At 44.1% G+C, this 57,327-nt stretch carries 61 protein-coding genes, 2 tRNA genes, 1 pseudogene and 1 other annotated feature (1 of these 65 only partly in view); of the genes and pseudogenes, 6 read left to right on the top strand and 58 right to left on the bottom strand.

The window, feature by feature from the left end; translation table 11 throughout:
- The 5 genes from rplT to V3C63_RS08230 all read right to left on the bottom strand — a co-directional run.
- Positions 1–108, bottom strand: the 5' portion of a protein-coding gene (gene rplT / locus V3C63_RS08250; protein ID WP_329887318.1) for a 50S ribosomal protein L20. 246 nt of this gene lie to the left of the window's left edge; the window shows 108 of its 354 coding nt (coding positions 1–108); its start codon is at positions 106–108; its stop codon lies beyond the left edge, outside the window.
- Between the two features lie 24 nt (positions 109–132).
- Complete coding sequence (rpmI, locus tag V3C63_RS08245) at positions 133–327, bottom strand: 50S ribosomal protein L35 (protein WP_006598005.1); 195 nt, start codon at positions 325–327, stop codon at positions 133–135.
- Positions 328–355: 28 nt separating this feature from the next.
- Positions 356–898 (bottom strand): translation initiation factor IF-3, encoded by a 543-nt coding sequence (infC, locus tag V3C63_RS08240; protein WP_329887317.1) that lies wholly within the window; start codon positions 896–898, stop codon positions 356–358.
- Between the two features lie 211 nt (positions 899–1,109).
- The gene (thrS, locus tag V3C63_RS08235; protein WP_329887316.1) at positions 1,110–3,044 is read right to left on the bottom strand and encodes a threonine--tRNA ligase; all 1,935 of its coding nucleotides are present in this window, start codon (positions 3,042–3,044) and stop codon (positions 1,110–1,112) included.
- A 52-nt stretch (positions 3,045–3,096) separates the two neighbouring features.
- Positions 3,097–3,296 (bottom strand) — a binding site (T-box leader).
- A gap of 84 nt (positions 3,297–3,380) precedes the next feature.
- Positions 3,381–3,962 carry a hypothetical protein gene (locus V3C63_RS08230; protein ID WP_329887315.1) on the bottom strand — a complete coding sequence of 194 codons (582 nt, stop codon included), beginning with the start codon at positions 3,960–3,962 and terminating at the stop codon, positions 3,381–3,383.
- Positions 3,963–4,141: 179 nt separating this feature from the next.
- Here V3C63_RS08230 and V3C63_RS08225 point away from each other — a divergent pair, with 179 nt between their 5' ends.
- Entirely contained in the window at positions 4,142–4,852 is a 711-nt protein-coding gene (locus tag V3C63_RS08225; RefSeq protein WP_329887314.1) for a LexA family transcriptional regulator, read from the top strand.
- A 236-nt stretch (positions 4,853–5,088) separates the two neighbouring features.
- Here the strand turns inward: V3C63_RS08225 and V3C63_RS08220 are convergent, their stop codons facing one another.
- The 4 genes from V3C63_RS08220 to V3C63_RS08205 form a co-directional block, all read right to left on the bottom strand.
- The gene (locus tag V3C63_RS08220; RefSeq protein ID WP_329887313.1) at positions 5,089–5,622 is read right to left on the bottom strand and encodes a helix-turn-helix domain-containing protein; all 534 of its coding nucleotides are present in this window, start codon (positions 5,620–5,622) and stop codon (positions 5,089–5,091) included.
- Positions 5,623–5,969: 347 nt separating this feature from the next.
- A complete protein-coding gene (locus V3C63_RS08215) occupies positions 5,970–7,223 on the bottom strand; it encodes a prealbumin-like fold domain-containing protein (RefSeq protein WP_329887312.1) in 1,254 nt (417 codons plus the stop codon).
- Between the two features lie 930 nt (positions 7,224–8,153).
- Positions 8,154–8,229, bottom strand: a tRNA-Ala gene (locus V3C63_RS08210).
- Between the two features lie 24 nt (positions 8,230–8,253).
- Positions 8,254–8,342: transfer RNA gene (locus V3C63_RS08205), tRNA-Ser, on the bottom strand.
- 133 nt (positions 8,343–8,475) lie between these two features.
- Here V3C63_RS08205 and proC point away from each other — a divergent pair.
- Positions 8,476–9,282, top strand: a complete 807-nt coding sequence (gene proC / locus V3C63_RS08200) for a pyrroline-5-carboxylate reductase (protein WP_329887311.1) — start codon at positions 8,476–8,478, stop codon at positions 9,280–9,282.
- A gap of 84 nt (positions 9,283–9,366) precedes the next feature.
- Here the strand turns inward: proC and ychF are convergent, their stop codons facing one another.
- The 9 genes from ychF to rplU form a co-directional block, all read right to left on the bottom strand.
- The gene (gene ychF / locus V3C63_RS08195) at positions 9,367–10,446 is read right to left on the bottom strand and encodes a redox-regulated ATPase YchF (RefSeq protein ID WP_329887310.1); all 1,080 of its coding nucleotides are present in this window, start codon (positions 10,444–10,446) and stop codon (positions 9,367–9,369) included.
- Positions 10,447–10,485: 39 nt separating this feature from the next.
- Positions 10,486–10,863 (bottom strand): ribosome silencing factor, encoded by a 378-nt coding sequence (rsfS, locus tag V3C63_RS08190; protein ID WP_329887309.1) that lies wholly within the window; start codon positions 10,861–10,863, stop codon positions 10,486–10,488.
- Positions 10,847–11,467 (bottom strand): bis(5'-nucleosyl)-tetraphosphatase (symmetrical) YqeK, encoded by a 621-nt coding sequence (yqeK, locus tag V3C63_RS08185; RefSeq protein ID WP_329887308.1) that lies wholly within the window; start codon positions 11,465–11,467, stop codon positions 10,847–10,849. Before yqeK ends, rsfS begins: the two co-directional genes overlap by 17 nt.
- A gap of 1 nt (position 11,468) precedes the next feature.
- Positions 11,469–12,086 carry a nicotinate-nucleotide adenylyltransferase gene (gene nadD / locus V3C63_RS08180; RefSeq protein WP_329887307.1) on the bottom strand — a complete coding sequence of 206 codons (618 nt, stop codon included), beginning with the start codon at positions 12,084–12,086 and terminating at the stop codon, positions 11,469–11,471.
- A gap of 33 nt (positions 12,087–12,119) precedes the next feature.
- On the bottom strand, positions 12,120–12,437 hold the full coding sequence (locus V3C63_RS08175; RefSeq protein WP_329887306.1) for a YhbY family RNA-binding protein: 318 nt from the start codon (positions 12,435–12,437) through the stop codon (positions 12,120–12,122).
- A gap of 13 nt (positions 12,438–12,450) precedes the next feature.
- Positions 12,451–13,755: a GTPase ObgE gene (obgE, locus tag V3C63_RS08170; RefSeq protein ID WP_329887305.1), complete on the bottom strand. Its 1,305-nt coding sequence runs from the start codon at positions 13,753–13,755 to the stop codon at positions 12,451–12,453.
- Positions 13,756–13,849: 94 nt separating this feature from the next.
- Positions 13,850–14,140: a 50S ribosomal protein L27 gene (gene rpmA, locus V3C63_RS08165; protein WP_329887304.1), complete on the bottom strand. Its 291-nt coding sequence runs from the start codon at positions 14,138–14,140 to the stop codon at positions 13,850–13,852.
- A complete protein-coding gene (locus V3C63_RS08160; RefSeq protein ID WP_329887303.1) occupies positions 14,133–14,495 on the bottom strand; it encodes a ribosomal-processing cysteine protease Prp in 363 nt (120 codons plus the stop codon). Before V3C63_RS08160 ends, rpmA begins: the two co-directional genes overlap by 8 nt.
- The gene (gene rplU, locus V3C63_RS08155) at positions 14,495–14,809 is read right to left on the bottom strand and encodes a 50S ribosomal protein L21 (protein ID WP_329887302.1); all 315 of its coding nucleotides are present in this window, start codon (positions 14,807–14,809) and stop codon (positions 14,495–14,497) included. Before rplU ends, V3C63_RS08160 begins: the two co-directional genes overlap by 1 nt.
- A 266-nt stretch (positions 14,810–15,075) precedes the next feature.
- On the opposite strand from rplU, the gene V3C63_RS08150 reads away from it, so the two are divergent.
- Together V3C63_RS08150 and gloA are read left to right on the top strand one after the other, a co-directional pair.
- A complete protein-coding gene (locus tag V3C63_RS08150; protein ID WP_329887301.1) occupies positions 15,076–16,632 on the top strand; it encodes a Na+/H+ antiporter NhaC family protein in 1,557 nt (518 codons plus the stop codon).
- 113 nt (positions 16,633–16,745) lie between these two features.
- Positions 16,746–17,138, top strand: coding sequence for a lactoylglutathione lyase (gloA, locus tag V3C63_RS08145; protein ID WP_329887300.1), 393 nt, complete (start codon positions 16,746–16,748; stop codon positions 17,136–17,138).
- A gap of 86 nt (positions 17,139–17,224) precedes the next feature.
- Here the strand turns inward: gloA and V3C63_RS08140 are convergent, their stop codons facing one another.
- The 9 genes from V3C63_RS08140 to tsaB all read right to left on the bottom strand — a co-directional run bounded on the left by V3C63_RS08140 (position 17,225) and on the right by tsaB (position 25,837).
- Complete coding sequence (locus V3C63_RS08140) at positions 17,225–19,321, bottom strand: heavy metal translocating P-type ATPase (RefSeq protein WP_329887299.1); 2,097 nt, start codon at positions 19,319–19,321, stop codon at positions 17,225–17,227.
- Between the two features lie 18 nt (positions 19,322–19,339).
- Positions 19,340–19,624, bottom strand: coding sequence for a DUF6110 family protein (locus V3C63_RS08135; protein WP_329887298.1), 285 nt, complete (start codon positions 19,622–19,624; stop codon positions 19,340–19,342).
- Between the two features lie 226 nt (positions 19,625–19,850).
- Positions 19,851–20,267, bottom strand: a complete 417-nt coding sequence (locus tag V3C63_RS08130) for a YjdF family protein (RefSeq protein WP_329887297.1) — start codon at positions 20,265–20,267, stop codon at positions 19,851–19,853.
- A gap of 144 nt (positions 20,268–20,411) precedes the next feature.
- On the bottom strand, positions 20,412–21,377 hold the full coding sequence (locus V3C63_RS08125) for a homoserine O-succinyltransferase (protein ID WP_329887296.1): 966 nt from the start codon (positions 21,375–21,377) through the stop codon (positions 20,412–20,414).
- Between the two features lie 150 nt (positions 21,378–21,527).
- Positions 21,528–23,156, bottom strand: a complete 1,629-nt coding sequence (gene groL / locus V3C63_RS08120) for a chaperonin GroEL (protein ID WP_329887295.1) — start codon at positions 23,154–23,156, stop codon at positions 21,528–21,530.
- Positions 23,157–23,205: 49 nt separating this feature from the next.
- Positions 23,206–23,490, bottom strand: coding sequence for a co-chaperone GroES (gene groES / locus V3C63_RS08115; protein ID WP_006598031.1), 285 nt, complete (start codon positions 23,488–23,490; stop codon positions 23,206–23,208).
- Between the two features lie 126 nt (positions 23,491–23,616).
- Positions 23,617–24,645, bottom strand: a complete 1,029-nt coding sequence (tsaD, locus tag V3C63_RS08110) for a tRNA (adenosine(37)-N6)-threonylcarbamoyltransferase complex transferase subunit TsaD (protein WP_329887328.1) — start codon at positions 24,643–24,645, stop codon at positions 23,617–23,619.
- Between the two features lie 21 nt (positions 24,646–24,666).
- Positions 24,667–25,146 (bottom strand): ribosomal protein S18-alanine N-acetyltransferase, encoded by a 480-nt coding sequence (rimI, locus tag V3C63_RS08105; protein WP_329887294.1) that lies wholly within the window; start codon positions 25,144–25,146, stop codon positions 24,667–24,669.
- Between the two features lie 4 nt (positions 25,147–25,150).
- The gene (tsaB, locus tag V3C63_RS08100; RefSeq protein ID WP_329887293.1) at positions 25,151–25,837 is read right to left on the bottom strand and encodes a tRNA (adenosine(37)-N6)-threonylcarbamoyltransferase complex dimerization subunit type 1 TsaB; all 687 of its coding nucleotides are present in this window, start codon (positions 25,835–25,837) and stop codon (positions 25,151–25,153) included.
- Positions 25,838–25,995: 158 nt separating this feature from the next.
- On the opposite strand from tsaB, the gene V3C63_RS08095 reads away from it, so the two are divergent.
- A complete protein-coding gene (locus tag V3C63_RS08095) occupies positions 25,996–26,262 on the top strand; it encodes a hypothetical protein (protein WP_329887292.1) in 267 nt (88 codons plus the stop codon).
- 311 nt (positions 26,263–26,573) lie between these two features.
- On the opposite strand, the gene nrdG is transcribed toward V3C63_RS08095, so the two are convergent.
- The 23 genes from nrdG to V3C63_RS07980 form a co-directional block, all read right to left on the bottom strand.
- Positions 26,574–27,134 (bottom strand): anaerobic ribonucleoside-triphosphate reductase activating protein, encoded by a 561-nt coding sequence (gene nrdG, locus V3C63_RS08090; protein WP_329887327.1) that lies wholly within the window; start codon positions 27,132–27,134, stop codon positions 26,574–26,576.
- Between the two features lie 24 nt (positions 27,135–27,158).
- Positions 27,159–29,336, bottom strand: coding sequence for an anaerobic ribonucleoside-triphosphate reductase (nrdD, locus tag V3C63_RS08085; protein WP_329887291.1), 2,178 nt, complete (start codon positions 29,334–29,336; stop codon positions 27,159–27,161).
- Between the two features lie 265 nt (positions 29,337–29,601).
- Positions 29,602–30,105 carry a DNA-deoxyinosine glycosylase gene (locus V3C63_RS08080; protein WP_329887290.1) on the bottom strand — a complete coding sequence of 168 codons (504 nt, stop codon included), beginning with the start codon at positions 30,103–30,105 and terminating at the stop codon, positions 29,602–29,604.
- Entirely contained in the window at positions 30,092–30,892 is an 801-nt protein-coding gene (locus tag V3C63_RS08075) for a TMEM164 family acyltransferase (RefSeq protein WP_329887289.1), read from the bottom strand. Before V3C63_RS08075 ends, V3C63_RS08080 begins: the two co-directional genes overlap by 14 nt.
- Before the next feature lie 120 nt (positions 30,893–31,012).
- Positions 31,013–31,642: a glycerol-3-phosphate 1-O-acyltransferase PlsY gene (gene plsY / locus V3C63_RS08070; protein ID WP_329887288.1), complete on the bottom strand. Its 630-nt coding sequence runs from the start codon at positions 31,640–31,642 to the stop codon at positions 31,013–31,015.
- Positions 31,643–31,677: 35 nt separating this feature from the next.
- Positions 31,678–31,989, bottom strand: coding sequence for a cysteine-rich small domain-containing protein (locus V3C63_RS08065; protein WP_329887287.1), 312 nt, complete (start codon positions 31,987–31,989; stop codon positions 31,678–31,680).
- A complete protein-coding gene (locus tag V3C63_RS08060; RefSeq protein ID WP_329887286.1) occupies positions 31,986–32,564 on the bottom strand; it encodes an indolepyruvate oxidoreductase subunit beta in 579 nt (192 codons plus the stop codon). Before V3C63_RS08060 ends, V3C63_RS08065 begins: the two co-directional genes overlap by 4 nt.
- Before the next feature lie 5 nt (positions 32,565–32,569).
- A complete protein-coding gene (gene iorA, locus V3C63_RS08055) occupies positions 32,570–34,345 on the bottom strand; it encodes an indolepyruvate ferredoxin oxidoreductase subunit alpha (RefSeq protein WP_329887285.1) in 1,776 nt (591 codons plus the stop codon).
- A 77-nt stretch (positions 34,346–34,422) separates the two neighbouring features.
- A complete protein-coding gene (locus tag V3C63_RS08050; protein WP_329887284.1) occupies positions 34,423–35,553 on the bottom strand; it encodes a Nif3-like dinuclear metal center hexameric protein in 1,131 nt (376 codons plus the stop codon).
- Positions 35,546–36,229 (bottom strand): tRNA (adenine(22)-N(1))-methyltransferase, encoded by a 684-nt coding sequence (locus V3C63_RS08045; RefSeq protein WP_329887283.1) that lies wholly within the window; start codon positions 36,227–36,229, stop codon positions 35,546–35,548. Before V3C63_RS08045 ends, V3C63_RS08050 begins: the two co-directional genes overlap by 8 nt.
- Entirely contained in the window at positions 36,230–37,420 is a 1,191-nt protein-coding gene (gene rpoD / locus V3C63_RS08040; RefSeq protein WP_329887282.1) for an RNA polymerase sigma factor RpoD, read from the bottom strand.
- Complete coding sequence (dnaG, locus tag V3C63_RS08035) at positions 37,410–39,188, bottom strand: DNA primase (protein WP_329887281.1); 1,779 nt, start codon at positions 39,186–39,188, stop codon at positions 37,410–37,412. Before dnaG ends, rpoD begins: the two co-directional genes overlap by 11 nt.
- A 38-nt stretch (positions 39,189–39,226) precedes the next feature.
- Positions 39,227–40,138 carry a bifunctional riboflavin kinase/FAD synthetase gene (locus V3C63_RS08030; RefSeq protein ID WP_329887280.1) on the bottom strand — a complete coding sequence of 304 codons (912 nt, stop codon included), beginning with the start codon at positions 40,136–40,138 and terminating at the stop codon, positions 39,227–39,229.
- Between the two features lies 1 nt (position 40,139).
- Positions 40,140–41,087: a tRNA pseudouridine(55) synthase TruB gene (gene truB / locus V3C63_RS08025; RefSeq protein ID WP_329887279.1), complete on the bottom strand. Its 948-nt coding sequence runs from the start codon at positions 41,085–41,087 to the stop codon at positions 40,140–40,142.
- Complete coding sequence (locus V3C63_RS08020; RefSeq protein WP_329887278.1) at positions 41,084–42,049, bottom strand: DHH family phosphoesterase; 966 nt, start codon at positions 42,047–42,049, stop codon at positions 41,084–41,086. The genes truB and V3C63_RS08020 overlap by 4 nt, the downstream gene beginning before the upstream one ends.
- Positions 42,046–42,411, bottom strand: coding sequence for a 30S ribosome-binding factor RbfA (gene rbfA, locus V3C63_RS08015; RefSeq protein WP_329887277.1), 366 nt, complete (start codon positions 42,409–42,411; stop codon positions 42,046–42,048). Before rbfA ends, V3C63_RS08020 begins: the two co-directional genes overlap by 4 nt.
- A gap of 51 nt (positions 42,412–42,462) precedes the next feature.
- Positions 42,463–44,841, bottom strand: coding sequence for a translation initiation factor IF-2 (infB, locus tag V3C63_RS08010; protein ID WP_329887276.1), 2,379 nt, complete (start codon positions 44,839–44,841; stop codon positions 42,463–42,465).
- Between the two features lie 20 nt (positions 44,842–44,861).
- Positions 44,862–45,134 (bottom strand): RNase P modulator RnpM, encoded by a 273-nt coding sequence (rnpM, locus tag V3C63_RS08005; RefSeq protein WP_329887275.1) that lies wholly within the window; start codon positions 45,132–45,134, stop codon positions 44,862–44,864.
- A 1-nt stretch (position 45,135) separates the two neighbouring features.
- On the bottom strand, positions 45,136–46,371 hold the full coding sequence (gene nusA / locus V3C63_RS08000; RefSeq protein WP_329887274.1) for a transcription termination factor NusA: 1,236 nt from the start codon (positions 46,369–46,371) through the stop codon (positions 45,136–45,138).
- A gap of 9 nt (positions 46,372–46,380) precedes the next feature.
- Positions 46,381–46,836 carry a ribosome maturation factor RimP gene (locus tag V3C63_RS07995; protein ID WP_329887273.1) on the bottom strand — a complete coding sequence of 152 codons (456 nt, stop codon included), beginning with the start codon at positions 46,834–46,836 and terminating at the stop codon, positions 46,381–46,383.
- A gap of 89 nt (positions 46,837–46,925) precedes the next feature.
- Positions 46,926–47,483, bottom strand: a complete 558-nt coding sequence (frr, locus tag V3C63_RS07990; RefSeq protein ID WP_329887272.1) for a ribosome recycling factor — start codon at positions 47,481–47,483, stop codon at positions 46,926–46,928.
- A gap of 1 nt (position 47,484) precedes the next feature.
- Positions 47,485–48,198 (bottom strand): UMP kinase, encoded by a 714-nt coding sequence (gene pyrH, locus V3C63_RS07985; RefSeq protein ID WP_483434128.1) that lies wholly within the window; start codon positions 48,196–48,198, stop codon positions 47,485–47,487.
- A 189-nt stretch (positions 48,199–48,387) separates the two neighbouring features.
- Positions 48,388–48,630 carry a hypothetical protein gene (locus V3C63_RS07980; RefSeq protein ID WP_329887271.1) on the bottom strand — a complete coding sequence of 81 codons (243 nt, stop codon included), beginning with the start codon at positions 48,628–48,630 and terminating at the stop codon, positions 48,388–48,390.
- A 200-nt stretch (positions 48,631–48,830) separates the two neighbouring features.
- On the opposite strand from V3C63_RS07980, the gene V3C63_RS07975 reads away from it, so the two are divergent.
- On the top strand, positions 48,831–49,598 hold the full coding sequence (locus tag V3C63_RS07975) for a peptidylprolyl isomerase (RefSeq protein WP_329887270.1): 768 nt from the start codon (positions 48,831–48,833) through the stop codon (positions 49,596–49,598).
- 79 nt (positions 49,599–49,677) lie between these two features.
- Here the strand turns inward: V3C63_RS07975 and V3C63_RS07970 are convergent, their stop codons facing one another.
- The 8 genes and pseudogenes from V3C63_RS07970 to V3C63_RS07935 form a co-directional block, all read right to left on the bottom strand.
- The gene (locus V3C63_RS07970) at positions 49,678–52,074 is read right to left on the bottom strand and encodes an ATP-dependent DNA helicase (RefSeq protein ID WP_329887269.1); all 2,397 of its coding nucleotides are present in this window, start codon (positions 52,072–52,074) and stop codon (positions 49,678–49,680) included.
- On the bottom strand, positions 52,071–52,394 hold the full coding sequence (locus V3C63_RS07965; RefSeq protein ID WP_329887268.1) for a hypothetical protein: 324 nt from the start codon (positions 52,392–52,394) through the stop codon (positions 52,071–52,073). Before V3C63_RS07965 ends, V3C63_RS07970 begins: the two co-directional genes overlap by 4 nt.
- A 50-nt stretch (positions 52,395–52,444) precedes the next feature.
- On the bottom strand, positions 52,445–53,149 hold the full coding sequence (locus V3C63_RS07960; protein ID WP_329887267.1) for a hypothetical protein: 705 nt from the start codon (positions 53,147–53,149) through the stop codon (positions 52,445–52,447).
- Positions 53,150–53,318: 169 nt separating this feature from the next.
- Positions 53,319–53,612: pseudogene (locus V3C63_RS07955) on the bottom strand (branched-chain amino acid transporter permease).
- Positions 53,613–53,711: 99 nt separating this feature from the next.
- Positions 53,712–54,149: a phosphatase PAP2 family protein gene (locus V3C63_RS07950; RefSeq protein ID WP_329887266.1), complete on the bottom strand. Its 438-nt coding sequence runs from the start codon at positions 54,147–54,149 to the stop codon at positions 53,712–53,714.
- A 69-nt stretch (positions 54,150–54,218) separates the two neighbouring features.
- Positions 54,219–54,878 (bottom strand): HAD family hydrolase, encoded by a 660-nt coding sequence (locus tag V3C63_RS07945; RefSeq protein ID WP_329887265.1) that lies wholly within the window; start codon positions 54,876–54,878, stop codon positions 54,219–54,221.
- Entirely contained in the window at positions 54,871–55,554 is a 684-nt protein-coding gene (locus tag V3C63_RS07940; RefSeq protein ID WP_329887264.1) for an HAD family hydrolase, read from the bottom strand. The genes V3C63_RS07945 and V3C63_RS07940 overlap by 8 nt, the downstream gene beginning before the upstream one ends.
- A gap of 142 nt (positions 55,555–55,696) precedes the next feature.
- Positions 55,697–56,632 (bottom strand): peptidoglycan amidohydrolase family protein, encoded by a 936-nt coding sequence (locus V3C63_RS07935; RefSeq protein WP_329887263.1) that lies wholly within the window; start codon positions 56,630–56,632, stop codon positions 55,697–55,699.
- Positions 56,633–57,327 lie beyond the last annotated feature (695 nt).

Below are 57,327 nucleotides of genomic sequence, written 5' to 3'. Positions count from 1 at the left end.
GTTAGCCGGGCGATATAATTTGCTCTTTGCACCGTAATAACCCTTTGCAAGCTTCAAAATCTTTTTATGTTTTTTATGGGCATTAACCCCTTTTTTAATTCGAGCCATTTTATTTCCTCCTTGTTTCCACGGTTATTTTAACAACATTTTGCGAATATTTTTAGCATTGCTGGGGACCAAATAACCGGCCTTTCTCAGCTTTCTTTTCCGCTTTTGAGTTTTCTTGTTTAAAATGTGACTTTTATAGGCCTTTGCTCGTTTGATAACACCGGATTTCTTAATTTTAAAACGTTTCGCAGACCCACGATGTGATTTCATCTTTGGCATAATTCTTCCTCCTATACTTGCGTAACTTTTATTCTTCTTTTCCTTGTTTTTTCTTTGATTTATCCTTATTGCCTTTTGGCGTTAAGAAAATGGACATATTACGGCCTTCCAGTTTCGGATTTTTCTCAACTGTTCCGACTTCTTCAAGCCGCTTGGCGAAATCAAGGAGCACCTGTTTTCCCTGATCGGTATAGGCCATTTCACGACCTCTGAACCGAATCGTCAATTTGACACGGTGACCTTGCACTAAAAATTTTTCAGCATTTTTCGCCTTAACCTGAATATCGTGTTCCTCAACGCGGACAGACATCCGGATTTCTTTAATGCTGACTGCTTTTTGTTTCTTTTTAGCTTCTTTTAACCTGCGTTCTTCTTCATAGCGAAATTTCCCGTAGTCTAAAATTTTACAAACTGGCGGTTTTGCATGTGGAGATACTTTTACCAGATCCAAATCATTTTCATCGGCAATTTTCTGAGCATCCCTTGGAGCCATGACACCGAGCATATCCCCGTTAGGGCCGACGACCCTGACTTCGCGATCACGAATTCGTTCGTTGATTTCGTGCTGCATGTCTTTTCTTTTTGCTATTGTAATACACCTCCCATTACAACAAATTACAACAAATAAAAAAGCAGGTGAAACAAATCACCTGCATCAAAAGCTTGTTAAAGTCTTATGACCCATTCTCCCAAAGAGATAGGTGAGAGGCACCGCCTCCACTTTGTTTCTTTGATCATTATAGAGAAGCCTTTTACCGATGTCAAGCACTAATTATAATTATTTATGCGAAGGAATCCCGCAGCTGCAGTTCGCGTTTTTTATTCATGATATCGACGACTTTTAGAAAAGCATCCACGGGGATATTATGCAGCTGCACGCCGTCTCGGATTCGGACCGAAACGGTGTTGGCTTCTTTTTCCTTGTCGCCGACAATCAGAATATACGGCAGGAGTTCTTTACGGAATTTGGAAATTTTTCCCCCCATCTGTGCATCGCGATCGTCGACTTCAACGCGGATGCGATGGTCGCGCAGCTGATCTGCAATGCTCTGGGCATATTCATTGTGGAATTCTCTCACCGGAACGATCCCAACCTGCAAGGGTGACAGCCAGAACGGGAACTTGCCGGCAGTGCTTTCGATAAGTAATCCGATAAATCTTTCCAACGAACCGTAAATAACTCGGTGAATCATCACCGGCACTTTAAGTTCTCCGTCTTTATCCATATAAGTCAAGTCAAAGTTTCTCGGCAATTGGAAGTCCACCTGAATGGTCCCCATCTGCCAGGTTCGATCCAGGGCATCTTTCATCATGATATCGATCTTCGGGCCGTAAAATGCACCGTCACCTTCATTGATATCATGACCGCCTTCGCCATAACGCTTATCCAAGATTTCCTTTAATGCGGCTTCCGCTTTATCCCAGAGGGCGATGTCTCCCATGAAATCTGCCGGCCGTGTCGATAATTCCGGGCGATATTCCAGTCCAAAAATACCGTAGAACAAATCGGCAATGTCCAAGATGCCGTTAATTTCATCATAGATCTGATTTTCTGTAATGAAGTTATGTGAGTCATCCTGACGGAACATCTGCACCCGCAACAACCCGTGCAGCTGACCGGATTTTTCCTTCCGATGGAGTACATCACAATCTGATAAGCGCAGAGGTAAATCGCGATAGCTTCTGGTTTTGCGTTTATAAACCACGATGGCATTCGGGCAGTTCATCGGCTTAACGCCATAAATTTCATTTTCGCTGATCGGAATCACAAACATATTATCTTTGTAATGGTCCCAATGGCCGGACTGGCGCCAAAGTTTATTGTAATTGATCTGGGGCGAGGAAATTTCTTGATAACCGCGTTTTTCGTGTTCATCGCGCCAGAATTCCAATAAGGTATTAAAAAGTTTCCATCCTTTCGGCAGCCAGTAAGGCATTCCCGGAGCAGTATCATCCAAGAAAAACAAATCCAGTTGCGGGCCAAGTTTGCGATGGTCGCGCTTTTGAGCCTCTTCTAATTTAGCCAGATGTTCATCCAGCAGCGATTTCTTCGGGAAGGCAACCCCATAAACCCGCTGCAACATCTTGTTATTTTCATCACCATGCCAGTAAGCACCGGCCAGGCTCATAATTTTAAAAGCCTTGATTTGTCCGGTGCTTCGGATATGCGGGCCGGCACAAAGGTCGGCCCATTCTCCCTGTCCATAAAAAGAAATCGTTTCATCTTCCGGCAGGGCTTCAATGAGCTCCGTTTTATAAGTTTCATGTTCTTTTTCAGCCCAAGCCAGAGCCTCTTCACGGCTTTTGACACTGTATTCGATGGGATAATCAGCTTTAACGATCTTTCTCATCTCGGCTTCAATAATTGGGTAATCGTCCGGCGTAATGGCGTGTTTCAAATCGACATCGTAATAAAAGCCATTATCAACAGCCGGACCGATTGTCAGCTGGGCATCCGGCCAAATGCGCTTAATGGCCTGCCCCATGACATGTGATGCCGAATGCCAAAATGCCTTCTTCCCTTCAGTGTCGTCAAAGGTTAAAAAACGGACCTTACAATCATGGTCGACTTTGGTTCGCAGGTCCACCACTTTGCCATCAATCATTCCGGCCATCACTTTTTTAGCTAATCTCATGCTCAGCGATTTAGCCATTTCGTGAATACTCAATCCATTTTCAAAGTCTTTGACGTCACCGTCAAGTAATGTGATTTTCATGTTATCCTCCATTGTTAAAATAAAAAAATCCCTTTATATTCAATAACGAATATAAAGGGACGATTGAACGCGGTTCCACCCTTTTTGGCACGAACGGTGCCCTCTTTATTTCTGGGTAACGGTCAGAGTCCGGAGCCGGTTAATCCCGGTCTACTCCAAGGCGGTCTCACGAAAATGATTCTTAGGATTTTCACAGCAACTAATCCCTCTCTTGAAGAATCCATTTTCTTCGGTCCTTTTCAATGCATTTTTAATGATTGAGTTTTATTATAGTCAAAGTTTTACATAAAATCAAATCTTTTTGAAAAAATGAAACTCTACAAAACAGCTCAAAGTTTATCGCCCCTTTTGGCTGGAACCGGCGTATCCGCCGTTTCCCAGATCCGAATCTTGGGCGCTAAAACTAAATACCTTGTACGTTGCATTCACTTTTTGAAAGCCAACCTTTGCCTGATAACGGTCTGTTAATTTTAATGTAATCTGATACTCCCGGTTCTTCGCAATAACCGACGGGTTTGAGACATTAATCGGAGAGCTCACACTTGTATAGGTGCTGATATCTCGGACAACATCAACGCCATTGGCTGCATCACCGCCGGAAAGCATTGTGTCCAGATCCTTTGCAAAAACAGTCGTCATATAGGTTTTGGCCATGGTAAAATCTTTTTGATAAGCAGCCTGATAAAAGGCCACTGCATCTTTTTTCATTTGATCAATTTGATCCTGTGACAGCGTATTGTTTTTTGTCGTCTTTTTCTGCAAAGATTTGTTTATATCCTTAGGCACCGTCACTTCTGGTTGGCCAACGCTTTTTGAAGAAACCCTATTCTTTTGTTGGTAATGTTTCCACACATTAAATCCTGCAGCGGCGGCCACTATCAAAACCAAAATAACAAGTAACACAATTTTTTTCTTCATAAAAAAACCCTTCCAATCACACGATTAATTTTTAAAATATATATTTGCCGTTGAATATCGATTTTATTAAATATTATACTGTAAACAAAAGAGAGCGTAAAGAAGATTAAATTTTATTCTTTCTTTTTATTGACAATTTTTTAGTCATATTGCAAAATAGTGCTGAAAGGAATAAAAAAATGGGACTTGAAAAAATTAGTGAATACAAGAAAAAAATGCATCTGACAACCAAAGAACTATCGAACCGCTCCGGTATTCCGATCAGCACATTGAGCAAATTATTAACAGGTGAAAGCAATAATCCAACGCTTAAAAATCTTCAAGCTTTGGCCAACGTTTTTGAATGTTCTCTTAATGATTTCGGCGCACTGGATACTTTTGATTTGAGTATTTCCAATTCAGAGCGAGAACAGATAAGAAAAATCCGAAAAATGGATCCTTATGGACGAAAAGCTGTGAATACCTTAATCGATATTGAATTCGAACGGATTTTACAAACAGAATCCAATCCTGACGTAGCCAGATGGGTGGATCTCCCCTTTCAACTGCTTAAAGCTTCGGCGGGATCCGGTCAATTTCTGGATGCTGAGAACTTTGAAATGCGGGCATTTAAAAATCCACCGGTTAGTGCCGATTTTGCACTGAAAATTTCCGGCGACTCCATGGAACCGAAATTTTCCGATGAAGAAACCGTTTTTGTCCATCAGCAACCGGATCTTGAAGATGGGCAAATTGGTATTTTTGTTTTTAATGGTGAAGGATACATCAAGCAGATGGACCGAAAGGGGCATTCCCTTATTTCGCTCAATACTAAATACGATCCCATATTAATTACCGGTTCTGATCAGTTTCGAATCGTGGGAAAGGTTGTCGGCAAAGCTCAACGTTAAATATTTAAGTGCGCGTCAAACCAAAAGATACCGCCAGGATAAATATGAAATGCTGGTGGTGTTTTTTATTTCCAAATTCAAAATGATAGCAATAAATACCGATGAAATGATAATTCCATATCCATAATATTACCTACATAATTTAAGTGTTCCCGCAAGAGACAGAAATCCCCGGTCATAATAAAATCCGGCTGACCTTCCCCCGGAAAATCAGCCGGTTAAAACAGCATCATTATTCAACGTGTCATTGTATTGTCAGCGTCGCGTTTTTTTAACAGCCGCAGTTTGATTTTTCGCAACTGCTGTCCGCGTGTGCTGGTCATCAGAACGCCAATAACGATCATGCCAAAAGCAATTCCCAGCATCGCGCCCTGTGCAAAATCAAACGCGCCATTCGGCGTTTCCGGCTCAAAAAACAACGTAATGAGATATATAACTATCGAAATCAATGCCGCGATATAAAATATATGCAGACGCTTTGTCAGTTTCAGTTTTTCTTCATTGCTGTAGTCAGCCACTTTCAATACGGTTTCTTTCATTTCATGATTCATTTGCTCGCGCTTTCTTTCTCCGTCTAACAATTCTCGAATATCGACTTTATAATAGTCTGCCATCTCCATAAGAACATCCAGATCCGGCATATTGCTGCCGGTTTCCCATCTGGAAACCGTACGTCGAGACACGTTCAGCGTTTCCGCGAGCTGTTCCTGGGTGACCGTTTTCTCCCTGCGAAGCTCTTTCAAAAAAGCTCCGATCTTTTGTTGATCCATGGGTTGCTCCCTCCTTTTGAGAACAGAATATTTCAGATGGCAACAGAAAAACAGGACACAGCGCGAGCAAACGGCTTGATTTTTGACATGGGACAAAAATGTCTCTTGATCAATATCGTTTTTCCCCATATTTTAATCAATTGGCAATTCCGTTAAAATCAAAGCGGGATATCTGCTAAAGTGGATCCCAAATCATTTATTTTCGATTATAAATCATAAATCTTTATTGCCTTTTCATCAAGCTTGTGGTTTTCGGCATACAAAAAATCTGAATCTCATTGAATTGAGATTCAGATTTTATGGCTTATTAAAATATTCTTCTATCCTTTATGCAATTCAGACAAGCATTATCCCTTCTTGTTCATCTTTCTTTTATTTGCAATTACGCCCAATACTATTAAAATTGCCGCTCCTGTCAAGAAGGCCGCCACAGGAAGCAGTAACGATGTGTTGTCGCCGGTTTTTGCAGCTTTTACATTTTTTTCGGGTTTCGTAGGCTTTGTCACATGTTTGTCATACATCGTGACGGTTTGATCCCGTCCTGCCACAAATTTAATCGATTCGTGATTCAGTTCGTAATCTTTTGGAGCGACAACTTCTTTGAGAATATATTCTCTTCCGGCCACAAGATTCTTAATGAAGTGAGCATTCTGCGTAGAGGTCCATTCGTCAACCAAATCGCCGGTTTTGGCATCCAAGACTTTCATCTTTGCCCCGGGAAGTTCCTTTTTGCTGGTGATGTCTTTTTTAGTGACGGACACATTGCTGAACCTGAGCCATTGCGCTTTAAACGAAGTCGCTGCTGCAGTATCCTCCATAACTTTAAGCTGCCCCAAGTTTTGTTTGTCGGGCGCTGTCCTAACAATTATTGCCTGATAACCAAAATTTTTGCCGACACTTCCTGTGCTGTATTCTCCGGTCACACCGGCATCAGCTTCTAAGTGGAAGGAGTCTCCCGCAGAAAGCGTGATGTGTTTGGTTAAGACCGTCCCGTCTTTTTTGATCAGCCTGACGCCTTCCGGCAGATCGAAACTTAATGTTTGACCCTTGTCTCCTTTAACTTCATTTTCTTCGGTAACCTGAACTTTTTTCGCCGAATCCCACGAAACCTTCAGTTCTGATTTCGCGAACTGTGTGGCCTCAGTCGGCGGTGCCGGCTGAGTGTTAAGAAATTCTTTAAATTCCTTCACACCTTTAATATGGTTACTATTGGTTTTTTTGTAAAAATCGCTGAGTACGCGGGAAGTAACGACGACCCCTTTCGCTTCATTGTCCTTAAAGCCACTCCATGGCTCTTGGCCATATTGTCCGTAGTAAAGCGCTTTAAGCACATTGACATCATTACTGATCTCTTCGTCTAAAGCTTCACTCGGTCCGCCATTAACATCTGCTTCAACACAAAAGGCTTTTTTGCCTTTATATTCAAAAACGGTCGCAGCTTGTCCATCCCAATTTCCAACTGATTTACTCGTAATTTTTTCACCTTCAGCATGAACAGGCGTCATCGTTGCCGGGATCAGGAATAGCATCATAAACGCCAGGGCCGCTATCATCATTAATGCATGTCTCTTGATGGTCATCAAATTCTCTTTACCGCTCACTCTTGGCCTCCCATAATTTAGATTAAAATTTTTATTATAACATATATGTTCTAATTAAGGTTATTATAACACACATTTTAATTTATAAAAGTAATTTTAAATACTTTTTTAATTAAAATTATTTTTGCTATTGACATTGCTTTAACACATTTATCCAATACTTTTCGCCAGATATCTGAAATAAATTTTATTTATGTGTGGGGTTCCGGAATCTTTACAAAAATAATTCTACTGTGCGTTTGCATGAACTGTCAACATGTTTTCATCCCGGACGAATGGAAATGCCCTTTGATCACAATTTTTGAAACTTAAAAAATTGTAGAATTTCAGTTAAATACATATATTTGTTTCTCCAAAACTTTTTCTTAAAATTTTTGGCGAAAAAGGAAAATCAATGTTATAAATTAATTATTTTTTAAGTAAGAAGGAGGCTGGCGATTTTCAGGCAATCTATCAGCATTTAAAAATTCAGGGACTGTCCTTTTATTTCCAACCATTATTTATTTGATAAAACGCATAAAAATAGTCTGAATCACTGAGAGAGGAGCTGAACAACGGACGAACAATTTTGGGAGGCGCTAACCCTTACCCTTTAGCTAAACCTTGCGTTTGTTATGCGGCTATTTGAAGTGACATTTGTGTCGATTTTATGTTCTCACTAAAAGACGATGCCATTAGAATAAAGAGCAGAATACGGTGCGGCTTTTAGCGGATCTTCAAATTACCTCAATAAGCAATTTTCTTTTTCAACTCCGCGGCATGCAAATGAATACGTACATTCACGCGTCTCGACAAGTTCAATACAGAAAGAACAAAAAAATTGCACCAGTATCACAATGACCTGATGCGAAAAGAAAAAGACAACCCGGGTTGCGACCAGATCATCTTTCCATAAAAAAACTTGGCCGAAACCAAGCTATCTCTCAAAAATGGTGGAGATGAGGGGATTCGAACCCCTGACCTCGTAAATGCGAATCACGCGCTCTCCCGGCTGAGCTACACCCCCACGAGACTATTGAATTATTTAAACTGGCGGAGAAGGTGGGATTCGAACCCACGTGCCCCGGAGGGCAACCGCATTTCGAGTGCGGCTCGTTATGACCACTTCGATACTTCTCCAAACGACCACTTTTGATATTGTAAACTGGAGAATAAAATCTGTCAAGGATTTTATATTGAATCAATGAAAAAAAATATCTATAATGAAAATAGATTTTCAATCATTGTATTTAAAGTTTAAAAGGAGATTTTCATGGCGGAACAACTCGGCTTTATCGGTGCCGGCAACATGGCTCAGGCCATTTTTAAAGGTATTCTAAAAACAAAAAAATTTACCGCAACCGATATTCACATCTATGATCCGGACGGCGACAAGCTTCAACAACTGACAGAAGCATACGGCGTGATTGGTGAAGCTTCTAATATCAATGTTTGTACTCAAGCCGATGTGCTTTTTCTATGTACAAAGCCCAACGTTTATCCAACGATCATCAACGAAATCAAATCGGCTGTTAAAGAGAATAACGTGATTGTCACCATTGCCGCGGGTCAATCTATTCGCCAAACAGAATCGCGCTTTGAAAAAAAGATTCATCTCATCCGCGTGATGCCCAACACCCCTGCCTTGGTGGGCGAAGGCATGGCCGCTCTGACGGCCAATGCCCTGGCTACAGATGCTGAATTGGCACTGGTGCTTTCCATCTTCCGTTCTTTGGGGAAGGCCGAAATGGTGCCGGAAGCTTTGATGGACGCGGTTACCGGCCTGTCCGGTTCAGCGCCCGCTTTTGTCTTTATGTTTATTGAAGCCCTGGCAGATGGTGCCGTGCAGACCGGGATGCCGAGAGCGCAGGCCTACACCTTTGCGGCTCAAACCGTTTTGGGTTCTGCCAAAATGCTGCTGGAAAGCGGCAAACATCCGGGCGAACTCAAAGATATGGTCACCTCTCCCGCCGGCACAACCATTGAAGGAGTTCTTTCCCTTGAAGCCAATGGTTTCCGCAGTGCTGTCGCCAATGCCGTGATCACTGCAACTGAAAAAAGCGGCATCATGGACAAATAAAAAATTTCAAACAAAAAACTGCACCGCGATCCACGAACCACGGGTGCAGTTTTTTTTGTTGATGGTTATCATCTGCCTTGTAATTTACACATTAAACCGGAAAAAAGTCACATCGCCATCCTGCATGATATAATCTTTACCCTCTGTTCGGGTGACGCCCTGCTCTCTTGCCTTTGCTTCGGATCCCGCCTGAATCAAATCATCGTAGGAGGTGATTTCAGCCTTGATGAATCCCCGTTCAATATCGGTATGAATTTTTCCCGCCGCTTTTGGTGCTTTGGTCCCTTTGGGGACGGTCCAAGCACGGCATTCGTCCGGTCCGGCCGTCAAGAAAGAAATCAGCCCCAAAAGCCGATAGGCCACGGTAATCACGCGATCGAGTCCCGATGACGACATGCCCATCGCCGATAAAAATTCTTCACGCTCTTCATCATCCAAAATCGCGATTTCTTCTTCTATTTTTGCCGAAATTTTAATCACTTCCGCCGGTGCCACTTTTCCCCTTAACGCTGCAACATAAGCGTTATCTTCCTGCAATTCATCCTCGGCGACATTGGCAATATAAAAAAATGGCTTGGTGCAGATCATCTGAAGCTGTGAAATCCAACGCCATTCATCATCATTAAAGGCTGTTTTATCCGGCTTTTTTCCGTCTTCCAAATAGAATTTAACCTTCTCTAAAACATCCAATTGTGTTTTTGCCTCTTTGGAGGCTTTTGCTGCCCGGCGGGTCTTATCGATTCGGCGATCAATCATTTCCAAATCTGCAAAAATCAATTCCAAGCTAATGGTTTCAACGTCGTCAATGGGGTCAATCTTCCCCGATATGTGAACCACATTATCATCATCAAAGCAACGAACCACATGAGCAACCGCATCCACTTCGCGTATATTGGCTAAAAATTTATTCCCCAGGCCTTCCCCTTTGCTGGCTCCTTTAACCAAACCGGCAATATCGACAAATTCAATCGTGGTCGGAACGATTTTTTTCGTTTGGTACATTTCCCCCAGGACCTTCAATCGCTCATCCGGCACGGAAACGACACCGACATTGGGATCAATGGTGCAAAAGGGATAGTTTGCGGATTCTGCTCCCGCTTTTGTAACCGCATTAAAAATAGTGCTTTTGCCGACGTTTGGCAGACCAATAATTCCAATTTGCATAGTTACCTTCTTTCACACGCTCGCATTCCGATCAAAGATTTACTGTTCTTCGGTCGGACGCAAATTATCCTGCCAAAGCCGTTCCAAATCGTAAAATTCACGATCCTGTTCATGAAAAACGTGAATAATCACATCGTAATAGTCCAATAAGATCCAACGCGACGTGCGTTCTCCCTCGACACTTTTGGGCATCATCCCCCGCTTTGAGGCTTCATATTGAATGTTTTCGGCAATGGCATGAACCTGACGTTCACTCCCGCCGCCGGTAATCACAAAAAAATCCGCATACGAAGCAGAGTCGCGCACATCGATGATTTTTGTCCGAATCCCTTTGCGGTCTTCAATCCAAGACTGTGCCAAATCGGCAAACGCTTCCGATGAAATATCAAAAATTTGATTGTTATTTTCCTGGTTCACGATACTCTTCTCCTTTTAATGGTCGACATTTCTTTTTTAAAATTAACGCATTGCGTGCATTGATTGTCCGCGGGTGAATGAGGCCCCCGATGGCATTAATATAGTTGATGGTATTCGAGAAAGCCATGAGACACGCTTCATCCAAGTCATCTTCTTTGCAAGCTTCCCTCAAGTTCTCGACACCGGGATAACGACGGCCGGGTTCGATAAAATCCGCCAGATAAATAATTTTTTCGAGCGGCTGCATGTTTTCACAACCCGTAGTATGATACGCAATGGCCGACAAAATTGCTTCGTCTTTGATCCCATATATTTGGCGTGCGACAACAGCGCCAACCGGGCCGTGGAGCAGCTGAGGCTCCGCAAGTGTGATCTCATCCAGCGGCAGCTTTTCGGTTCGCGCAATGTCGATCAATTGCCTGTTTGTATAGTTTTTAGCGCAGTCGTGAAGCAAAGCCGCAACACGCGCCTTTTCATTATCAACGTTAAAGCGCCTTGCCATTTGCTCTGCGCTTTTGATGACGCCGAGGGTATGGATAAAACGACGGGGCTTTAATGTCTGTTTGAGCTGATTTTGTAAATTTAAAAATTCCTCGTTTGTCATATTATCGTTCTTCTTTGATTCGATAAAGATGATGTCTTTCGATATAAGCTTCTACGGGTTCAGGAATTAAATATTTAATAGACTGCCCCGACGCAATCCGCCTGCGGATTTCGGTTGAGGTGATGTCCATTTCTGCCGACATCAATCCATGGATGTTAGCATGATATTTTTTGCGCAAGCGCCGAACGCGCCGCCGCCATTTAGAAACCGGATAGCCCGGACGGGTTGCTGTGATAAAACTGATACTTTGCAAAAGCTCTTCTGCCGAACGCCATTGGGTAATCTCAAACATAATGTCTGCTCCCGTAATGAAATACAGCTCGCTTTGGGGATACATTTTTTTGATTTCGCGGATAGTGTCAATGGTATAAGATTTGCCGTACCGATCAAGTTCAATCGATGCAACAGCAAACTTAGCATTCGATGCAATGGCCATATTAACCATTTCAAAACGTTGTTGGCGCGTGACCGACACATTTGTTTGCTTGAAAGGATTATCCCCTGCTGGAATAAAGATTACCTTCTCTAAATGAAATTCGACACGCGCTGATTCAGCTAAATGTAAATGTCCCAGATGAATGGGATTGAAGCTGCCGCCCATAATACCAATTTTTTCCATGATCGTTTTTTCTCACAATTAGAAACGCATATGTTATGCTTTTGGATTCGGATTTTTTTTAGTCGGAATGTTTATCTTGATATTTTGCGGATTCCGTTTAAAGAGCACAAAAGTTGACCCCATCACGTCGACAATATCGGCTTTTAAAGCCTTTGCCAGAATTTCAGCAGCTTCTCCGGCATCCATCATCGCATTTTGTTGGACCTTGCCTTTAATTAATTCCCTTGCGACAAGTGCGTCTTTAGTTTGGCTAATCAATGACGGTTCGATCTCTTTTTTACCAATTAAAATCACGGGTTGTTCTTTTGATGCCAATCCCCGCAAATAACTGCGTTGTTTGCTGGTTAACATAATAAAATCACCTTTATTTAAAATATTCGAATTCAATACCTTCGATTGAAACAATATCTTCTTCTTGAATGCCGGCATCCTCCAATGCTCTGAAGATGCCAGCATCCTTCAGCCGTTTTTGGAAATAACCAACGGAAGTCAAATCATCAAAATTAACAGAATGAATGAGTTGATCCAGAAAACTTGCTTCAACATAGTAGACTATTTCTCCGCCATTACGCTGTTCTTTTATAATATCAAATGCACGACGCTGACGATCCGGCAGGGTATAAGTCACATTATTTTCCGAAATCTCTTCAGAAAAAATCTCAGTTTCCGGAATTTCGGAAAGCAACTGAAGCGTCCGGCTTAATAACGTATCAATCCCATCTCGGGTAACCGCGGAGATACCGTAAACTTCGTAGCCTTTCGATTCAAGTATTTCTTTAACCCGTTGAATTTTTCTTTCATCAGATACATCACATTTTGTCAAGGCAACAATTTGCGGTTTTTGTTTTAATTGATCACTATATGCAGCTAATTCCCGATTAATCGTATTAAAATCTTCTAAAGGGTCTCGATCTGCGGCAAAACAATCCTCAGAGACATCCAGAAAATGAATGAGCATTTTCGTGCGTTCGACGTGTCGCAAAAAAGATAAACCGATGCCAGCGCCTTCCGAGGCACCTTCAATGATACCGGGAATATCGGCGACAACAAAAGTATCGAAATTCTTCCACTCAACAACGCCTAAATTAGGCTCCAATGTTGTAAAAGGGTAATTTCCGATTTTAGGATTCGCCTTGGTAACAATCGAAAGAAAGGTCGATTTGCCAACATTAGGCAAGCCAAGCAATCCCACATCCGCCAATAATTTAAGCTCTAAAATTAAAGTTTTTTCTTCGCCCTTAGAACCGCCTTGAGCAAATCGCGGAGATTGTCTCGTCGATGTTGTGAAATTATAATTTCCGAGACCACCCCGGCCGCCTTTGGCAACGATACATTGCTGTTCATCTTCATTAAGATCACATAAAACGCGACCGGTGCTTCTATCTTTAATAATAGTTCCAACCGGGACATGGACAATAATATTTTCTCCCATTTTTCCAGAGCTTTTATTTGCAGAGCCATCATCGCCGTTGCCGGCTTTGTATTTCTTTTTATATTTAAAGGGGGCCAGCGTCCTTAAACCGCGGGTCGCCTGCAAAATCACATCGCCGCCTTTGCCGCCGTTGCCACCGTCCGGTCCGCCTTTTGGGATATATTTGGCTCGATGAAAGGTCATGCCGCCGTGGCCGCCGCGGCCCGCTTTGACATAAATTTGAACTTGGTCTATCAATGCATATCACCTGCATTTCCTTTTGGTATCAATTATTTTGTAATATGAACAAAAGGCTGTCACACATGATGCGACAGCCTTTCGAAAGACACTTTTAGTTAACAGCTTCTCTCGGATACACCGAGCATTGCTTTTTGTCACGGCCCTTGCGTTCAAAGGCCACAACGCCATCGCACATTGCGAATAAAGTATCATCGCCACCTTTGCCAACATTAACTCCAGGATGGATTTTGGTACCACGCTGTCTCACAAGCACATTACCTGCAATGACGTAAGCGCCGTCACCCTTTTTAACACCCAATCTCTTAGATTCGGAATCACGGCCGTTCTTAGAACTCCCAACCCCTTTTTTATGGGCAAATAACTGTAAATTCATTCTAATCATGGTATTTACCTCCGCTGATCGTATTTTTCTCTATCACCTTTACATAATCTTGATATTCATCCGCTGTCGCCCTGACATTGAGTTCATAGGTATCTATCAAGGCTGCGATGGCGGCTTTTTTTTGAGGGTCGCTCGAGAGCGGCACATTAAAAATCGTATGTCCCGGCTTGAGGGAGACAATAACCGCTTCATCCTTTAGCCCAACAACTTCGGTCAATCCATTAATAACGGCAATTGTTAGCACGGAAATGCCAGAGCAAACAATATCTTCTCCTGCATCTGCATAACCGCTGTGTCCCGTCACCCGAACCGATTGAATGTTACCATCGCATTTTTCAAAGCGAATTGTAATCATTATGCTTCGATTGCCGTGACTTTAACTTTCATATAGGGCTGACGATGTCCTTGTTTACGGCGATAGTCTTTTTTCGCCTTATACTTATAGACAATGACTTTGCCGCTTTTTCCAGTTTCAACAACTTCAGCCTTGACAGCGGCCCCGTCAACAACCGGCGTTCCAATCTTCAAGTCAGCGCCTTCACCAACAGCCAAAACCTGATCAAAAACAACCTCATCATTTGTGGTTTTGTCCTTCAGCTTTTCAATTTCAATAACATCGTCTTTTTCAACACGGTATTGTTTACCGCCTGTTTTGATAATAGCGTACATGGTTAAACCTCCTCATACCAGTCTCGCCACAATGGGTGTTGAACTTTATGACCCACAGAGTGCGGCTACTTAACTGCTACATCATATCAGAATCATTTATAAGCGTCAAGCTGTGTTGACATTTCTTTTGAATCTTTAGAAATATTCTAACTTGATTCAAATCAAAATTTAGAATTGTAAGTTAATTATTTTTTCAATAATAACTTAAATCTTACTTTAAATTATGATAAAATATCTTTATTATTCTATATTTAAGAGAGGTTTTTATGCATGCAGTTAACGTAGGATTTTTGTCTCTTTTGCCGCCAATTCTTGCCATTGTCTTAGCACTTTGCACCAAAGAGGTAGTCTCATCTTTATTAATTGGTATTCTTTCCGGCTCGATGATCTACGCCGTTTATACAGGCGGCGGCATTATCGAGATGGCAGGCGTGGCATTTGGCACCGTATCCAAAACCGTAGGCTCCCCTGACAAGTTCAATATCATATTATTTTTGGCATTATTGGGCACGTTAGTTTATGTCGTCACGAAAGCCGGAGGTTCCCGCGCATACGGAGAATGGGCTGCTGCTAAAATGAAAAGCCGAAGAGCCGTTCAACTGGCTACCAGCGCTCTGGGCGTTTTAATTTTCATCGACGATTATTTTAATTGTCTGACCGTTGGCACTGTCATGAAACCTGTCACCGACAAATTCAGGATTTCGAGGGCGAAGCTAGCCTATATTATTGATGCGACGGCCGCGCCCGTATGCATTATTGCACCGATTTCCAGCTGGGCGGCTGCTGTTGGATCAACGCTTGTCAAAGCCGGAAAATTCTCCAACGAATTAGGCGCGTTCGTTGCGACTATCCCCTATAACCTCTATGCTCTTTTAACCATTATTATGGTTTTGACGCTCTCTGTTACCAATTTGGAATTCGGACCGATGGAAAAAGTCGAATATGAAGCGCAAAAACATGGCAAACTGGGAGTCATAGACCAGATTGACCAGGATGAAAAAGCCGAAAAAAGGGGTACCGTGCTGGATCTCGTCATTCCGATCATCGCATTAATTATTTTTTCTGTCCTCTCGATGTTGTGGAACGGTGGTCTTTGGTCGGGAAAGGGTATCTCAATCGCAGAGGCATTTGGCCGATGTAATGCATCTGCCGCTTTGGTGCTCGGTGGATTTTGGGCATTGGTTTTAACCTTCCTGCTTTTTGTTCCGCGAAAGTTGATTTCTTTCCACGAATTTTTTAATGGTGTTGCCGAAGGGATCAAAAGCATGGTTCCTGCCTATATTATCCTGACCCTGGCTTGGACCATTGGTGCTCTTTGTCAGGATTATTTAAATACCGGCGTTTTTGTCGGCCAGCTCATTCGGGCATCACACATGCCCCTGCAGTTGATCCCGGCTATTGTTTTTGCCGTTGCTGCTGGGCTCTCCTTCTCCATTGGAACCGCTTGGGGAACCTTCGCCATCTTTATTCCCATCGTTGTTTTTATATGTCAAGCCAGCGCCCCCGAATTGATGACCGTTACGCTTTCAGCAACGCTGGCAGGCTCAGTTTTCGGCGACCATTGCTCCCCTATTTCGGATACGACCATTTTGTCGTCGACAGGCGCAGGATGCAACCATCTGCAACATGTATCGACCCAACTTCCTTACGCCGCAATTGTCGCTGGCTGCAGTTTCTTAGGCTATCTGGTTGCTGGACTAACATATGGAAATGTCTTTGCCACTTTGGGTACCGGTCTTTGCGTGCTGATCGGCTTGCTCATTATCCTGCACAAGCACAGTGATAAACGGCTGCATCAATTCATTGAATCCGGACAAAAATAATTTAAGCACCCTCATTAAAAAGCAACGTTAACTAACGGTGCTTTTTTTGAATTATATTGACAAGTTCTCATTTGTTATTTTAGAATGAGGTCATTAAAACAAAGGAGGATACCATGGCACATTGTAAAATGACACATGAAATGATTCGCGTATTTGATTTAGAACGGTCGATGGCCTTTTATGCCGACGCATTGGATATGCATGAATCCAGACGGAAAGAACAACCTGCCGGAAAATTTACCTTGGTTTTTTTATCAGACGGAGAAAGCGATTTTGAATTGGAACTCACTTACAATTATGATCCGGAGGTGCCCTATACTCACGGGACAGGTTATGGACATTTGGCCGTATGGGTGGATGATTTGGAGGCAACCTATAAAGAACATCAACAAAAAGGATATATGGTCGGACCTTTGAAAGGTCTTTCCGGTGACGGCCGAAAAAATTATTATTTCCTGACCGATCCGGACGGTTACCAAATCGAAGTGATTCGCCGTCCCCAATAAATAATCGCTTGGCAAATTAAGATGCAACGCAATTAAAAAGCTCTGCTAAAGCAGAGCTTTTTAATTGCGTGTTTAAACTGCACGGACTACACAGCGCCATCATTTTCCGACGATAAATCGCGCATATTGTTCAGACACAGCCCAATGGTCGAAGCATTGTGCAAAATGGCTCCCGTCTGGGGAACGATAACGCCGGCGATACCCCCGGCCAAAATGCTTCCATTTAAAACATTGCCAATCACATACGTATGATGCATGCGCTTCATCAGCTGATCCGATATCTTTTTTAAAACCACTAACTGATCCAAATCGGATCCGGAGATGGTTACATCCGCGATTTCCTGTGCGATATCCGCACCCTCTTTAATCGCGACTCCGACATCCGCTGCTGATAGTGCCGGTGAATCGTTAATGCCGTCGCCGATCATGATTACTTTGCGCCCGGCGGCTCGCTGTCTTTCCACATAATGGGCCTTATCTTCCGGCAGCACTTCAGAATAGTATTCTTCAATACCCGCCTGCGCGGCGATCACTTTCGCCGTTTTGTCGCTATCTCCTGTTATCATCACGATGTGATGGAATCCAACGGTTTTTAACGCTTGGATAATTTGCGGTGCTTCTGCTTTGATCGGGTCAGAGATGCCAAATACCGCAACCAATTCTCCGCCGATCGCCATATAAAGATAGCTGTATTCCGGCGGCATGGTTACCAGTGACGCCTGAATGTCGTCACTCATCTTCACGCCTTCGTCTTCGAAAAGAAAATGATAAGAGCCGATCACTACGCGCTGATCATCAATTTTCGCGGCAATGCCATGTGCCACAATATATTCAGCCTTAGTGTGCATTTCTTCATGTTCAAGATTCTTTTTCGCTGCGGCTTTAACCACGGCGTTGGCCAGAGAATGTGGGAAATGTTCCTCCAGACAGGCGGCAATGCGCAGCATCTCATCTGGATCGCGGTCATCAAATGTCATGATCTTCCGAACCACCGGCGTAGCTTTGGTTAAAGTGCCAGTTTTGTCGAAAATAATCGTATCTGCTTCCGCAATAGATTCCAAGAACTTACCGCCCTTAACCGTCATTTGATGCCGGCCGGCTTCCCGCATGGCGGAAAGCACGGCAATAGGCATCGCCACCTCAACCGCACAAGAGAAGTCCGCCATAAGCACCGATGCTGCCTTCATAACGTCTCGAGTCAATGCAAATGCCAAAAGCGCAGCTCCAAAGGTCCAGGGCACCAATTTGTCTGCAACCGAAACGGCTTTCATTTGGGTCAGAGCGGCCATGTTTTCTGATTGCTCAATCATTTTAACAATCTTGTCATAGCGCGTTTTCCCAGTGGCAGAGACCACCTGCACGGTCAATTCCCCTTCCTCTAAGACGGTGCCGGCATAAACCGTCACGCCGGGATATTTACTGACCGCTAAGGGTTCTCCCGTCAGTGCGGCTTGATTGACCAAAGCTTCTCCGTCAAGCACCTTGCCGTCCAGAGGAATCATGTTCCCCATGGTGACTCGGAATCGATCACCGTTTTGCATATGGTTAAGGGAAACCTGATGTTCCGAACCGTCTGCTTCAACTTTCCAAACCTTTTCAACATTCAGCGACAAGGACTGGGCCAGATCGTCCACAGATTTTTTATACGTCCATTCTTCAAGAATTTCACCAATTTCCGTCAGGAAAACCACGGAGCTTGCCGTTTCAAATTCACCGGTCAAAAGGGCTGCCAAAACGGCTGCTGCATGGATGATCTCCGCCGAGAAATTTTTCTGCCATAAATCCCTTAGTCCGCAGAAAACAAAAGGAGTCGCGTGGATAATGGTCACAGTTGTCCGAATCGGCACCGGCAGACACAATGTTCTAAAGACTTTTGAAATAATTTTATTAATGATTTTTTCTTTAAAATGTTCGTTAGTTGCCCGAGATGACACTGTCGGCACATTGTCTTTTAGCGCCGGATCATCTAAATCCATCGTCGAAATGTAATCCAATAGCGCTGAACGCACCCCGTTATAAATCACCACTAATTGCGCCGTCCGCGCATAAACTTTCACACGCGTAACACCGGGCATTTCAATCAAGGTGTAATAAAGCACGTCCGCTTCGCCTTCTGTCAAACGCTTTTTGGTTAAATCCAAATGAAAACGATTCGGGCTTTGATGAATCAGTCGAAATCTCATGGCGCTACGCCCTGCTCATCATTTGCTTGCTTCTGCAGTTTTCTGAGCGATTGCTTCTGCCGATTCTGCCGCTTCTTTATCAGCATAATATTTTTCTGCGATCATATCGGCATCCGCCGCAATATCATCATAACCAGCCTGGCATTTTTCAACACTGTCTTTAATAGCATTGACTGCAATTTTCGTACCGGCGACCACGTAGGCGCTCGCCTTTTTAGCGCGCTTGCTCTTGGCCCAATTGACACCCAAAGTTCCCAATAGGAAACCGCCGCCGATCTTTAATACATTCCCTTTAATAGACATTTTTATACCTCCGCATTAATCATTATGATAAGCCGGTTGATTCATCATTGTTTCAAACATATGAACCAAAATGAATATTTACAGCCTCATTATACATATGGGGGTATTAGTTGTAAAGTGTTTTTTGAAAAAAATAAGTTTTAAAGAAAAAAGCCTTTCGAATGGTCATCTACCATTTTTCGTATATTAAAAACACCTGTTCACGATTTGCGAACAGGTGTCGAAGTTAGTGCCCTTTGTGCTTGGTTTTTTTCTTTTGCTGTTTGAGCTTGAACAAGTGTTGTTTTTTAGCTTGTTTGCGCGCTCTGCGCGACTTTTGTCTGACTTTTTTCTTATTTGACAAGTCTTCCTGAAGAACTCGCTGAGCCTTTGTGCCTTTTCGTGGCGTTTGAAACTGTCTTTGAATCTGTCGCTGCCTTCTTTTGGGATTCTTGGCTAAGGGTTTTGCTTCATACGGCGTGCCTTCACTAAAAGACAAATATGCGTATTGTTCTAAAATAAATGCCAAAATTTCGTTATCTTTGGGTTCACCGCCAAAGGTAACTTTGCAAAAGCTTTCCTTGCCATCTTCCGTTCGTGAAAACATCCCCACCCAAAAGGGATCCTCAAAATAAACAACTAAACTGCTTGTTACCTTCTCCATAACGACCCTCCTTTTAAAAAATATGATCAAAGAAAGGACGACCCAGGAGGGGAAGGTTACTGAATGTTTTCACATTTCTGGACTACCGACCAGAATCCAAAAGGATTGTGTTTTTATCTTTGATTTTGACTTTGCAGTATTTGCTCAGATTTGATCTGTGCTGCCCGTTTTACCCGCATAACAGTCGGTCTCGACCGATGTCAGATTGTTGAGTTCGTAGGGCGTTCCCTGATACATAAAATGGAGCCAATTGGTGTACAGACAATTAGAAACGGATCGCCAGCGTAAAAGCGGTTCCCGCAAGGGATCATCGTCGGGATAATAATTCTCCGGGATATCCGGATCAAGCCCTGCCTTCATGTCGCGCTTATACTCTTTATCTAATTCCATCCGATCGTATTCGGTATGGCCTAAAACAAAAATCTGCCGAGAAGAATAAGCCAGAATAATGGTTGATCCGACTTCTTCTCCGCTTGCGCAAACATAAAGTTCCGGATTCTGGGCAACAGCCGCTTCATCAATCCCCGTATAGCGCGAATGCGGAATATAAAAGACATCGTCCATTCCGCGCATTAACATTTTCTTATGGTGTAAAACCCGATGTTCATAAATCCCCGAGATTTTTTTCTCCAACGCAACCTTTCGAATCCCGTGATGATAATAAAGGCCGGCCTGAGCGCCCCAACAAACATGAAACGTTGTGAAAACATGGGTCTTTGACCATGTCATAATGGTTGTGATCTCATCCCAGTACTCCACATCTTCAAAGGGCATTTTTTCAACTGGCGCTCCAGTAATAACGAGTCCATCAAAGCGCTCGTTCTTTAACTCAGAAAAGGTCTGATAGAATTTATTGAGATGAGAAGTCGCCGTATGTGTCGGTTCATAACTTTCCGTTTTCATAAAAGTGATCTGCGTTTGAATCGGAAAATTGGATAGTACGCGAAGCAGATCCAATTCCGTATCTTCTTTTAATGGCATCAGATTCAATATGCAAATCTGCAATGGACGAATTTGCTGTGTGTGTGCACGCCGTTCATCCATCACGAAAATATTTTCGGATTCTAAAATTTTTTTTGCCGGCAAATCATTCTGAACTAAAATCGGCATGATCTAACCTCCTGATGGTTTCATGGTAGTTTTTTATCATATCATATTTCCTGTTCAACATGATTTTAAAGTTTATTTGCACTAAATTAAAAACAAGACTGCAGACATTCGTCCACAGCCTTGGATGATTTTCAAACGTATAATCAGCAATTACATCATGCCGCCCATACCAGCACCTGCAGGCATGGCCGGAGCCGGGTTTTCTTCAGGATGGTCTGCCACAGCTACTTCCGTTGTCAAGAGCATGGCTGTAATGGAAGCCGCATTTTGAATGGCCGTTCTGGTGACTTTGGTCGGATCAATAATGCCTTTTTCGACCATATCGACATATGCATCGCTCAAGACATCATAACCGATGCCCTTTTCCTTCTTCCGAAGTTCATTGACAATGACGGAACCTTCCACACCGGCATTTTCTGCAATCTGGCGGACCGGTTCTTCAATGGCTCTGCGGATGATGGCCGCGCCAATTTTTTCGTCGCCATCTAACGTGGCAACCAATTTATCAACATCGTCAACAGTGTCGAGCAATGCGGTTCCGCCGCCGGGAACAATCCCTTCCTGAACGGCAGCTCTGGTTGCATTCAGCGCGTCTTCAATATGGTATTTCATTTCTTTCAGTTCAACTTCTGTGGCTGCACCAACCTGGATCACGGCAACACCACCAGCCAGTTTTGCCAAGCGTTCCTGAAGTTTTTCACGGTCATAATCGGAGTCGGTGGCCGGAATCTGCGCTTTAATCTGTGCAACGCGTTCTTCCACAGCAGTTTTGTCGCCCTGGCCGTCCACGATGATCGTATTTTCTTTATCGACCTTCACCTGACGAGCGCGACCTAATTGTTCGACGGTGGTGTCTTTTAATTCAAGGCCAACTTCCTCGGAAATGACCTGTCCGCCGGTTAAAATAGCAATATCCTGAAGCATGGCCTTTCTTCTGTCGCCAAAGCCTGGCGCTTTAACGGCCACACAATTGAAGGTCCCGCGCAATTTGTTCAAAACCAATGTGGTTAAAGCTTCGCCTTCGACATCTTCAGCAATAATGAGGAGTTTTCCGCCCTGCTGGACAATCTGTTCGAGCACCGGCAAAATTTCCTGGATATTGGAAATCTTTTTATCTGTAATTAAGATATACGGATTATCCAATTCGGAGACCATTTTTTCGGTATCCGTTACCATATAACCTGATAAATATCCGCGATCAAACTGCATCCCTTCGGTAAAGTCCAGTTCGGTTCCCATCCCTTTACCTTCTTCAACCGTGATCACGCCGTCATCGCCAACCTTAGCCATGGCTTCAGCGATCAGCTGACCGATTTTTTCGTTTTGCGCGGAAATCGACGCAACCTGTTCTTTGGATTTGTCGGATTGAACCGGCTGAGACAATGCTTTCAAGCCGTCAACGACTACATCGACCGCTTTTTCAATCCCTTTTTTCAAAACCATCGGATTCGCACCGGCCACCACATTGCGATTGCCTTCCCGGACAATCGCCTGTGCCAAAAGCGTTGCCGTTGTTGTTCCGTCACCAGCAACATCGTTGGTCTTGGTGGCAACTTCCTTCACCAGCTGTGCACCCATATTTTCAAAAGCATCTTCTAATTCGATTTCTTTTGCAATGGTCACACCATCATTGGTGATTGTCGGGGCGCCATATGTTTTTGAAAGCAATACATTTCTGCCCTTTGGTCCCAAAGTAATTTTAACTGCATCTGCCAGCTGATCGACACCACTAATTAAAGCTTCTCTTGCGTCTGCGCGGTATTTAACATCTTTTGCCATACAAATAGCCTCCTCAAATTTAAACTATCAATAAAACGCGTTTTTTTCTTTATTCAACAATCGCTAAAACGTCGCTTTGTTTGATGATCAAAAATTGTTCACCTTCCACTTTGACTTCGTTGCCTGAATATTTGGAATAAATCACCTGATCACCGACCCGAACGTCCAGCGGCACTTTTTTCCCGTCAATCACTTCGCCAGAACCAACAGCGATAACTTCTCCCTGTTGGGGTTTTTCCTGCGCGGAATCCGGTAAAACAATACCAGAACTGGTTTTTGCTTCTTCTTCCTTAACTTTAACGACGAGCTTATCACCCAAAGGTCTTAACTTCATACTAATGCCTCCTATAAGTTAATAAAATAGCACTTCTCTATTAGCACTCAACATATCTGAGTGCTAATAGTATGTTAATCGATTGGCTGAATTTTTGCAATCATTTTTTTAGTTTTTTTATTTCTTTTAAGATAAAGAATCAGCCAATTGCGCCGGCAGTTCCAATCCCGGTTCTGCATTCAAATCCCAACCGGACAGGCGGCCGGCTTTAAAATCATAGTAAGCGCGTGCTCCAATCATTGCAGCATTATCCGTGCACAATGTCAACGGCGGATAATACAGCTCCCATCCATTTTCCTGACTTGCCTGCTTCAAAGCGTCGCGAAGCCCGCGATTGGCAGATACGCCACCAGCGACACAAATTTTATTCATCCCGGTTGATCTAGCGCAGTCTATGGTTTTCTTCACAAGCACTTCAACCACAGCCGCCTGAAAAGATGCGGCAATATCCTCCGGCTTATAAGCGATATTTTTCATGTTGTAATGATTCAAATAGTTTAAAACGGCAGACTTTAATCCGGAAAAACTAAAATCAAAGGTATCTTTTTCCAGAAAGACACGTGGAAAATCCACAAAACCCGGATTACCTATTTCGGCGGCTCGGTCGATGGCCGGACCGCCGGGATAAGGGTAACCTAAAACACGAGCCACCTTGTCAAATGCCTCTCCAGCCGCATCATCCCTTGTTTGTCCCAAAATAATATTGCTCTCGTAGTCCTCTACCAAAACCAAATTTGTATGACCGCCAGAAACCACCAATGCCAAAAACGGCGGCGTTAACGCAGGAAAAGCCAAATAATTTGCCGCAATGTGGCCCTCGATATGATTGACACCAATCAACGGCTTTCCCAACGCATAAGCCAACGCCTTGGCTTCTGAAACCCCCACCAAAAGCGCGCCGACCAATCCTGGGCCGCGGGTTACGGCGATCGCGTCAACCGCTTTGAGGGTTAAACCGGTGTCATCCAGTGCATCTTGAATCACATAGGGCAGTTTTATAACGTGATTACGCGATGCAATCTCCGGAACCACACCACCGTATTTACGATGGATCGCGATTTGTGTATAAATTTGATCCGCCAAAATTTTTCGACCGTCTTCGACGATGGCAACAGATGTCTCGTCGCAAGAAGTCTCAATGCTCAAAATTTTCATATTCACATTCCACTTCTCTATTCATAACGGGACCGACATCAAATAAGCGTTCGAGCCATCGGGATAATATCGCTCACGCTTTCCAATGATTTCAAATCCCAGGTGACGATAAAGTTTGAGGGCTTGATGATTTTTTTGCCTGACTTCCAGGGTCATTTCTGTGCAGCCATTCAAACGTGCATAATCCATCATGGTTTTCATCAATCGTCGACCGAGACCGCGCTGCTGCCAATCCGGTAACACGGCAACCTTCATGATCTGCGCTTCATCCGCCACACACCATTCACCGGCAAAACCAACCACTTGCAGTGCCTGTTCTTGCCCTGACGAATGCTCGATAATCACATAATGAGCTAATGGATTTTTAATTTCCTGAAAAAATGAAGCCTCCTTCCAGGGAACCAGTCCTGCGTCTCGGTCGATCGTCAGGACCTGGGCAATATCGGCGCGAATCATCGGCCGAAGACCAAAAGAAGATGGGCTCAAAACTTCATCTGCCATTTTATTAGCCGAATCTTTCTTCCGCAGAGGATTTGCGAATATAGTTTAACGTGGCCTGCATGCAATCTGTCGTTTGACCTGCAGCAATTTTCTGCATCCCGATTTGTGCTGCAGAAGAAGCTCGATTCATCCGTATAAATGGCGGTGCACAAACACCCTCGGATAGCAATTCACATAAATGCTCGCCGTATTTTTTGACGCCGTCTCCTACAAAATAAATGGGTCCAGCATAGTCCTTTAAGATATCCGCCAACACATCGACCGTGCATACCCGTTCTGATAATACCGTTCGCAAGCTATTTGCCGTCGGCCGATAAGCCGCTGTGTATACTTGCTGCCGCTGTGCATCCAAAATGGGACAAACCAATCCATCCGCACAATACAAATTAGCCGCCAACGCCTCCAATGTCGAAACGGTCACCATTGGTTTGCAAAGGGCCTGCGCAAATCCCTTGACCGTCGCTATACCAATGCGCAAGCCGGTGAAAGAGCCGGGACCGTTCACCACGCCGAAAACATCAATCTCTTGAATAGATAATCCAGAATCCTGCAGCATATGGTCAATCGCCGGCAACATTTTTTCGGAATGCTTTTTGCGATAATTGACAATCGTTTCTGCCATCAAACGATCATCATCGATCACTGCAGCACTGGCCACAATCGTTGCCGTGTCCACTATCAATAATTTCATTATTATTCCTTTCAGTACTTATTATCCAATCAGACAATCAAAATTCAAGTTTATAATCTGTGATATAATAACAAATAATTGATGTTCTTACAATTTTACGAATAAAACTGTTATATCTTTGCTCTGCAATGGGCTTAAATTAATGAAAGGACTCCCTTATGTCTCGTCAATACAGTTATCCTGCCGTTTTTGATATTCACCCCGCTTTTTTCACCATCACTTTTCCGGATCTGCCGATTGAACCGATCCGATTCGCGGCTGAGGAGATCGCTGAATCCTTCGATCACGCTGCGACTGTTTTAGGGAATTACATTTCGGAATCCTTAATTTTTGAAACGCCACTCCCCGAACCAACCCCTTTGGCGGTTCTCCCTTTAACATCAGCACAAAAGGGTGTCATGATCACCATTTCAGAAGTTTTATAATCTATTTTCCTTACTCAGTTCCCCCGGATAAATTTCGTTTTTATTCACATAACACAATGGCATTCGCCATCGAATGTATCCTTGTTTGCTCTTTTAAGGTATTCAAGCTTTGATCAAACATCTGCCTTTAATTTTATCTTACTTTATCTATGCATAATTTTTATTCTGAATTTCTGCCACAAAAAAAGCCACCACATCTGGCGGCTCCCAATCCGAGTATAGAGAGACCCTTTACTTTATCGCAAGATTTTCTGATAAAAAAGATCAAATCATTGCACTCTCAAATACCAATCCGTTTGAATCGACATCACTCAATGCACTTGATTGGAGATCGAAACGTTTCGGTCATCCCACAAAACCACCTTCTGCTTTTGCCGAGAATTTTTAACGTCAATGATCCGCTGATTGACACTGCCGCGGTATAATAAAGTAATGTCCTTTTGCTCTTGCACAAAGCGACCATCCACCAGCACATCCGTCAGGTCAAGGATCGCCTGTGTCGTTTCTGACGGATCCGTCGACAACACCTCATAGGTAAATCCAGTGTAAATCCACAAATCCATCTGGGGGAAGACTTGTTTAAAACGCATCAGAAAAGGAAGCAACGCTCGTTGATTTTCCGGTTCCATCGGCTCCCCACCCAGCAACGTCAGGCCACGATAGCAAGGTTCTCGGAGATCGGATAAAATCTTTTCATGAACCGACGTCGAAAAGACCTTCCCGTAATTAAAATCCCAAGCCACTTGATTGAAACAACCCGGACATGCGTGGCGACAGCCTGACACAAACAAGCTCAAACGAATGCCCGGACCATTGGCAATATCATGCTCATGAATCGAAGCATAATGCATCATTTCTTTCCTAACTTCCATTATTTCCAATAAAATCCATATTGATTACAAATGAAGTACGCGCTCTTTAATCTCTTGCGTTCGTCCCTGATTAAAGCCGGTTGCGCCACCGAGATAACCACAAACACGCCGCACCACTGACATTTTGTTTAATTCGCGGTTGCCGCAATTAGGACATTCCCAGATCAATTTACCAGCTTCATTCTCTACGGCCTTGATTTCGCCATCGTAACCACACACTTCACAAAAATCACTTTTGGTGTTTAATTCTGCATAGGTGATATGATTATAGATATGCTTCATCACTTCCAAAACCGCCGGAATGTTATTCTGCATGTTTGGCACCTCCACGTAAGAAATAGCGCCTCCCGGTGATAAACGCTGAAAATCCGCTTCAAACGTTAATTTGCTAAAAGCATCAATGGGTTCCGTCACATGAACGTGATAAGAATTGGTAATGTAATTTTTATCCGTCACCCCTTTGATGATTCCAAATCGTTTTTGCAAACACCTGGCAAATTTATAGGTCGTTGATTCCATCGGTGTCCCATAAACCGAATAGGCAATGTTTTCTTCTGTCCGCCACTCTTGGCATTTATCATTCAGCTTTTGCATCACGGCCAATGCGAAATTTTTCGCTTTATCGTCCGTGTGCGATTTACCCGTCATGTAACGACACGTTTCATACAACCCCGCATATCCTAAGGAAATCGTGCTGTAACCACCATAAAGCAGTGCATCAATCGTTTCTCCTGATTTTAGTCGTGCCAACGCACCATGCTGCCATAAAATCGGCGCCACATCAGAAGGCGTTCCCAAAAGCCGTTCGTGACGGCAGCGCAAAGCTTTGTGACAAAGTTCCAGCCTTTCGTCTAAAATCTCCCAGAATTGGACCATATCCCCTCCGGATGAACACGCCGCATCCACCAAATTAAGCGTCACCACGCCTTGATTGAAGCGACCATAAAATTTATGACTGCCGTCTGAATTTCGCTGTGAATCTTCCACCGTCAAAAAACTGCGACACCCCATGCAGGTATAGACATTGCCTTGTTTGAGTTGTTTCATGATTTTAGCTGAAATATAATCCGGCACCATGCGTTTGGCCGTGCATCGCGCAGCCAAATCGGTCAAATACCAATACGGGGCTGATTCGTAAATATTGTCTTCATCCAGCACGTAAATCAACTTGGGGAACGTCGGCGTAACCCAGACATCCTGTTCATTTTTAACGCCCGTGATGCGCTGATTGAGCACTTCTTCTATGATAAGGGCCAGATCCTTACGCACCTGCCCGTCCGGCACTTCATCCAAATACATAAACATTGTGACAAACGGCGCCTGCCCATTACACGTCATCAATGTGATCAATTGGTACTGAATGGTTTGAATACCGCTTTTAATCTCTTCTTTTAAACGTGCAAAAACGATCTTTTCGATAATCTCACGATTCATAACTTCGTCGCAAAGCCTGCGTTCTTCAATCACTTGCTGGCGGATTTTTTGTCGGCTCACGTCGACAAATGGCGCCAGATGCGAAAGTGTAAAGGATTGCCCCCCATATTGGTTGGAAGCCACCTGTGCCACGATCTGCGTAGTAATATTGCATGCAGTATAAAAACTATGGGGTTTATCAATTTTCGTGCCGGAAATAACCGTCCCATTTTGCAACATATCTTCCAAGTTGATCAAATCGCAATTATGCTCGCGCATGGCAAAATAATCAGCGTCGTGAAAATGAATAATCCCTTCTTCGTGGGCCTTCACCACATCTTCTGGCAAGAAAAGCCGTTTGGATAAATCCTTGCTGACCTCCCCGGCGATATAATCGCGTTGCGTAGAATTAATTGTTGGATTTTTATTGGCATTCTCCTGTTTGACCAATTCATTTTCACGATTAATCAAAGCTAAAATTTTACGATCTGTCGTATTTGACCGGCGAAGGGCTGTCCGCTTATCCCGGTAATGCATATACGCCTGGGCTACCTCATACCCACGCATTTCCATAATGCCCGTTTCGACCAAATCCTGAATATCTTCAACACCAACCGCATGCCGATAGGTAGAAATTTGTTTTTCCACATTGTCAGCTACCGCCTGAATTTGGGCCGCATTTAACTGACGAATGGGATTCACTTCTGTATTGGCTTTTGTAATCGCGTTAACGATTTTATCGATATTAAATAAAACTTCTTCGCCGTTTCGCTTAATCACATTCTTCATGAGAATTCTCCATCTTTTCATTTTCTTCAAAGTTTGGGACAGATGTTATTATACGCTCGCCATAATTGAGATTCAAGTAAAATCGAAACTGAACTCTATATTTTGTGTTTGTAGTTTTAAAATCACCAATATTTAGGGTTTATTTTCTCAAAGCAAAGATGACATGATTGTCATTTTATATTCTTCCGGAGTTTATAAGCAGATTCAACTGTGTTGCACTTGACTTGACAATTCAAGAATAAAAAAGCCGCTTACCAGCGGTTTATTATAACGATAATATCGATCGATATGCATCGATCAAATCTTCCAAATGCATTTGGGCATTGGCCGGACTGGTGGACGGGAGTCCCAAATGCGACAGTCTGCTGATCTGTGGATCTAAGGCCCAATACTCTCGGAATAATTTTGTCGCTTTTCCCCCAGTAGTAACAATTCCCCGAATGAGAGTTTGTGATACGATCGCTGTCAAATCATTATAATGCACATTTTTGATAGATGTATCCGAGGCCCCTCGAATATCACAACTGCCAATCACATCCCACAATGCCAGTGAATGTTTTTTGAGAAATAACTGTTTCTGTTCGATACTCTCCGGTACCATTTCCTGATAAACACCGGCCAACGTTTTCCAAAAGCGATTGCGCGGATGACCGTAATAAAATCCGACTTCCCGCGATTTGGGAGATGGCAAGGAACCTAAGATTAAAATCTGTGAGTGCGCATCGTAAAAAGGGACCAACGTGTGCTCAATATGTTCATACGCGGCCATGTAAGAATGCCACCTTTCTTTTTTCCGGCGGATACGGCCGATGATTGGCCATCCAAAAATCGAACCGCCGAAGCAATCTTGTTGCAAAATCTATCCCGAAAATCAGAATAGGCAGCACGACGAGCCAATAGTAAGGGGCCGCAATTGCGCTGATTACCGGGATCCCTCTTGCATTGCGCATCAAAAGATAATTTGCATTAAAAATTGTCGACGCCCAAAAAGCAACTGCCAAAATAATACCCACGCCGACCAGTTGCTTTCCTATCTGTTTGAGAGAACGATGATACCCCTGCTTCGACGACATTGGCATACTTAGCGCAATGGTAACCATTAAACCATGGGAAACCATACTCTGAACGGACATCACATGAATACCGGCGTAATCGTAAAAGACCCAAAGCGGATAAATCAATACTGCAACACCACCAAGAAATGCTGCCACATCAACATAAGGATAGAGTTTTTCAAGCCGAAACATTGCTATAAATGGCAAAACCATGCAAATTTGATTGCACCAATCAAAACGAAAATTCGTCCAATGCATACCGTAGTAATACGTGCGCCATGCAATTCGGAACAATTCCAACAACAGCATCAAAACGCCTAAAACTATCAAAACCTTTTGGCTAAAATAGGGATTTTGCTTTCGTTTCTGAACGGCCATAATGGTCACAATCGCGCAGACAATCAGTGTTGCCAGCACAATGTGTGCTTGGGAAAACACGCGATTCTGCCGAATGACATCCTGCGGCTTAAAATAATGATTGTAAAAATAGTTTATACCCATGAGCTCATTCCGTTCCGTTTTATTAATTCGATCCTCGATCTGTTGATCATCATAACAAAAAGACCTGAAAAGCGCAAACACGCTCTCAGGTCTTTTATGAAGCAATAATCGAATGCAGTATTATTTTTTCATGTCCACACGCTGACCAATTTTGCTTTCAGTGCCGTTTAAAATTCGTTTGATGTTGCTGCGGTGCTGAATGTCTGTTGACAGCGCCATAAAAATTGTCAGTGCCAAAGTCGGAAGATTATGCACCCCCAAAAAGCCGAGAGCTACAAACGGCAAAATGGTCATCCCCATCATTGAAGAAAGAGAAACCATTCTGAAAATAACTAATAGAATCAATCCAACCGCAATGCAAATAAGCGCAATGCGCCAATCGTAGACGAGAAACAAACCGATAGACGTCGCGGTTCCTTTACCGCCGCGAAATTTTAAAAGCGCCGGCCAATTGTGGCCGCATAAAACGGCAATACCCGTTCCGGCGGTCCACCAAGGACTTAATCCCACATGGCTTTCTAATAAACGTGCCACCACAATGCATAATGACCCTTTCAAAGCATCCAACAGTAAAACTAAACCAGCGTATTTGAGTCCCATTGTCCTCAAAACATTTGTTGTACCGGCATTACCGCTGCCAAAATTTCGAATATCCTCACCACGAACAGCCTTAACAACGATATAGGCAAAATCCAGATTGCCCACAAAATAAGATGCTATGAGCAACAACACACCCCAAACTACATTCATCTGTTATCCTCCTCCAATTCTCCCGATAACGGATTTTATTCTTTTTTCTGATCTTTCTGCATTGATGCTAAGTTTGCTTGCTTCATTCGTTCCAAAAGTGTCATCAATTTTTGGATGACACGATCATAATTTTGCCGATAATGCGGAAAACAACAATTGGTACAGATCTTTACCCCTTTATCCGAAACAGTATAATTACCTCCGCAGTCTTTGCCTAAGGCATAAAGAGGACAATAACAAAACAGACAATTAAAATCCTCCAGGTTCTCCATTGGATGGCATGGAAAATATTCGCATTCCCGATGCTGAAAAAATTTATAATGGTCTGTCTTTAATGGCTGGCTCATTCTGCAACCAAGGCCATACCTTTGGCCATTGCCGCTTTGTTTAATTCAACAAATTTCGATTTAACATTATCTTCGATAATCCGGTTCCAATCGATATGTTCCAGGCCCATTGCCTTAACGATCGTTCCCAGCAAAATCACATTTGTTACTTTTTCATTGCCCATTTCTGTCGCGATATCTGAAGCCGGAATCACTTTTGCATCAGCGATTTTAGCAAGCTCTCCCAAAATATCCGGATGATATTCCGCCTGGCCGATCACGACCGGCATCGGCCAGATCTCCGTGTCATTGACAATCACTTTACCATCTGCTTTCAGATAATCGATATAGCGCATGGCTTCCATCTTTTCAAAGGCAACGAGGATATCGGCCGTTCCCAATTCAATTACCGGAGACTGTACTTCATCGCCATAGCGAACCTGGGAACTGACTGATCCGCCGCGCTGACTCATCCCATGAATTTCACTCATCTTGACATCGTAGCCGGCCTGCATTAAACCTGTCGTCAGCAATTTGGCTGCCGTGATCGTTCCCTGTCCGCCGACACCCGCCAATAAAATATTTTTTGTCTTCATTATGATCACGCTTTCTTAACAATTGCATCGACCGGACAAACCTGACCACAAACGCTACAGCCCACACAGGCGCTGGTAATGGTCATTTTTTTGTCTTTAACGCGGCCAAATTCCAGCGCCGGACATCCTGTTCCAATGCATTTCTTGCATCCGATGCATTTGTCCATGAGAACTTCATATTTTTCGGTAAATACCTGAGGGAATTCTTCCTTGTCTTCCATCGAAAGCCGTTTTAAAGCGCAGGGCCAACGGGTAATAATAACCGCCGGACCCTCACAGGTAATCCCCCATTCCAGCGCTGCCTTGGTTTCTTCCAAGTTATTGGGATCAATGGTTCGAATATTCTCGATATTCAGAGCCCGGCAAACGGCTTCAATATCAATAATTGGCGCGGCATTGCCTTTCAGATCGTAACCGCTTCCCGGATTTTCCTGATGGCCCGTCATGCCAGTAATACGGTTATCCAAAATCACGGTCAAATAAGAGCTCCTGTTGTAAGCCGCATCCATCAAGGACGTGATTCCGGAATGAAAGAAAGTAGAATCCCCGATTACGGAAACGACCTTTTTGTCTTCGCCTTTAATTTTAAAAGCCTGAGCCACACCATGTCCACCAGAGATAGAAGCTCCCATACAGACCAACGCATCCGTTGCATTATACGGCGCAGAAAGCCCTAAAGTATAGCAACCTATGTCGCCAAAAATCATGGTGTTTTTCAGTTTGCCTAATTCATAAAAAAAACCACGATGCGGGCAGCCCGCACAAAGTGCCGGCGGTCGGCCGACAACGGTTTTTTCGTTCGGCGCCAATACTTCCTGGCTTCTGCCAAAGGCAGCTTTGCGAATCTTTTCCGGGAGCAGTTCTCCCATCTGCGGGAACAGGTCTTTCCCAATGCAGTCAATTCCGGCTGCTTTGATCTCTGTTTCCATGATGGGATCATTTTCTTCCAAAACATAAATCGTCTTGACCTTGGAAGCAAATGCCTTAATCATGTCCATCGGCATCGGATAAGAAAAACCAATTTTGCAATAGGATGCCTGATCGCCGAAGACTTCTTTCGCGTAGCAGTATGAAACCCCAGATGCAACGATCCCGATGTCTTTATGATTATCTTCATAATAATTCCACTTACATTCATTGGTGAATGTTTTTAAGCGTTCAAAATTTTGGGCTAACTTTTGCTGCATTCCCGGCGTGAACGCCGGCAGCGGGCAATATTTTTGAATATTTTTTTCGTAAGGTTTATCGGCAATCTCCGTGCGATCTGAGCATTCAACAATACTCTTAGAATGGTCAACACGGGTGGTCATTCTGAACAACACAGGGATGTCAAAAGTTTCAGACACATCATAAGCATCCTTCATCATATCTTTAGTCTCCTGTGAATCCGAAGGTTCAAACATGGCCAATTTGGCATGGCGCGCATACCGGCGATTATCCTGTTCATTTTGAGACGAAAACATTCCCGGTTCATCGGCCGTCAAGATAACAGATCCTCCGTTGACACCCAAATACGCGAAAGTAAACATGGGATCGGCGGCTACGTTCATACCCACATGCTTCATGCAAGCCAAGGTTCTAATGCCGGCAATAGAGGCCCCAGCAACCGCTTCCACGGCCACTTTTTCGTTAGGCGCCCATTCCGTCTGAACTTCATCATAAAGTGCCAGATTCTCCAGGATTTCTGTACTGGGAGTGCCCGGATAAGCCGATGCAAATTTTACCCCAGCTTCCCATGCACCGCGCGCAGCGGCTTCGTTGCCAGTAAATAATTTTTTCATAGCGTCCTCCTACTTTGATGCTGTGCTAAAGTCCCCATCTATTTTATACGCCACCTTAACAGTTTGTAAACGAACCATTAATGGATTTCCAAAAAATCACACATTTTTTCCGAAATAATCGTTTCGACAACCGGGCAGTTTGCAGCAATCATCTCTTTTAAAAGAAGCACGACCTGGTGCTCTGTTCCATAATGACCGGCATCCACCACCCAAAGATGATTTTCATGTGCGCTCTGGGCCTCATGGTATTTGAGATCCCCGGTTACATAAACATCGGCATCCCGCACTTTGGCCAATCCCATAAATTCAGCACCAGCACCAGTGCAAAGAGCGATGCGTTTAATTATCTGGGGTGGTTTTCCGGCTGTGCGAACAAGCTTCAAGCCCAAAGCAGATTTTAGTCTTTCCAAAAAATCCTGCGGTGATAATGCCATTGGCAAATCGCCGATTTTTCCAAGGCCGTTGGCCGCTTTTGTCAGTGATTCATCCAAAGGATAAAGATCATAGGCCATGATCTCGTACGGATGAATCGCTTTGATCTTTTGAATCAAGGATTTTGCCATTTCATTATCAATAACCGTCTCAATACGATCTTCTGCTACGGTTTCCACTCGATTTTCACTGCCGATGAATGGTTTTGATTTCGAAAGGGGCTTAAAGGTTCCTTTGCCGACTGCACGGAATGAACAATGGCTGTATTTCCCGACATAGCCGGCGCCATTATCGCCCATTACTTGAAGAATGGCCTCCGTATGCGACTCCGGTACAAAAACCACTAATTTATACAATCGGTCCTTGGGGCTGCTGGAAAGTGGACACATTTCCTCTAAGCCCAACGCTTTAGCAATAAAATAATTGAGCCCATATTCGGCGGCATCCAAATTGGTATGCGCTGAATAAACGGATATTTTATGGGCGATCAATGCGTCAATAAGCTGACCCTTGCCATCATCTACACAAATAGACTTCACACCGTTAAACAAAAAAGGATGATGGGAAACGATCAAATCAATATCTTTTTCAATCGCCTCTTCCACAACAGCGGATGTCACATCCAAGGTGAGAAGAACTCGGCAAACCGGACGTGAATAAGACCCGACCTGAAGTCCCACATTATCCCATTTTTCTGCCAAGTATCGTGGCGCATTTCGCTCAATAGCTTTAAAAACATCACTGTTTCGGTATTGTTCTTTCTTAACGCTATCCACGAGCAACAACCTCCTTTAGCATATCAAGCATTCCTTGAGACTGGTGCCACTTGCGGCGGGCACCATCTGTATCAATAGCAGACACCTGAACCAAAATATGATTTTCTTTTTGAATCAAGTGATGCACAAATTCCTTAAAAGTTTTATTTTCCTCGCGAATATCGGCAAGGCCGATCCAATAATCGATAGGTGTTGAAATTTGCATTTTTCCCGGTTCTGCCGCCATAATCTGATAATAATGACTGTCTTCAAAAACCATTTTTTCAAGAACAAGACGGGCGCCGATGGCTTCAAGCGCTAAGCGCACAGCCTGAACATTATTCATAGGTTGCAAAATCAAATGAAAATGATGCTCTAATTTTATTTTGCCTTTCAGCAAAATATCGGCCATCAGCAAGCCGCCCATTCCTGCTATCACAACCGCATCGCATTCTCCTGGAGCAATAATATCCAAACCAGATCCCCACCGAGTTTCAATACCAGTTATTCCGCGGCGAATAATTTGCTCTTTTGCCTTTTGAAGTGAAGATATTGAAATATCTGAAGCAATGGCACGTTGCACTTGCCCGTTTTGAATCAGCGCAATCGGCACGTAACCGTGATCCGTTCCGATATCTAAAACGCATTCAGCCCTGCCGACAGCTTCAACAATACACTTCAGCCGTTCTGATAACATTTAGGTCAGGTAGTCCTTTAATTTTTTACTTCTACTGGGATGACGAAGTTTTCGCAGTGCTTTTGCTTCGATTTGCCGAATTCTTTCCCGCGTGACATCGAATTCTTTACCAACCTCTTCAAGTGTTCTTGCACGGCCATCATCCAAACCGAAACGCAGCCGCAACACTTTTTCTTCTCGGTCGGTTAACGTGCTCAAAACATCAATCAACTGTTCTTTTAATAGAGCATATGATGCCGCTTCTGACGGCGCCGGCGCTTCATCGTCTGGAATAAAATCACCCAAATGGCTATCCTCTTCTTCCCCGATCGGCGTTTCAAGCGAAACCGGATCTTGGGCAATTTTTTGAATTTCCCGCACTTTATCTTCCGAAAAACCCATTTCCTTGCCAATTTCAGCCGGAGTTGGTTCTCTTCCATATTCCTGCAGGAGTTGCCGAGAAACGCGAATCAATTTATTAATGGTTTCAACCATGTGCACCGGGATACGAATGGTTCTCGCCTGATCGGCAATAGCTCTTGTAATGGCCTGGCGGATCCACCAAGTCGCATAGGTAGAGAATTTAAAACCCTTGGTATAATCAAATTTTTCAACCGCCTTGATGAGACCCAGATTCCCTTCTTGAATCAAATCAAGAAATGACATTCCCCGCCCCACATAACGCTTAGCGATGGAGACTACCAAGCGCAAATTAGCTTCTGCCAATTCCTTTTTGGCATCTTCATCTCCGGCGGCCATCCGTTTGGCGATGGCCATTTCTTCGTCTGCTGTCAACAGGGAAACACGACCGATTTCTTTTAGATACAGCCGCACCGGATCATTCACATTGACATTTTCCGTCAGATCCTCTTTTTTGTTCGTCTTTTCGTCTTTTTCGATGGAACGTAATTCTGCGATACTTGCATCGTCCAAATCCGTCATATCCATATCCTTAAAGGTCAAACGAATATTTTGTTTTTGAAGATACAGATACACTGCATCAATCTCATCGGAGTCAAAATCCTTTTCTGATAGGGCATGCTCAATGTCTTCACTATTAAGAATCCCCTTTTGTTTGCCTCTTTTGATCAAGGATTGAATTTCGGGCAAATTCTGGATTTCCGGGGTGACTTCTTCTTCCGACAAAGACTGGATGGTATCCATTTGTTTTAGGACACCGTCTTTTGTCAGTGTGTTTTTTTTATCTGCCATCTTCCACCTCCTGCATGCTATCTTTTCGTTTTTTCAATTCCATTAATGCATTCAATGTTTGTGCAACTTCTGGATCGCTCGGATCCAATGTTTTAAGTTTCTTTTGCAGCGCACGCATCGCTGCGGCATCTTTGTATTGCTTAAGCACGCGAATGCTTTCTTTGGGATTTGCTTCGCCATTCGAGCTTTCCATGATGAGCGCGGTTAATGCTTGCTGCGCTTCTGGCTGATCAAGAGCGGCAATAACCGTGGCCCCTGTCATGGGTTTTCTTTCCTGATAACATTTTTTGATTTCGCAAAAAGCTTGTCGAAACATCGCATCAGAAAAATGTGATTCCGTTAAATCAAGCGCATTAAAAGGGATGGTTTGGTTTAAAAGGCCTATAATAATATTCTTTTCAGCCTGGAGCACAGCCTTGGGTGTTTTTTTCTTTTGTTCCGCTAAATATTTTTTAAAAGCCGGCATTATTTGTTCTTCTGAATATCCGATGCTTTTAGCTGCAGCATTATAAATCATTTTAGCAGAAATTCCTGTGCTCTGCGCGACCAATTTGGAAAAAAAGTTTTTTTCAATATCAGACTTCGCTCCCCGAATAATGGGAACCGCCTGGCTCACATAGGTTAAGCGATCATCGTTCGTTTTTAATGGATTATCCTTCTTCAGATAGGTCAGTTGATATTCGATGGCTGTTTGGGCTTCCCGCACCTGTTGTCTGAAAGCGTCAACGCCGTTTTTGCGAATATAAGAATCCGGGTCATCCTCGGCATTGAGCCGCACCACTTTGATTTTAAGCGGTGAATTTTTTAGAATTGCGATCGCTTTGTTCGTTGCATTTTCACCGGCCTGATCGCCGTCAAAGCACAAGACGATTTCGTCGACATAGCGGCTTAAAAGCTTGGCATGATGGGGTGTAAAGGCCGTTCCCAATGCCGCCACGGTATTTTTGACACTGCGCTGATACAGGGCAATGACATCCATATAGCCTTCTACCACCACTAACTGATTGTCGACAATGTTTTTCTTGGCCCGATTTAAATTAAAAAGTTCCGTCCCTTTAGAAAAAATCAGCGACTCGGAAGAATTCAAATATTTCGGACCATGTTCCTCTTTGGAAAGAATGCGACCCCCAAATCCGATGATCTTGTCTCTGGCGTTTTGAATGGGTATCATCAATCGATTGCGAAAGCGATCGTAAAACTGCCCGCGGTCATTTTTAATTTCCACGCCACTATCGATCATATCATCAATTTTGAATTGTTTTGCCGTCAGATACTGGCACGCTTCGCGCCACTGGTCCGCTGCGTATCCCAATCCGAAGGTTTTAATGGTCTGGGCATCAATCCCTCTTTCTTTAAGATATGCCAGCGCATCGGGTTGATGCTTGAGCAGTGTATAATAATGGTTAGCCAACACACGGTTCAGCTCATAGAGCGTTTCTTTTCTTTGATATTTCGCATCGTCTTCGGAAGTGCTTTTAGGCAAATGAATATTGGCCCGCTCTGCCAGGTATTGAAGTGCTTCCGGAAAGCTCATATTCTCTTTGTCCATTACAAAGGAAATGACATTGCCACCCACACCGCAGCCAAAGCAATGATACAGCTGTTTGTCTTGCGACACTGAAAATGACGGTGTTCGTTCATTGTGGAATGGACAGCATCCCATATATGAATGGCCTGATTTTTTCAGTTGAACATATTGGGAGACCACATCGATAATATCATTGGCTTCTATGACACGCTGAATAATCTCTTCCGAATATTTCGGCATTCAATCATCCCCTTTCACCCTCTATTTAAAAAATCCTTTTATTTTTTGCGATACATTTGGTCTATAAAATGGATATCGTGTTTGATACGCGCAATGAGTGCATCCACAGACTCAAACTTGATTTCATCCCGGATCTTTTTTAAAAAGGATACCTTCAGATGATGTCCGTAAATATTCTGATTAAAATCATAAATATAGGTTTCGATGCTGTATGGATGTTTATCAAATGTTGGATTATATCCCAAGTTGGTCAATCCGTCATACTGATTGCCGTCAAGCTCCACCTTTGTAAAATAAACACCGGTGCTTGGCATAATAACAGAAACATCCGACTGCAAATTAGCTGTTGGTACATCGAAGGTATGTCCAAGGCGTTTTCCAGTTACAATCTTTCCCTCGACTGTATAAGGTCGGCCTAGAAGCGGCGGCACATCCTCCACTTTTCCCGTGGCGATTAATTCACGGATGCGTGTTGAGCTTACTGTTTCTCCCCCAATGACACATGGCGGCATCACAGAAACCGTAAAGCCGTATTCACTACCAAAATCTACCAGATCCTTAGTCGTTCCGGCACCTTTATAGCCGAAAGTGTAATTAAAGCCGACCACCAAATGCCTAACATTGTATTTCAGCAATAAATAATCGCGAATAAAAGCTTCCGGCGATAGATTCATCAATTCTTCTGTGAATTGATTGATAAAGACTCGATCAATCCCCATGGCCTTCACTGCAGCCGTTTTTTGAGCATTGGTTGTAATCATTTTGGGCGCATAAGCCGGGAAGATCAATTTGAGCGGATGACTTTCAAAGGTCATCACACCGGACATCCAATGATTTGCTTCGGCAATGATCATTGTCTTTTCTAAAAGCTTTTGATGTCCCTTGTGAACGCCGTCAAAGAAACCTAAAGCTAATGCAATTTCCTGATTTATATATTTTTCTGTCATCATATTATTCTGGACTCATCATTTTCAGCGGACGCACGCAAGGTTCAGTCGGCTGGACTTTACCGTTTAATCTAAATTGGCCGATACCTTTAAATCTGCCTTGGCTGTCGTAAATACGCAGTAATTGGTCAGCTTCTAATCTTTCAAAACCGGTCATACTGTTCCAAGCGTAAAGTTCTGCGCCATTTCCAATAAAGCGATCGCCTCGTGCATTGCTTTGCACCGAATCATATTGATCTAAAAAGCGTTCAGCCGGCTGAAGCCCTTCGAAACGCTCTACCATCGACATTTTTTCAAGGTTACTCAAAGTATGCGCATTTTCAATACGCCACCGCCCAACCGCCGTGCGCCTCAAATCACCCATACAAGCATAGGTATTCATCCCCGTTCCCAGATCATGACACAAGCTGCGGATATAGGTTCCCGATGAACAGTGGACCAAAAGTTCGCAGCGCTGGGGCAATGCACCGATTCTTTGAATTTCTATTTGATAAATACGGATCGGTCTCTCCGGCAGCTTAATCATTCGGCCGGCTCGCGCATAATCGTAATATTTTTTCCCGTCTTTTTTTAAAGCCGAATAGATCGGCGGTTTTTGCATTAAATCGCCCTTAAATTGCTGCAGCCTATGACGCAATGTTGCAATAGAAAAATCTGGTGTGCATACTCGGAGCACTTTCCCTGTCGCATCATAAGTATCTGTTTCCAGACCAAAAATCACTTCGGCCCGATAGGTTTTATCCGTATCTGTAAAATATTGAATAAATTTGGTAGCCTGCCCAAAACACACCACCATCACGCCAGACGCATTAGGATCCAACGTGCCGGTATGTCCGATTTTTTTGAACTGGTAAAGTCGACGCAAGCGATTGATGAGATCATGAGAGGTCATTCCCTTGGGCTTATCCACAATCAATACGCCGTTTGGCTGTTTCACTGGTTTATTCGTCATCTGTCAATGCTACCGGCGACCAAATCAATCAATGCGTTTTGGATTTCCATCAAATTACCGGCAAATGTCAATCCGGCCGCTCGTTTATGACCGCCGCCGCCATAACGCTTGGCGATAACCGAAACATCAATATCAAACGGCGAACGCGATCTGAGCGAAACGCGGTATTGCCCCGGCGTGACCTCTTTAATGGTTGCTGCCACCATGATCCCTAAGATATTCATGCCGATATTGGCAATATCATCTGTGATATTAATATCACCGCCATATTTTTGAATCGTTGCATAATCGAGCAATACCCATCCAATCCGGCCATTGTCCAAGACTTTCAGCACCGAAGCCGCCGCCCCGTACATTTTCATTTGATCGTAGGATTTTTCACAATGCAACCGTTTCGATAGAACGGCGAAGTCATTCTGATAAGCGTAAAGCTGCGCTACAATTTCATGGGTCTCAGCGGTCACATTTGAAAATTGAAACGAGCCTGTATCCGTCGAGATACCGGCGAAAATAGCGTCTGCAATTTCCGCGTCTGGCTCAATATCCATCTGCATCAGCAGCCGGAAGATCAATTCAGCTGTCGCCGAAGTGGTTTCCACATGATTGAGAACGCCATAACCCTCATTGCTCTGATGATGGTCGATGACGATACTGCAGTCATGAAGGGGCAATTCCTCTGGTTTAAAAGCAAAGGACAAAGTCGAACAATCCACAAAAACCAGTGCGTCATAGCGATCAGCCATGTTGCGATTAAAGCGGTTGATTTCTGGCAACCCGACAAGCTTTTGCTCCACTGGCGTCTGCACATAATAATCGACTTTTTTATGACATTTCTTCAGCCCCAGCCCCAAAGCAATGGCGGAACCAATAGCGTCGCCATCCGGTTTTTGATGGGCCATGATCAAAAAACGATCATGAGTTTTCAGATAATCTGCAATTTCCTGTGAGATAGGTCTGATCATGCCTTTTCACTTTCCTGCTGATGCAGTTCGTTTAAAATGGCATCAATATGCATGCCGTAAGCAACCGATTCATCCCGTTTAAAGTGCAGTTCCGGAATCATGTGTGTTTTCATGATTTTTCCGAGGCTGCTGCGCAAGAATCCCTTCGCCTTTTCTAAAGCCTCCATAACACCTTGCGCATCCTCTTCCGATCCAAACACACTGATGTACACTGTGGCCACTTTTAAATCAGGTGTTGCCTTGACGTCAGTAATACTTAAAGTATTGTTATGCAGGCGTTTGTCTTTCGTTTTCTGTCGAATGATTAAACTCAGTTCTCTTTGAATCTGAGCGTCAATTCTTTCTTTTCTATGAGAAGCCATCTTGATTAGCCCTTTCTATTTTTAGTTTTCAGTCCCCATGAGGGTAAAACTCTAAAGTTCGCGCTTAACAGCTTCATTGACAAAAGTTTCGATCACATCGCCTTCTTTAATATCGTTGTAGTTTTCAATCCCGATACCGCATTCGTAACCTTGGTTGACTTCTTTCACATCGTCTTTAAATCGACGCAGCGAAGCGATCTTTCCTTCAAAAACAACAATGCCGTCTCGTGCGACACGCACTTCATCAGAGCGGCTGATCTTCCCGTCCGTGACATAGGCACCGGCAATAATGATGCCTCCCGGAATTCTGAAGGTAGAGCGCACTTCCGCATCTCCGGTTACCTTTTCCAGAAACTCCGGATCGAGCAGCCCTTCCATGGCTTTTTTCACATCGTCAATCGCATCGTAAATAACACGATAGAGATGAATATCGATTTTTTCATTTTCGGCGGCCGCCAATGCGTTTTTATCCGGGCGCACATTAAATCCAATAATAATCGCGTCGGAAGTGGTCGCCAGCAATACGTCTGATTCATTGACCGCGCCAACAGCACCATGAATGACATTGACTTTAACTTCGTCATTGCTTAATTTTTGAAGCGATTGCGACAATGCTTCAACTGATCCCTGGACATCCGCTTTTACAATCAGATTGATATCTTTAACATCGCCTTCCTGAATTCGAGAGAACAGATCATCCAACGAAACTTTAGCTTTTGCCTGACGGTTGTTCTTTTCCTGTTCGAGGCGTTGTTCCGCCATTTGTCTCGCTTCTTTGTCCGACGGCATAACGATAAAGTCATCGCCGGCCTCCGGCGTTCCGGAAAGGCCTGAAATTTCAACGGGTCGCGACGGACCCGCCTTCTTGATTCGGCGCCCTTTATCATCAACCATGGTTCGCACGCGGCCATAGGTCGTCCCGGAGAGAATCGCATCACCGAGATGAAGCGTCCCCTGCTGAACCAAAATAGAAGCGGTTGAGCCTTTGCCTTTTTTTACCCGCGCTTCAATCACACAACCGCGTGCCGGCCGATCGGGATCTGCTTTCAATTCTTCCATTTCGGCAACTAACAAAATGTTCTCTAACAATTCGTCGATATTCTCGCCTTTTTTGGCCGAAACCGGAACCGCAATCACATCGCCGCCCCATTCTTCAATAATCACACCTTGATCGACCAATTCCTGCTTGACGCGTTCGGAATTGGCGCCTTCTTTGTCGATTTTATTAATTGCAACAATGATCGGCACTTTTGCCGCCTTGGCATGATTGATGGCTTCTATCGTCTGCGGCATCACGCCATCATCCGCAGCCACAACCAAAACAGCAATATCTGTCATTTGCGCGCCGCGTGAGCGCATGGCCGTAAACGCGGCGTGGCCCGGGGTGTCAATAAAAGTGATCGACTTCCCTTGAATCTTAACCGTGTACGCCCCAATGTGCTGGGTAATGCCGCCAGCTTCACCCGCTGTTACATGTGATTTCCGAATACGGTCAAGCAGCGACGTTTTGCCGTGATCAACGTGCCCCATAACCGTGACAACTGGCGGGCGGATTTCTTCATTACCCGTTTCCTCTTCGTCATATTCCTCGAGCATTTTTTCAAAGACATCTTCGACTTTAACAACTTCAACTTCATACCCCAGTTCATCACAAACCAATTGAGCTGTATCAAAATCGATCCTTTGATTGATCGTGGCCATGGTTCCGGCGAGCATCAAAATTTTAATAATTTCGGTCGCTGCGACATCTAGTGTTTCAGCCAGTTCACTAACCGTAATATTTTCCGGAATAGCATAGACTTTATTTTTTGCCTGTTCTGTTTTCTTTTCGTCTTTTTTCTTTTTGTAGACCGCGTGAGAGGTTTTTCCCTTTTTGCTGTGGTCTTTCACCTTAAGAACTGGCTCATTGCGGCGGTTGACGCGATCCTTTTTATTTTTCTTTTTGCGGCTTTTTTTATTTTCGTTATTTTGTTTTGGCGACGCCTCCGCACTATTTTTCTTTTTTGATCCCGACGCATGCTCTTGAGCCCCTGATTGTTTTGGATTAATCGATTTCTGCTTTACATCAGCTGTTTTTTTCTTTTCAGCACGCTTTTTATCCGTGCCCTGAGCTTTTTCAGAATGATCTACATGCGATTGCTTTGTCTTTTGTTTCGGAACTTGTTTTGTTTTTTGTGATGCTGTCTTGGTTTCTTCTTTTGCAGCGGGGGGGGTCTTAGAAGGCGCTTTTTTCTTTTTAGCCGGCGTCTGTTCTTCAGTGCGCCGGTCCTTCTCGGGATTAAATTGATTTTTAAAATTTTTAACTTGTTGATCTGTCAGTGCGCTCATATGATTTTTAACTGGGATTTCAAATCGGTTTAAGATCTGGACAAATTCTCTGCTTGGAATATCATACTGACTTGCTAATTGATATACTCTCAATTTTGCCATATAATTTCCTCCTTTTATATTTACATGGGCTGTATTTCCTTATGCAATGCAGCCATCAGTTGGTCAAACGCTTCGCTACCGATCGGCTGTTTTAAAGCCGATTGAAGGGTTTCTTTTTTTAATTTATCAACACATTGCAAGCTCCGACAGATATAGGCTCCCCGACCGTTCTTCTTCCCTGTCAGATCATATGTCAACCCTTCAGTTTCGCTATATACGATTCGAATCAAATCTTTCTTGGGTTGTTTTTCTTTACATGCAATGCATGTTCGCATCGGTATTTTTTTCATCATTTCAATCGTTCAGAAGCGTCTCTGCTTCAATAGGATCATCTGCCAAAACATCGGTCTCTGTATCCGAATCGGCATCCAGCAATCCAGCGCCGGCATCATCACTGAGCACTTCATCCATTTCTTGCAGGATATCATCCACCAATTTCTCGGTTTCTTTTTCCTGGGAAAATTCTTCTCTCAAATTCGGATTTTCATCCAGCATCACCTGAAAATCACTGGCACTTTTAATATCAATCTTCCAGCCGGTCAATCGAACCGCCAAGCGAACATTCTGTCCTTCTTTACCAATCGCCAACGAAAATTGAAAATCGTCAACCACAGCATACGCCTGTTTATCGCGAGGATTAGCCAAAACCTCAATAACGTTGGCCGGACTCAAAGCATTGGCAATAAATTCATGAATATCTTCGTTATAGCGAATGACGTCAATTTTTTCACCGCCCAATTCATCAATGATATTTTGGATGCGCGTGCCACGGTATCCCACGCAGGATCCAACCGGATCAACCGTGCTGTCATTCGATTTAACCGCAATTTTTGAACGTGAACCCGCTTCTCGAGCAATGCTTTCAACATCGACCACGCCATCGTAAATTTCCGGCACCTCCTCTTCGAGAAGCCGTTTAAGCAATCCGGAATGTGTTCTGGACACCATAATTTCCGGTCCTTTGCTCGTTTCCTTGACCGAAGTAATGTAAACACGAATGCGCTGTCCTGCTTTATAATGCTCGGTCGGAATCTGCTCGGAAAGCGGCATAAACCCCGTCGCATCGCCGATATCCACATAGACCATCCGGCGATCCACATGATCAATTTTTCCTGTTACAACTTCATCTTGGCGTTCAATAAATGTATCGTAAATATTTTTACGTTCCTGCTCCTTGATCTTTTGATAAATCATTTGTTTGGCATTTTGGGCTGCAATGCGGCCAAAATGCCTCGGTGCAATTTTTTTCTCAATCATTTGACCGATTTCCGCCGTTTCATCGATCGTCAAGGCCTCTGTCAATGTCTTTTCTTTATCGGGATCCATCACCTCATCGACAACCAGCCAAGTAGTGTAAACCTGAATCTCACCAGAAGATCGGTCGAACCTCACCTCAACATTTTGTTCAGACCCATAATTCTTGCGATAAGCCTGTTCAATCGAGCTTTCGATTGCCTCTATCAATTCTTCTTTATTAATGCCCTTTTCTTTTTCCAAAACGTCCAGGGCCGCTAAAAATTCTGCATTCATTTTCTACTCCTAAAATTCAAAATGAAGAGATGCTTTTGCAATTGATTTAAACGGGATCGTTAACGGCTCAGCGTCACCCTCTTGAACCACAATTTTTTCATCATCAACGAAGCGCAAAACAGCGCATAATTGTTTTTTCCCATCAATGGCCTCAAAAAATTTTAAATCAATCATTTCACCGATAACTGCCCGATAATGTTTCAATCTCGTCAGTTTACGTTCTAATCCCGGCGAAGACACCTGAAGGGTATATGTTTCAGCGATCGGATCCGCTGCGTCCAAAAATGCACCGATTTCTCGGCTGACTTTTTCACAGTCTTCCAAGCTGACCCCTCCTTCCCGATCAATGTAGACCGTTAAAATGCGTTTTTTTCCGGCCTTTTCAAAATCCACTTCGTAAAGTTCATAGCCCAAAGCCGTCACTTGTGGCTTGAGCAACTCATAAATCGCGTCTTTCCTTGCCATTTTTCTCCTCTGAGAATATTGCATCATTCTCATAAAAACATAAGAGCGGGTCACCCCACTCTTGAACCAGATCTATTTGGTTTTATCCGTTATACCGCCAGGATTTCTTCTTCTTTGGCTTTCAGAACCGCATCAATCTCTTTGATTTTTTTGTCGGTTAATTTCTGAACAGATTTTTGACCATCGTGCATTTCGTCTTCGCTGATATCACCGTCTTTTTGCGCCGTTTTGAGTTTTTGATCTGACTTGCGACGGATGTTGCGCATGGCGATCTTGCATTCTTCTCCATATTTTTTGGTGAGTTTGACCAATTCTTTTCGGCGTTCTTCAGTCAATTGCGGCACCGCTAAACGAATAATCTTGCCATCGTTGGATGGATTAAATCCCAGATCTGCTGTAAGAATGGCCTTTTCAATCGCCGGCAGCGCTGTCGTGTCATAAGGCTGAACCGTGATCAGTCGTGCTTCCGGTGCTGCAACCGTGGCCAGCTGATTAATCGCTGTTGGTGCCCCATAATAGTCGACGGTCACTTTGTCGAGAATATGCGCATTGGCTCGTCCCGCACGCAAAGTGTTCAAACTGCCACTCAAATTTTCTAATGCCTTATTCATTTTTTCTTCGGCATGCTGCATCATTTCATTAACCATCTTAGTTTCCCCCCTCAATTAATGTGCCAATCCGTTCGCCATTAACTGCACGCAAAATATTATCCGGATTATCCAAACCGAAAACCAAAATTGGAATATCATTATCCATGCAAAGCGTGATAGCTGTCGAATCCATTACTTTAAGTCCTTTGTTAATCACATCCAGATAACTCAGGTGATCAAATTTCTGAGCATTTGGATTGATCTCCGGATCGGAATTATAAACAGCATCTACATTTTTCGCCAACAAGATGATATCGGCATCAATTTCTGCTGCTCTAAGCGCCGCCGTCGTATCTGTGGTGAAAAATGGATTCCCAGTCCCCGCTGCAAAAATAACAACGCGCTTCTTCTCAAGGTGACGCATGGCCTTACGCTTGATATAGGGTTCCGCAATTTCCTTCATCTCGATGGCTGTCTGAACGCGGACCGGAACGTCCATTTGTTCTAATGCATCCTGCAACGCCAAAGCATTTAGCACGGTTGATAACATTCCCATATAATCGGCTGTCGATTTATCCATACCAAATCCCTGACGACCGCGCCAAAAATTGCCGCCGCCAACAACAACAGAGATTTCCACATCATGGACATAGACATCTTTTACGGATTCACTGATTTGCTGAACGGTTGTCGGATCAATCCCAAACCCCTGCTCACCGGCCAAGGCTTCACCAGAGAGTTTGATCATAACCCTTTTATACTTTGCGTCCAAAAGAACCTCCCAAATTTAAAATGGTGTTTGTCTCCAGATAAAATCGGAAAAGTGGACAAGACTTTATCTGAAAAAAAAGAACACAAAATGTGCCCTTTCCGAAAATTTTCGTGTTTTATTGCGCGCCAAAACCACACAATGATTATTTTTATTATACACGATATTCAAAAAAAGTAAAGAAGAAACTCGTTAACTTGAAGGATTTCGGATCATATCAATTCGATCAACGCGATAATGCCTGCTTCCTCGCAAAACCACGTCTCCTACTTTTACATTAACCAGTTGGGCCAAAAATGGATCTTGACGCACCGCGTCAATCACAATTTTGCAATTGAAACGAGCGTTATGATCACTTGAAATCACAACGGTCTTTCCATAGTTCATCCCTGATGGAATTTGATAATGTTTCTTTGGCTGCTGGTCTTCCTGCATGGCATTCTCCTTCGCAAATGTATCGTTTCTGAATAATTCACTTTAACATCTTCAGTGCGCTTTTACAAGCCGTTTATGCTTAACTTCTTAATAAAAACGCGCCCTTTTATCCTGACCCTTGCTTATTAAACGCGGCTTGACAAAAAAAAACGCAAACGATAGACTAAATGGCATTAAATCACCGATCACAGGAGGATCACATGTCAGAAAAGGATCAAGTCCTTGCCACTGTTGAAGGCAAAGAAATCACGCAGAGCCAGCTGGATTTGCTCGTTGAACAAGCTCCGCAGGATCAGCAAATGCAATTTCGTACTCACGAAGGCCGTCGCCAATTGCTCAACGAGATGATTGCGCAGGAACTTTTTTATTTAAAAGGCAAAGCTGAAAAAATTGAAGAAACGGAAGAATATCAAAAAGAATTTGCGGAAATGACTGAAAAATTTTTAAAATCATACATGATTTCGCATTTTATGTCTTCTGTAAAAGTTGAAGAAGACGAGCTTCGTCAGTATTACGATGAAAACCAGGACAAATTTATCGCGCCGGATTCCGTTCGTTGCAATCACATTTTAGTTCCAGCCAAACAACAGGCCATCGATATCATTGAAGAAATCAATACTGGCGGAAAAACCTTTGAACAGGCGGCAAAAGCTTATTCTGCCGACTCTGCCAATAAAGACCGCGGTGGTGATCTCGGCTACTTCCACAAAGGACAAATGGTTGCCGAATTTGAAATGGCTGCCTTTTCGCTGAACCCCGGAGAGATGACCAGTGCCCCCGTCCAAACGCAGTTCGGCTGGCACATCATTCAATGCACCGATCGCAAAACAAACGAAACCGTTCCCTTTGAAGCCGCCCGCGACAGTCTCTATCGTTTCCTTCTGGGGCAAAAACAAAATCGCCGTTACGTCGCAGAGGCGGAGAATCTAAAAACACAATATCACGTCGATATCAAATTGGGCTTATAAAAATCATTATAAAGGAGATCTTGAGCGTTTTTCAGGATCTCTTTTTTATTTTTTGCACTTGTGTCTCTTGGGCATTGTCTTATGACCAAAAATGACCGACCGCTTGTCGCAGTACTTCTGCATTTTGGACCCAATAAATCTTTTCATCTGCAACTGGCAGCAAACTTTGATAAGCCTTTTCGGAAAAACGAGAATCAATTAAAAGCGCCATGCCGCGATCTCTTTCCGCCCGGATCACCCGCCCCATGGCCTGAATTACTTTGTTCATCCCCGGATATCGATAGGCATAATCAAATCCGGACTGCAATCGTTCATCAAAATGCTGTTTGAGCAGATTATTTTCCGGGCAAACCATAGGCAGCCCCACGCCGACAATCACCGCGCCGATCAGTTGATCGCCAATGAGATCAATCCCTTCGCTAAAAAATCCGCCAAGCACGCAAAATCCAACCAAAGTTTTCTTATTTTTTTCGTGAAACCGCGATAAGAAAACTTCCCGTTTATCAACTGTCATTGTCGGATCCTGCACTAGAAGTTCAAACGAGTTATCTTCGCCTAAACGATTAACAATCAATGCCAAATAGGCATACGATGGGAAAAAGACCAAGTAATTGCCGCTTCTGCCGGACACAAATATTTTGATCAGCTGGGCGACTGCCTCTGCACTCGCTTCCCGATCGCGATATTTGGTCGAAATATGATTAGCCACGACAACGCCAAAACGGTCGGCATCAAAGGGTGAAGGCAGCTGGATCGTTGCCGTCTCCCGGCCGCTGCCCAAAAAATATGCGTAATAATCCCTGGGCACCAATGTCGCCGAAAAATAAATCACCGTCCGAAGCATGGCCGCTTTTTCGCCAATATGCCCGGAAGGATCCAGACACCTTTGCGTGACGATCAGATTTTTTCTTTTCTTTTCACAGGTGACGACACTTTCCGCACCTGCTATTTCCGCCATATCAAGATATCTTCTGACGTTAAAGTACCAATCCATAACCAAGTCGTCCACAGTATTCCCGTGTTCCCGCGCCGCTTTTGTATAGGCTTCACAGGCAAAGCAAGCATATTGCAGGCTTTCATTCAAAGGTGCAATTCGGGAAGATGACACCACTTCAAAATCTGATTCCTGATTTTGAAGCAAGGCTAAAAACGCATTGTTAAGTCTTGTCAATGCTTTTCGAAAAGACGAATCCTGTTTGGAAATGGTCTTGCGCACTGCCAGAGCGTCTGCTTTATGAATAGCTGCAGAAAACATTCCGCGGGCTCTGTCCGGCAAGTTATGGGCTTCATCAATCAAGGCGATCGTTTGTCTAAAATCATTTTCCGGACCGGATAAACGCTCCAAAGCGATATGCGGATCAAAGAGATAGTTATAATCGCCGATGATCATATCGCACCAATCCGCCAAATCAAGGGACAGCTCAAAAGGACATAATGCATGATCTCTTGCCAGCGTTTCGATTTGAGAGCGATCAAAATGGTCATGCCGGTGCAATGCTTCGTAAACCACGGTGCCCGCCCGATCATAATAATGCGCCGCGTAGGGACACGCATCCGGATTACATTCGCGTTTCTCCAAAAAACAAACGGCATCCTTCGCCGTTAGCGTCACCGATTTGAAAACGGCCCCCTGCTGCTGAAGCAAATACGCCGCTTTTTCTGCCGCGAGGGCATTTGTCGTTTTAGCCGTCGCATAAAAAATACGATCGCCCCTTTCCCGACCAATAGCGGCCAGCGCGCCGTATAAAACGGCTAAGGTCTTGCCAATACCCGTCGGTGCCTGACAAAGCAGTGCGCGTTTTTGCAATGCTGAGCGATAAACGGCAATGGCCATTTCCCGCTGGCCGCTCCGCCACCGGGCAAAAGGAAAGGTCAAATGCGAAAGACTGCGGTTTCTTGCAATCACATTCTCCGTACGTAGCCGCACCCACTTCATAAAATCCGCCAAAAGTGCCTTGGTGAAAGTTTCAAGTTCTCCCCGCGTAAAATCTTGGCGAAAGGTGCGGATGGTCCCGGAGGGTACCTGATAATACGTCAATTGAGTTCCGATCGATTCAAGATCTTCTTCCTCGGCAACCATCCAGCCATAGAGCTTAACCTGAGCCCAAAAGTCCGGGTCATCGGCTTCCGTTAAAGCCATCACATCCTTCGAGACGGTCTTAATTTCATCGATAAGAACGACTCCTGCCTCGCGGATAATCCCGTCCGCACGGCCTTGCAAATCAAAACAACAGGATTCAAAGCAGACACATCTGCGCAAGGTGACCTCCGGCTCGTAATGGTCTCCCGCCATCTTCTGAAGACGGCGGTGTATCGCTGCCCCTTCTTGGGCTCGATCAAAACCGCCGAAGCGATTGTCGATACTGCCGCTTCGAAGAACAAACGCCACCAGATCTTTCACCGACAGATGAATCGTGCGCGCGTCTTCTTGAAACGAATCCGCCGGTCGTATCATTTCCTGATTTTGGATGGTCATTGCGCTTTCGGATCATAGGGATCGGGCAACCGCATCCAAGCCGTAATCTCCGCAATGCACCTGCCGTCATCCGTTAAAATTTTGCCATCGTTAAAAAGCACATTATTCATATCCTCGCTGGTAGAATGGGTTAAAAAAATTGATTGACCGCCCTGTTTAAATGCGGGAATAAACGTCGCCAATGCAATTTCGCGCTTTTCTTCGCTGGCTGCCCCGCCAATGGTCTGTGCCATGGGATAATGCGTGACGCTGACCAAACAATTAATTTGACGCTCCGGCAGTTCTGATGCCATCGGGATCCATTGCATCTTTTCGATCATAATCGCCTCCTTTTGTGTTGATTATAACACAAATGTATTAAAAGGCTGTATTAATGATTGTCGACGCCGACTTCCGGATTCTTTTCCCCAAAATTTTCTTTTAATTTCATCACGATCTCAGCGCGATCAATCCCCTTGGCTTCTTCCGATTTTATGAACTTATAAGCCTGAAACAACGCCGAAGGACCGATTTCTGATGAAAAATAGCCAATACCTTGGTTCCAGGCAAGCAATTCAAACACATCATCCAACGCGCGGACATCCAAACCATGGGCGTAGGCCTTCACCAATTCCCGGCCGGCCTGGCGCATTCTGCCCGCCCCCACGGCATTCGCCAGCGATAAAAGCAAGCGCACTTCATAGGGGAGATAACGCTTTTCGTCGTTCCAGGTTAAATCCCAAAAATCAACGGCAACTTGACCGAGTTTTTCGTCAATCATCGGATAGTTGAGCAGTGCCAGCGGCGCATAGGGTGCCGGTACATCATCTTCCGAAATGGCTTCGCGATAAAAATAGGTTTTAAAGCAATTGGATTCCGACGTTTCAACCCAATAATCAAACCCCATCTTTTTCAGCGCCAGGCAAAGCGGATGCGGCTCAAAAGTCTGCAGCACAATCAAGCCTTCGCCAACGGCGAGATCGGCCGCTTTCCTGCGAATTCCCGGAAAAAAATTCCCTGTTTTGTGACGGACATCAATCACTTGAAAGGTCTCGGCCTGACGCAACCAATCCTTTTGATCCCTTAAAGATTTCATTTCTTTTACTCCAATCTTTTTGTTAATTATCTTTTATTATATGCCGATTGTTCACAAAAGAATGTTGTTTGTCCAACACACTACAAAATAATTATTTTTGTTTTCATATGCAAGACCGCACAAAAAAGAGGCCCGTGTCAGACCCTTAAATAAAAAAGCGATTAAAATACTAAAAAACCAATTGAAGCAACAACATATAACAAATGGTGCCGCCGGCAATGGATAAAAGCATCTGCTTTTGCCATCGATGCAGCCCGATGACCACAAAAATGGCAATGAATACCGGCAAGCCGTGGGACCCTCCCAAATATATTCACCTCCTTCAAACAATACATCACCAATAAACCAAATACCGCGGCTGGCAGCACTTTTCCAAGATATTGGATATATTGGGGGGCGGCTTTCCGGATGGAAAAACCACAAAAGGCAAAAATCGGGTCATTAAGGTGCCGAGCACCACCATACCAATGGTGATGCATTACTGGGCCAATGTCATCTTCATTAGTTCAGTTTCAGCATTTGTCGGCATGGACGACTCAAATTTCAAAAATACTTCCCTTACTTATAAAAGCAGAAAAATAAAAAGGCCGGCCAGTACGCCTCCCAGATAACCGGCCGCAACATCCGTCGGATAGTGCACGCCGCCGATCACTCGAATCGTCGCATCCAAAAGCGCAAGGCTCAGCATCACAATTCCCATCGCGATATGATAATGGAGCCAGGCCATCGCGATAACCGATGCCGAAAAAATATGACGGCTGGGCATGCCGCGCCCCTTAGTTGTTTTATGAATCAGCGGATCCAGCACATAAGTTTCGTAAGGGCGCGGACGATTGATCTTCGCCCTGGCAAAAGAAAGCAACACAAACGTCGCCGCCGGTATTGCCAAACTGATTGGAAGGTCTTCGCGCCGAAAGCACCACAAAAGCGCGCACAACAGGCCATAGGCCCCAAAAACGAACCATTTCAGCCCTTCGTTGAGCACATTCAGACCTCGCATGCGAGCGGGCTTTTCCCGAAACCAAGCCGTCAAATGCTGATAAAAAACAGGATATGGCGTGCGCATGAATCACCTCAAAAGCCGATCCATGATCTCCCGATGGGATTCCACCACATCGTTTGCCAGAGAAGCATCCGCCATGCCTTCCGCTGCCGAAGTAAAAAGCCAGCAGTCCATGCCGGCATTTCTCGCCGCCTGAAGGCCGTTGGTCGCGTCATCAATCACCAAGCACGTCTCCGGCATTACTCCCATATTTTGAGCAGACTGCAGCATGATGGCGGGATGCGGTTTGCCATCGACCACGTCTTCCGACGTCAAAAAACCGTCGATCCAATTGGAAACGCCTAAAAGCGCCACGACTTTTTCGACGACTTTTCGCGCCGATCCTGAGGCGATGGTCAAACGGTATCCTGCTTTGTAAAGCGACTCAAAGCAATGCCGAACATCCGGAAAAAGCGCCGGTCTCCGAACGGGATCCTCCAAATAAGTGAGATAAAACGCGGTTTCTGTTTCCGCCTGAGCCACAGGATCAATCGCCAAATCATACCAAGCCTTTAAATCGCGCCACCAATTTTCACAGCCCCGGCCCATGCTTTTCTTAATCATTTCCGGTGTCGGAGCGATCCCCAGCGATTGATACATCTCGTTCTCAATGGTTTTATACAAGGGTTCAGAATCGATTAACACACCGTCCATATCAAAAATAATTCCCCGGTATTGCTCATGCATCGGCTTCTCCTTCATGCTCTTTGTTCAGAATCAAAGCAAGAACGGCCTGCGTCGTATCGGCAAAGACCTTCGCCCCGCAAGCTTTTAAAAAGGCTTTATCACGAAAGCCCCACGTCACCAAAATATGATCCATTCTCGCATTTTGCGCTGTTGCCAAATCCACATCCGAATCGCCGATATAAACCGCATCTGTCCGGTCCGCTCCCAACGCGTCAAGAGCGGCATCCACCGAATCCGGAGCCGGCTTGCGGCGAATGCCGGCCGCCTCGTTTTCGCCAATGGCAATGTCGAACAATCCGTTAAAATATTGAAGGGCCAATTTTTTCACCGCGGCGTCCGGCTTATTGGAGACCACGGCGGTTTTAACACCGTTTGACCGCAAATCCCGAAGCAGCGCTTCAATGCCTGGGTAAGCTTTCGTCTTGATATCCGCATGCATCTGATAATACGGGCCAAACCATTTAAACGCCGCTTCAATATCGGCTTCTGATGTATCCGGCGGCACTGCCTGTTCAATCAATTTCCGGGTGCCATTGCCCACAAGTTGCCGCACTTCGTCCAAGCGTCGCTCCGAGTAGCCGAAATGCGCCAGTGTCGCATTGGTCGCGTCGGCCAGATCGTCCAAGGTGTTGAGAATCGTTCCGTCCATATCAAAAACTGCCACTTTATATTTCATTTCGAACTCCTTGAGTCATCTCACTTCTCTTTTTTATCTCTTCAAAAAGAACGGCTTTATTATACCATCTTCCAATGGGATTGAAAACTGTGGAAATTTTATCGCACCAAAAAAGACATTCCATTGGAATGTCTCTTTTTTATTAATTTCCCGTATAACGCAACGCATAGGAATATGAACCGCTCGACTTCCACGATTTGCCGACGTTCGACTCCTTACCCGTGGAGTCTCCCGACCTGCCATCATAATCCCGATGAAATTCTGCCGTTTGGCCATTTCCCAAATACAAGGCCGCATGCGAAGAACATACTAAAATATCGCCTCTGCCCGCGGAAGACGAAGCAATCTTTTTCCAACCATACCTGCAAAGCACATCCATATTGCCTGTAAAATTTGCTGACCCGGTTTGTAATCCTGCCATCCGCAATGAGTAGATGATTGAAGACGAACAGTCAAAATCCGGACCCCAGCGATTACTCTGAGAGTAACCGTGAGAGTTGTCATTACAAAGCGCGATCATGATGCTGATAAATTTCTGCAACTTGGGACTGTTCGAAGATGCAATATTGGAAATGTCCGTGCCGGGGGTAAAGGTTCCTGCGCTGCTGGCCGCCGAATTCAACTCTGAAACTTGCTTCGCCAACTTTGATTGCTGGGACACTTTGATTTTGGCCAGTGCCGTCTTTTGCGCTTCCAGTTTCTTGGCGTTGGCTTCGATCGCTTTGATCGATGCTTCCAGTTCTTCCTTGGCTTTTCTTTGCTCAGTCAGCACCCTTTTCTTATTCACCTGCACATAACGCATGCTCTGCATATTAGAAAGAGCCTGAATCGGCGTCTTGGCCGAAAATAAGCAAACCAAAAGGGAATCCCCGCCCGATTCGTATTCATTGCGCATCAAAGCCGCCAATTGTTTTTTGCTTTTTTCATATTCGGCCTGCCTTTGCGGCAACAGTGCCTTATTAATGGTCAGTTCCTGGTTAGCCTTGTCAATCTCCTTTTGAATATCTGTCAGTTGCTTTTCCGTGGCCGACAATGCCTGTCGTGATTTTATAATGTCTTCTTGCTGTGGGGCCGCCAATGCCGGCGTCGCCGGGAGCAACAGGGACAACGCCAGAACCCCGGCCGCTATCTTTTTAAAAGATGGCAACAAAGCTTCCCTCCTTTTTCTCAAAATGATAGAATATATTTTACATAATTTTTACACTTTTATCAAATTTTCCCGCTTTTTTCCCTTTTGATTTCAAAATCACTAAAGGAATAATGCCTCTTTGTTTTCTTTAAAAACGCTTAGACTGGTGACATTTTGTGCCGGTGAGATTAACAGGCTCTCACATTTTGTCAGCTTGAATTCACAATCCTATAAAAACGAAAACTCCTAATGAGAATTAATTCGCAGGCAAACGACCGCATTCGGACGCCAGTGAGCCCTACTTATTTAAGGCGTATCCCTTTCTTCATTCATAAACATGCCATCGGCAAAACCTGCGAGCCCGTCTTCCGGGAATCCCCCGATATCTAAACCGAAGTGAATAAAATTGCGTTGCCCGCTTTCGACTCCAAAATGTCGTGAAAAAAATCGTCAACAATATTTTGAAGAACACATGCAAAACACCATCTATTAATTTTTCAAACACAAAAGACCCAAGCGTTAATCTGATATGTACCCAAAATCCTGGACACATCATTGGAACCTAGGTTAGCAATAAATGGATGTTCTCCTGTATTTTACAGGAGGCATCCATTTTGTTTTGCTCTGGATCCGTTCGTTATTGT

Source organism: Pseudoramibacter faecis (genome assembly GCF_036289405.1).
Classification (GTDB): Bacteria; Bacillota; Clostridia; order Eubacteriales; family Eubacteriaceae; genus Pseudoramibacter; species Pseudoramibacter faecis.
This window is presented reverse-complemented; position numbering and strand designations above follow the sequence as displayed.

Excerpts from the sequence above, each read along its gene's own strand:
- V3C63_RS07995 (WP_329887273.1), bottom strand. The coding sequence starts at position 46,836 with ATGGCAAGGAAAGACGCGATTTATGAGTTGCTCAAGCCACAAGTGACG.
- rpoD (WP_329887282.1), bottom strand. The coding sequence starts at position 37,420 with ATGGCAGATAAAAAAAACACACTGACAAAAGACGGTGTCCTAAAACAA.
- truB (WP_329887279.1), bottom strand. The coding sequence starts at position 41,087 with ATGACGAATAAACCAGTGAAACAGCCAAACGGCGTATTGATTGTGGAT.
- V3C63_RS07965 (WP_329887268.1), bottom strand. The coding sequence starts at position 52,394 with ATGATCGAAAAGATGCAATGGATCCCGATGGCATCAGAACTGCCGGAG.
- rplU (WP_329887302.1), bottom strand. The coding sequence starts at position 14,809 with ATGTACGCTATTATCAAAACAGGCGGTAAACAATACCGTGTTGAAAAA.
- proC (WP_329887311.1), top strand. The coding sequence starts at position 8,476 with ATGGCGGAACAACTCGGCTTTATCGGTGCCGGCAACATGGCTCAGGCC.
- rimI (WP_329887294.1), bottom strand. The coding sequence starts at position 25,146 with ATGGCAGATGAAGTTTTGAGCCCATCTTCTTTTGGTCTTCGGCCGATG.
- infB (WP_329887276.1), bottom strand. The coding sequence starts at position 44,841 with ATGGCAAAATTGAGAGTATATCAATTAGCAAGTCAGTATGATATTCCA.
- V3C63_RS08095 (WP_329887292.1), top strand. The coding sequence starts at position 25,996 with ATGTCTCGTCAATACAGTTATCCTGCCGTTTTTGATATTCACCCCGCT.
- V3C63_RS08080 (WP_329887290.1), bottom strand. The coding sequence starts at position 30,105 with ATGGCCGCGTATGAACATATTGAGCACACGTTGGTCCCTTTTTACGAT.
- tsaB (WP_329887293.1), bottom strand. The coding sequence starts at position 25,837 with ATGAAATTATTGATAGTGGACACGGCAACGATTGTGGCCAGTGCTGCA.
- groES (WP_006598031.1), bottom strand. The coding sequence starts at position 23,490 with ATGAAGTTAAGACCTTTGGGTGATAAGCTCGTCGTTAAAGTTAAGGAA.
- yqeK (WP_329887308.1), bottom strand. The coding sequence starts at position 11,467 with ATGACAAACGAGGAATTTTTAAATTTACAAAATCAGCTCAAACAGACA.
- V3C63_RS08045 (WP_329887283.1), bottom strand. The coding sequence starts at position 36,229 with ATGTTATCAGAACGGCTGAAGTGTATTGTTGAAGCTGTCGGCAGGGCT.
- nusA (WP_329887274.1), bottom strand. The coding sequence starts at position 46,371 with ATGAATGCAGAATTTTTAGCGGCCCTGGACGTTTTGGAAAAAGAAAAG.
- V3C63_RS08225 (WP_329887314.1), top strand. The coding sequence starts at position 4,142 with ATGGGACTTGAAAAAATTAGTGAATACAAGAAAAAAATGCATCTGACA.
- V3C63_RS08135 (WP_329887298.1), bottom strand. The coding sequence starts at position 19,624 with ATGTCTATTAAAGGGAATGTATTAAAGATCGGCGGCGGTTTCCTATTG.
- V3C63_RS08030 (WP_329887280.1), bottom strand. The coding sequence starts at position 40,138 with ATGATGACAGAAAAATATATAAATCAGGAAATTGCATTAGCTTTAGGT.
- V3C63_RS08175 (WP_329887306.1), bottom strand. The coding sequence starts at position 12,437 with ATGTTAACCAGCAAACAACGCAGTTATTTGCGGGGATTGGCATCAAAA.
- nadD (WP_329887307.1), bottom strand. The coding sequence starts at position 12,086 with ATGGAAAAAATTGGTATTATGGGCGGCAGCTTCAATCCCATTCATCTG.
- V3C63_RS08020 (WP_329887278.1), bottom strand. The coding sequence starts at position 42,049 with ATGATCAGACCTATCTCACAGGAAATTGCAGATTATCTGAAAACTCAT.
- V3C63_RS08150 (WP_329887301.1), top strand. The coding sequence starts at position 15,076 with ATGCATGCAGTTAACGTAGGATTTTTGTCTCTTTTGCCGCCAATTCTT.
- V3C63_RS08060 (WP_329887286.1), bottom strand. The coding sequence starts at position 32,564 with ATGAAGACAAAAAATATTTTATTGGCGGGTGTCGGCGGACAGGGAACG.
- V3C63_RS08140 (WP_329887299.1), bottom strand. The coding sequence starts at position 19,321 with ATGAGATTTCGACTGATTCATCAAAGCCCGAATCGTTTTCATTTGGAT.
- frr (WP_329887272.1), bottom strand. The coding sequence starts at position 47,483 with ATGGTTAATGAAATGATGCAGCATGCCGAAGAAAAAATGAATAAGGCA.
- ychF (WP_329887310.1), bottom strand. The coding sequence starts at position 10,446 with ATGCAAATTGGAATTATTGGTCTGCCAAACGTCGGCAAAAGCACTATT.
- rbfA (WP_329887277.1), bottom strand. The coding sequence starts at position 42,411 with ATGGCTTCTCATAGAAAAGAAAGAATTGACGCTCAGATTCAAAGAGAA.
- V3C63_RS08230 (WP_329887315.1), bottom strand. The coding sequence starts at position 3,962 with ATGAAGAAAAAAATTGTGTTACTTGTTATTTTGGTTTTGATAGTGGCC.
- groL (WP_329887295.1), bottom strand. The coding sequence starts at position 23,156 with ATGGCAAAAGATGTTAAATACCGCGCAGACGCAAGAGAAGCTTTAATT.
- rnpM (WP_329887275.1), bottom strand. The coding sequence starts at position 45,134 with ATGATGAAAAAAATACCGATGCGAACATGCATTGCATGTAAAGAAAAA.
- iorA (WP_329887285.1), bottom strand. The coding sequence starts at position 34,345 with ATGAAAAAATTATTTACTGGCAACGAAGCCGCTGCGCGCGGTGCATGG.
- tsaD (WP_329887328.1), bottom strand. The coding sequence starts at position 24,645 with ATGAAAATTTTGAGCATTGAGACTTCTTGCGACGAGACATCTGTTGCC.
- thrS (WP_329887316.1), bottom strand. The coding sequence starts at position 3,044 with ATGAAAATCACATTACTTGACGGTGACGTCAAAGACTTTGAAAATGGA.
- V3C63_RS07960 (WP_329887267.1), bottom strand. The coding sequence starts at position 53,149 with ATGAAATCTTTAAGGGATCAAAAGGATTGGTTGCGTCAGGCCGAGACC.
- V3C63_RS07945 (WP_329887265.1), bottom strand. The coding sequence starts at position 54,878 with ATGCATGAGCAATACCGGGGAATTATTTTTGATATGGACGGTGTGTTA.
- V3C63_RS07940 (WP_329887264.1), bottom strand. The coding sequence starts at position 55,554 with ATGAAATATAAAGTGGCAGTTTTTGATATGGACGGAACGATTCTCAAC.
- rpmI (WP_006598005.1), bottom strand. The coding sequence starts at position 327 with ATGCCAAAGATGAAATCACATCGTGGGTCTGCGAAACGTTTTAAAATT.
- V3C63_RS07980 (WP_329887271.1), bottom strand. The coding sequence starts at position 48,630 with ATGCAGGAAGACCAGCAGCCAAAGAAACATTATCAAATTCCATCAGGG.
- plsY (WP_329887288.1), bottom strand. The coding sequence starts at position 31,642 with ATGAATGTAGTTTGGGGTGTGTTGTTGCTCATAGCATCTTATTTTGTG.
- V3C63_RS08075 (WP_329887289.1), bottom strand. The coding sequence starts at position 30,892 with ATGGGTATAAACTATTTTTACAATCATTATTTTAAGCCGCAGGATGTC.
- V3C63_RS08130 (WP_329887297.1), bottom strand. The coding sequence starts at position 20,267 with ATGGAGAAGGTAACAAGCAGTTTAGTTGTTTATTTTGAGGATCCCTTT.
- V3C63_RS08160 (WP_329887303.1), bottom strand. The coding sequence starts at position 14,495 with ATGATTACAATTCGCTTTGAAAAATGCGATGGTAACATTCAATCGGTT.
- V3C63_RS08220 (WP_329887313.1), bottom strand. The coding sequence starts at position 5,622 with ATGGATCAACAAAAGATCGGAGCTTTTTTGAAAGAGCTTCGCAGGGAG.
- rpmA (WP_329887304.1), bottom strand. The coding sequence starts at position 14,140 with ATGATTAGAATGAATTTACAGTTATTTGCCCATAAAAAAGGGGTTGGG.
- V3C63_RS08065 (WP_329887287.1), bottom strand. The coding sequence starts at position 31,989 with ATGAGCCAGCCATTAAAGACAGACCATTATAAATTTTTTCAGCATCGG.
- V3C63_RS08125 (WP_329887296.1), bottom strand. The coding sequence starts at position 21,377 with ATGCCGATTTTAGTTCAGAATGATTTGCCGGCAAAAAAAATTTTAGAA.
- gloA (WP_329887300.1), top strand. The coding sequence starts at position 16,746 with ATGGCACATTGTAAAATGACACATGAAATGATTCGCGTATTTGATTTA.
- V3C63_RS07950 (WP_329887266.1), bottom strand. The coding sequence starts at position 54,149 with ATGCGAGGTCTGAATGTGCTCAACGAAGGGCTGAAATGGTTCGTTTTT.
- nrdD (WP_329887291.1), bottom strand. The coding sequence starts at position 29,336 with ATGAAGAATGTGATTAAGCGAAACGGCGAAGAAGTTTTATTTAATATC.
- V3C63_RS07975 (WP_329887270.1), top strand. The coding sequence starts at position 48,831 with ATGTCAGAAAAGGATCAAGTCCTTGCCACTGTTGAAGGCAAAGAAATC.
- V3C63_RS07970 (WP_329887269.1), bottom strand. The coding sequence starts at position 52,074 with ATGACCATCCAAAATCAGGAAATGATACGACCGGCGGATTCGTTTCAA.
- nrdG (WP_329887327.1), bottom strand. The coding sequence starts at position 27,134 with ATGGAAGTTAGGAAAGAAATGATGCATTATGCTTCGATTCATGAGCAT.
- infC (WP_329887317.1), bottom strand. The coding sequence starts at position 898 with ATGCAGCACGAAATCAACGAACGAATTCGTGATCGCGAAGTCAGGGTC.
- dnaG (WP_329887281.1), bottom strand. The coding sequence starts at position 39,188 with ATGCCGAAATATTCGGAAGAGATTATTCAGCGTGTCATAGAAGCCAAT.